Raw genomic sequence first — 56,270 nt, 5'->3', positions numbered from 1 at the left:
GGCGCCTGAACCTGCGGGACTATCTGGCCTCGCCGCCGGTGGCCGAGCCGTTCCGTAAGGAGGACTGTTCCCTGATCTCCGATGGCGCCGCCGCCTACGTCATGACGACTCCTGAGCGCGCCCGGGATCTCCGGGCCCCGGTGGTCGAGGTCGCCGGGGTGGGATTGGGGACGAGCCACGCCGGGGGGCACTGGGCACAGCAACCGGCGTTCACGACCACGCCGCAGGTGTTCGCCGGTCCTGCCGCGTTCGCGATGGCGGGGATCAGGCCCGTCGACGTCGATGTCCTCGCCGTCTACGACCCGTTCACGATCGTGACGCTGATGCAGATCGAGGACCTGGGGTTCTGCGGGAAGGGCGAGGCCGGTCCCCTGGCCGAGAGCGGGGCGTTGGCCCACGACGCCGGAGGCATCCCGACCAACACCCACGGAGGTCTGCTGTCGCATTCTTACGTGCTGGGCATCGCCCATGTCACCGAGTTGGTCCGGCAGTTGCGCGGCCAGGCCGACGCGCAGGTGGCGAGTGCGGAGATCGCGGTTTACGGCGGCTACACCGGACCGCAGGCCAGCGCTCTCGTCCTGCGGAGGGCGCGATGACGGCCCCCGCGTTCCCGCTTCCCGATCCGGGCGAGCCGCTCACCGGCGGATTCTGGAGGGCGGCGGCCCGGGACCGGCTGGCGTTTCCGCTGTGCGGCGCGTGTGACCGGTTCTGCTGGTACCCCGAACCCGGCTGTCCCGGGTGCGGTGGTTCCGACCTCGTCTGGACGAGCGTCGAGCCCGCCGGAACGCTGTTCTCCTGGAGCGTCGTGCACCATGCGTTCCTGCCCGCCTTCGCCGACCAGGTGCCCTTCGTCGCCGCGGTCGTCACGATCGACGGCGCGCCCGGCGTCCGGCTCGTCACCCGCCTGATCGACGCACGCCCCTGCGACCTCGCCGTCGGAGCACGCGTGCGAGCGCGGTTCGTCCCGTTGCGGTTCAGCACCGTCGCCGGTGAGGTCCGCGCACCCTTCTTCCGTCCGGACCCGAGGAGGATCCCGTGACCCTTCCCTGTGCGGGCAGGCTCGCACTGATCACTGGAGCCAGCCGCGGCATCGGTCAGGCCCTGGCCGTCCGGCTGGCGGCGGAGGGGGCCAGAGTGGCCGCGGTCAGCCGCACCGCATGCCCCGGCGACGGCCATTACCCGGGCTCCCTGACCGAGACCGTCGCGCTCGCCGCCGAAGCCGGCGGAACCGCGTTCGCGATCCCCGCCGACATCCGGTCCGAGGAAGGGCGGCACCGGGCCGTGCGAGAGGCCGAGGAGCATTTCGGGCTCCCGGTCACGCTGCTGGTCAACAATGCCGCCGCGCCGCGCGTGTTCGACCTCGCTTTCGACCAGATGACCGGGGAGGCGTTCCGCGAGGCGGTGGAGGTCAACGTCTGGGCTGCATGGGACCTGGCCCGCACGGTCGTCCCGGGCATGGTCCGGGACGGTGCGGGCTGGATCCTCAACATCACCTCGGCCCAGGCGCGGCACCGCGTCGGACCGCCCTACGGTCCCAACCGATCCGGCGGGGCCTGCCTGTACGGCGGCACCAAGGCCATGGTGGACCGCATGACCACCGGCGCGGCCATGGACCTGCACGGACGCGGCGTCGCGGTCAACGCCCTGGCCCCCGAGGGTGCGGTGCGCACGGACCACGCGGCCGCCGTCGCCGATCTGCCTGCGCACGCCACCGAACCCATGGAGACCTTTGTGGAGGCGGCCCTCGCCCTGCTGACCGGGGACCCGGACCGGTTGACCGGGCGGGTCACCGGCAGCCTGTCCCTGGTCGTCGAGCTTGGTCTGAGCGTCCGTTCCCTGGACGGGAGGCGCGAGATCGAGGGCTGGCAGCCCGGAGAGATCGACTCGAGCCGGCTGCGCACGGTCTGAGGGGAGGACACGGGAGCTCCGCCGCGCGACGGGCCGCCGGACGAGGTCATCCGCCGGTGATGCGCCGGAAGTTCCCGGCGGCCACCGCGGCCTTCTCTTCGTCGGCGAGCGGTAGTTCCAGAAACGCCCGCAGCTGGCTTTCCGTACGGGCCAGTTGCGGGCAACCCGCCCCCTCCACTTGCTGGAGCAACTCGGCCAGGACGTAATTGCTGCCGTACAGCACCCGGTCGACACCGATACGGCGGATGTGGGCGGCCATCTGCTCGGCGGTCACCTTCCCGTCGGCGACCTCCAGCAGCCGCAACGACAGGTCCGCGCACACGTTGTCGTAGCGGCGTGCCAGTTCGACGACCTCGGCGTCGGCGCCCTCACCGAAGACGGGGTTGTGTCCGCAGTGCGCGAACACCAGCGTCAGCCGGGGGAAGTCGGCCAGCGCCTTCTCGAAACCCGCGGGCTGCCCGAAGGCGCCCTTGTGACCGGACGACTCGGTGAGGACGGGCACGCCTTGCGACATGCACCAGTCGAAGAGCGGACGCAGGCGCGGGTCGTCGCCGCGGATGCGCATGTCACGTGGGACGATCTTGACTCCGCTCGCGCCGTCGGCGATCCGCGTCTGAACCTCGGTCAGCATCGTCTGCTCGTCCATGAGGACCGCGTCGACGCCGCAGAAATAGGTGAGCTCGGGGTGCCGGGAGACCGTCTGGGCGGCCCAGGCGTTATTGTCGCGGATCCGCTCCACGATGCGCCGCCGTAGTTCCTCCGCGGCGGCGGCCCGTTGTGGGCCCCCGTCCGGCAGGGTGTACTGGCCGTCGCGCCAGTACTGGCCGGACCAGGTGAACATGAGGATGTTCGCGCGGGACACCGCGTTGCGCCCCATCATGAGCCGCAGTTCGTCGACGGTGCCGTAGGCGACCGGTTCGGCCGGGTGTCCGGACCGCGGGTTGCGGCTGAGGAAGTAACCGAAGGCCTCTCGGCCGTGCTCCTCGGACCTCAGCACGTGGGTGTGCGCGTCAATGATCTCCATGTCGGTCATGGCCGGTCAGTCCTCCGCCCTTTCCCTCAGCGCGCGTACCGCCTGGGCTTCGCGGTCCATGCCCACCGGCGGCCTGGCGGTCGTGTGGACCACCCCGCCGTCGGAGACGACGGAGTGGCCGGTCATATAACCGGACAGCTCGGAGGCGAGGAAGAGCGCGACGCCCGCCGTCTCCCGCGGCTCGCCGAGCCTGCGGAGCACGGGCGCCTCGGCCGCGCGCCTTCGGAACTCGGCGATCCTCTCGTCGGTCACTGGGCTCTGGGACGGGCTGACATGGGTGCCGGGGACCACGCAGTTGACCCTGATGCCGTACCGGGCCAGCTCCATGGCGGCGGACTTGGTGAAGTGGATCACCCCGGCCTTCGCCGCACCGTAGCCGCTGATGTTCGGCGCTCCCACCATCCCGCTGGAGGAGCCGAAGTTGACGATCCGTCCCGCGACGCCGTCTCTGATCATCGCCAGGGCCTCGGACCGGCAGCACAGGAAGGTGCTGAGGAAGTTCAGCTCCCAGCGCGCTCGAAGGTCGTCCTCAGTCATGTCCAGGAAGGGCTTGACCCCGGCGATCCCGCCGGGATTGCCGACCACGTTGACCGCGACCTCCAGCGGCCCGAACTCGGCGCGCGCCGCGGCCACGGCGGCGTCGACCTCGTTCCTGCGGCGGGCGTCGGCGTGCCGGTAGACGACCTCGCCGCCTCGTTCGGCGAGCTCCTTGGCCAGGCGCTCGCCCGGCTCGTCGGCGACGTCGGCCACGGTGACGCGGCAACCCGCCTTGACCAGCCGCTCGGTCACGGCCCTCCCAAGCCCGGACGCGCCGCCGACCACCAGCGCGCTGGCATCGCGCAGCCCGAACGGGTCCTCACCGGTCGCCTCGTCCATGGCGCTCCTATGTTGAGGGACTATTGATAAATATTTAATAGCTATAAACAGGAGTGCGTGCAAGGGCTTCCAGGGGCGAACCGGTGAAGATCAGCGTCCGGCGGCGGCGCGGCGACGCAGCATGTCCGCGAAGTTCTCCAGGAAGTACTGAAAGCCCGCGTCGGTGTCGTCAGGAGCGCCGCCCTCGCGCTTGTGCAGGTCGGCGCTGACGAACCCCGAGATCGACGCGCGCAGGAAGTGGTGCGCGAGAGGAACCTCCTCGGGAGGGAGCCCGTACGAGCGCAGGACCGCGCGCACGGCCTCGGCCGCACGTTCTCCCGCCTCGTGATATTCGGGTGTTCGCGGGGCGCGCAGTTGCAGCGCGTAGCGGTCCGGGTGGCGGCGCACGTAAGCCCGGTACGTCTCGGCCAGCGCCCACAGCGCTTCGTCTCCTGACCGGCCGAGCACGGACGTGCGCAGTTCCTCGCTCATCTGCCGCATGCCGTACAGGCCGACCGCCCTCTGGATCGCGGCCAGATTCTCCACGTGTGCGTAGAGCGCGGGCTGCGTCACGCCGAGGCGGCGTGCGAGGTTCGTCATGGTGAGCGCGTCGAGGCCTTCGGTGTCGACCAGTTCCACGGCCGCCGCCGTGACCGCGGCGGTGTCCAGTCCGGCCCTGCGCCGCTTGCGTCCCTTGGGCGGGGCAGGCGCGCTCTCCGGTCCAGGCACCGCCACCTTGTCCCCCTTCTCGGGTCTCCGCAGTGGTTGAGAGCCTATAAGCAGAACCCTGTCGAAATCCCGGGCGGGGGAGTTGGGGCATCAAAAGCTCGGTGACGTTGCTTGCACGCATGAGCTCTGGCAGAGGACACGCTCGGCCGCTGGGGGAGTCGCTCAGTCGCGAGGCCGTCATGGCCTGGACGCCCATCACCGAAGCCGAGCGCGAGTCCATGCACGCCGGCTGCGTCAGCAGGGTCCTTTCTTCCTTCACTGCGGGCACCCGGCTGCAGGCCGAGCATCTTCACCAGCCGGGCCACCGCAAGCTCGGCTTCGCGACGATCGCGGACAGGCGCTTTTCCCTCATGTCGCAGGGACGGGCGAATGTCCGACGGCTTGGACGCCGCGCCGGAGACGCCTCGTCTCTTCGATCCGGCCGGGCCTGGCGGAGTCATAAGGTGTCGAATACTCAAGAGCTCATGAACGGGTGGTAGCGGGTGGACGGTCGTGGAGCGTCGCCGCCGACGCGGCGAGTCGTGGCCGTCATGGAACTGCTGGCCGGTGGGCCGGAGCAGGGCCTCCTCGCATCCGAAGTGGTCAAGCGGCTGCGGCTCAGCCACGCGACGGCCCATGCCGTGCTGGGTGGACTGGTCGAGACTGGCTGGGCGGTCAGGGACCCGCTGAACCGGCGGTACGCGCTCGGGCCGACGTTCCTGTCCCTGGCCAGGTCCGTCGACGGAGGGGAGCCTCCGGCCGGGTTCCTGCGCACCGTCCTGTCCGAGCTCGCCGCCGACTGCGGGTATCCGGCCTCGGCGGTCGTCATCGCCGACGGTTCCCTGGTCACCCGCGAGATCGTCTATCCGCCGGAGCACGAGACTCCGGTCCACGCGCATGCCGACCAGCAGGTCCCGTTCGTGCCGCCCTTCGGGCCCGGATTCGTCGCATGGTCGTCCGCGGCGGAGCAGGCGGCGTGGGCCGCCCGGTCGCCGTCCGGCAACGGTGTCGTGACCCCGCGCATCCGGGCTGTGCTCGCCGCCATACGAGAGCGCGGGTACACGGTGGAACGCCTGTCCGATCCCTCCGCACGGCTCATCCGCGCACTGGGCGAGTTCGAGGAAGAGCAGCTGTCCGACGCCGTGCGGCCACTGCTGCGGGACCTGCTCGCTGAACTGACGTCCATCGACTACCTGCCGGTCGAACTCACTCGGGACGGCAGCTACCCGGTGGGCGTACTGGCGGCGCCGGTGTTCGACGGGCAGGGCCGGGTCGCCATGGAACTGGTGGTGCATCCGTTCGAGCGACTGACCGGGGCCGCGATCGAGGGGATCGGCATGCGCATCGTCCGGGCCGCCGAGGGCGTGACCCAGGTGTTGGGCGGCTTTCGGCCGGTCTGACGGCGATTTGTTCAGCCAAGCGCTTGACCAAGGGATCGTGACAAGCCTACGGTCGTTTCACTTAACCGATACTTGCGGTCGAATATTCGACTCCTCATCCCTGGAGCCGAGCGTGCGCTTCGCCGTCTTCATGAACCCGCGGACCCCTGGAGCGGGCAGGGCGAACGAAGAGAGCGCCGAGGCCAAGCGACCCAACGGGCGTGATGCGGAGCCATGCCAGAAGCTGCCGCACGAGACGCGTGAGATCGCGGTGCACGCCGATCAAACCGGCTTCGACGCGTTGATGGTGACGCGGCCCGCTCGGACTGCTCCAGGTCCGATGACCGCGACTTCGACGTCTGCTGCTATCAGATCCCCGCCCCGTGCGCGGGACTCGAAGGCCGGCCCCCGGCAATGGACCACACCTTCGGTGCGCTCGGTGAGCTGGGCGACCAGGGCGGGATCCGGATCACCACGGTGTTCGCGGCTCTTCACACCCGATCCGGATGAGCACAAGGCCAGGGCGGAACCCTTCCAGGCAGAGTCGGCCAAACGGGGACGTGACCACAGGCCCGGCGAGCACACCGGCATCGTCCTCCTCTCCGATCAGCAGGGCGTGCCGCCGCCCGACCAGGTCAAGCGCAATCTGGAGATCTTCGCTGGGAAGGTCATGCCCGAGTTCGCCTGAGGCTCGGGAACCGTGTCGATCCCCTGTCCGATCCAACGACCCCAGAGCGGGAGGTCACCGCGATGAGCCAGCGGGTGCAGGCTGCCGTGTTCGACGGGAAGGGCGGGTGCGAGATCCGCGAGTTCCCGATGCCGAGTCCGCCGCGGGGCGGCGCCGTACTCAAGGTCGCGGCGTCGGGGATGTGCGGCAGTGACGTCGCGCAGTTCCACGGGCACAAGCACGTGCCCGGAGAGGTGTCGCCCGTCGTGCCCGGACACGAGATCGTGGGGACGATCCACGAGATCACTCCCGAGGCCGCCGCGGACTGGGGCGTCGAGGCCGGCGACCTGGTCTGTGTCAGCGAGGTGGTGTCCTGTGGGCGCTGCAAGGGCTGCATGAGCGGCGGACTGTGCGGCAACATCAGGGTCTATGGCTACACCTTCCCCGCGGACGCGAACGGAGGCCCGTGGGGCGGATACGGCCAGTACATGGGCCTGCTTCCGGGCAGCCAGGTGATGAAGGCCCCGCCCGGTCTGACGCCCGCCGAGCTGACCGTCTTCGAACCGCTGGCCAACGCGCTGAACTGGATAGACATGCTGCGGGTCGTGCCCGGTGACCGGGTCGTCGTCCAAGGGCCCGGTCACCAGGGCCTTCTCTGCGCCGCCGCGGCCCTGGCCTACGGTGCCGCCCAGGTGATCGTCACCGGGGCGGCCGGGGACGGGCTGCGCCTGAGGACGGCCCGCGAACTGGGCGCGCACGACACGGTCGACGCCTCCGAGACCGACGTCATCGAAACCGTTGCCGAGCTCACGAAGGGGGACATGGCGGATGTCGTGCTGGACGTCTCGCCCTCGCCTCACACCACGACCGCCGCGCTCGAACTGGCCCGCGTCGGCGGCCGGGTCGGGCTTGCCGGCCTGAAGGGACTGACTCCCGACCCCGAGCTGGTCACCGACCTGATCGTGCTCAAGATGCTGCGCGTCGTCGGCTGCGCCGGACCCACCAGGGCCAGCATGCTGCAGTCCGTCCGCCTGCTGGGCGACCGTCCGGACATCGCCCGTGTGATGGCCGGCGAACACGTCTCGCTGGAGACCGTCGAGTACGGCCTCGACCTGCTCCAGCGCAGAGTCCCCGGGCAGGACACCGTACATGTGACCCTCGTCCATTGACGCCGGACATGCCGTGCTCCGGACCGGGCGGATGCAAGGGCACGACCATCACGCGCTGGGTGGAGCCGGTCGAACCGTTCCTCGGCCCGCTCGCCGAGGTCGCGGCGGACTTCACCGCGATCACCGGTGTGCGGATCGACCTGCCGACCGTTCTCTTCCTCCGGGCCTGCCTTGCCGGTCATGACCTCCCCGTTCGGACCTCGGCGGGCGGCTCCTGCCACCTTCTTCCAACCACCGACGGCTGGGCCGCCGTGAACCTGGCGCGGCCCGACGATCTGACCGCCGTGCCCGCCCTCCTCACGATTCTCGGGGCCGCCGGGCGGACGGTTCAGGCGCTGCGTGAAGCAGCGCGGCGGGTCACGACCGCCGAGGTCGCTGCGGGCGCTCAACTGCTCGGGGTGGCAGCGGCGGAACTCCGCTCTGCGTTCGATGAACCTGTTCCGGTCCGAAGTGAGCGGTTCGGAGAGCTCCGTTCTCGTGATCTCCCCGGCCTACGCGTCATCGATCTGTCGGCGCTGTGGGCGGGACCGTTGTGCGCGCGCCTGCTGGGCCTGGCCGGGGCGCGGGTGACGAAAGTGGAGAGCACGACCAGGCCCGACGGCGCGCGTTCGGGGCAGCCCGCCTTCTACCGGTGGCTGCACGACGGGCATGAGAGCGTGATCGTGGACTTCGACTCTGGACGGCTCGCCGAGATCGTCGCCGAGGCCGACGTCGTCATCGAGGCCTCCAGGCCAAGGGCGCTCCGACGGCTGGGCATCCACGCCGAGCGGTTCCTCGCCGGGCGTCCGGGGCGCGTCTGGGTGAGCATCACCGGATACGGTCGCGAGGACGACCGCGTCGCCTTCGGCGACGACGCGGCGGTGGCCGGAGGACTGACCGGACTCGATGGAAACAGTGGACCGGTCTTCCTGGGTGACGCGATCGCCGACCCGGTCACCGGGGTTTTCGCCGCCCATGCCGCGGCACACTCTCTCGCCCGCGGCGGCGGCGAACTGGTCGCCCTCTCGATGGCCGGCTGCGCCGCGACGGTGGCCCGGGGCGCGCCATGCTGATCCGGAACGTGGAGGTCGAGGGGCACGGACGAGTGGACGTGCGGATCGCGGCAGGGCGGATCGCCGAGATCGCCGACGGGCTGCCGGGACGTGCTGACCTGGACGGGCGGGGCGGTGCCCTGATCCCCGGACTTCACGATCATCACGTGCACCTGATGGCCCTGGCGGCCCTGGCCGCCTCCGTCCGGGTAGGGCCCGCGGACGTCGGAGGCAGGGCAGGGTTCGCGAAAGCCCTGCGCAGCGGCAACCCGGGGGAGTGGGTGCGAGCGGTCGGCTATCACGAGAGCATCGCCGGTGAGCTCGACCGGTGGGTGCTCGACGAGCTCGTGCCCGATCGGCCGGTGCGCGTCCAGCATCGCACCGGTGCGCTGTGGGTGTGGAACAGCGCGGCGCTGCGCGCGGCCGGACTCACCGGAGACGGGCGATTCTGGCGGGAGGACGAGCGGCTGCGCTCCTTCGCACCGCCCGTGCGGCTGGACCTGGAAGGGGTGGGCCGCCGTGCGGCGGCACTCGGGGTCACCGGGTTCACCAACGCCGATCCGCGCCCGGCGGACGGGCTCGTCGGCATGCTGTCAGCCCTGCCTCAGCGACTCGTCGTGATGAACAGGGACGGGCCGGTCAAGATGATGCTCGACGACGCGACGCTGCCCGCTCCGGAAGAGCTGGCGGCACGGATGGCGGCGGCCCGACCCCGAACGGTGGCCGTGCACTGTGCGACACGGGTCCAGCTCCTGGTGACCCTGCTCGCCCTCGACCAGGCCGGGCCGGTCAAGGGCGATCGGATCGAGCACGGATCGGTCATCCCGCTGGAGACCGTTCCGTGGCTGCGTCGGCTCGGCGTGACCGTCGTGACGCAGCCGCACTTTCCCGTGGAACGCGGCCGCGAGTACAGGACGGACGTCGACCCCGACGATCGACCGCACCTCTACCGGTGCCGGTCCCTCGCAGCGGCGGGCGTCCCGGTCGCCGCCGGGACGGACGCCCCCTTCGGGACGCCGGACCCCTGGTCGGTCATGCGAGCGGCCGTCGAGCGTGAGGGAAAGGAGACCGTCGGGCGTCGTGCGGCGTTGGACCTGTTCACCGGTGAACCCGAGCATCCCGGAGTGCCACGACGCGTGCGCGTCGGAGCCGTCGCCGATCTCTGCCTGCTGCATGTCCCGCTCCAGGAGGCCCTGGCTACCCTGACCGGCGACACCGTACGAGCCGCCTTCGTCGGCGGCCATCGGATCCAACCCGGCTGACCACGCCTCGGCAGTCACTGACCCACAAGCCTCCAAGGCTGCCCTGAATCGATCCACCACGTCGGCATCTACGCGGACGGCGGCTGGCAGTCCACCGCCGCCCTGGCCTGCGTCCGCCAGGAACGGGCCTTGCCTTCGGCTCGTTTGCGGTTGGGGACGGTGCGACCCGGAGGTTGCCGCTGGTGCGTCCGGGTCGTTCGTTGGCTCGGGGGTGCCTGCTGTCGCCGTCGGTGGTCGGGGGCGGTTCGGGTTTGAGGTGCGTGACTTCTGCGGTTTCCTGTTCCGTGGGCTTTTCATGCTGATCAAATAGGGGAGCGCCGAACGGTGTCAGTCCGGGACGTGACCGGAGCCGGCGGCGGATCGGACGGGAGGGGCGCGGGTGCGGGTGAGGCAGGCCGTGCCGCGTTCCGCGCGGCCGAGGTGGGCGAGGCTGCGGGGGTCGGTCCTGCTGGGGCGCTTCCAGCACCCCGCGCAGGTGGTGGTCACCGGGTTCGGGCTGGCGATCCTGGCCGGGACGCTGGCGCTGTCGCTGCCGGCCGCCAGCACCGACCCCGAACCGGTGCGCTTCCTGGACGCCCTGTTCACCGCGACGTCGGCGGTGTGCCTGACCGGGCTGGTCACCGTGCACACCGAGGCGCACTGGTCGGTGTTCGGCGAGATCGTGATCATGTGCCTGATGCAGGTGGGCGGGCTGGGGCTGATGACGCTGGCCACCCTGTTCGCCCTGCTGCTGTCGGGCCGGATCGGGTTGCGCGCCCGGCTGGCGACCCAGACCGAGACCAAGACGCTGGGGGCGGCGGACGTGCGGCACGTGGTGCTGCGCGTGGTGGCGTTCAGCGCGGTCTGCGAGACGATCGTGGCGGTGGTGCTGACCGCGCGGCTGGTCCTGGGGTACGGCGAGCCGTTCGGCCGCGCCGTCTACCTGGGGGCCTTCCACTCGGTGTCGGCGTTCAACAACGCCGGGTTCGCGCTGTGGCACGACAGCCTCGTGCGGTTCGCGGGCGACGAGTGGATGATCCTGTCGATCTGCGCCGCGACGATGGTCGGCGGGCTGGGCTTCCCGGTCTGGTTCGAGCTGGCCCGCAACTGGCGGCGGCCGCGCACCTGGTCGATGCTCACCCGCATCACCCTGCTCACCTCCTCGGTGCTGCTGGCCGGCGGCACGGTGGTGCTCACCGCCGCCGAGTGGGGCAACCCGCGGACCCTGGGCGCGATGGCGGTGCCCGACCGCTGGCTGGCGGGGCTGACGGCGGCCGTCATGCCGCGCAGCGGCGGCTTCAACAGCATCGACGTGTCCCAGATGCGTTCGGAGAGCTGGCTGGTCACCGACGTGCTGATGTTCATCGGCGGGGGCAGCGCGGGCACCGCGGGCGGGATCAAGGTGACCACGTTCGGGCTGCTGGCGTTCGTGCTGTGGGCCGAGATGCGCGGCGAGCCGCACGTCAACATCGGGTACCGCCGGGTCGCCGAGGCCACCCAGCGGCAGGCCATGGCGATCGTGCTGCTGGCGGTGGGGCTGGTGGTCGGCGCGACGTTCGTGCTGCTGGCGATGACCCCCCACTCGTTGGACCAGGTGCTGTTCGAGACCGTGTCGGCGTTCGCGACCGTCGGGCTGTCCACCGGCATCACCGACGACCTGCCGCCCGCCGGGCACGTGCTGCTGGTCGTGCTGATGTTCGTGGGCCGCACCGGGCCCCTGACGCTGGCGACCGCGCTCGCGCTGCGCGACCGCGCGCGCCGTTACGAGCTACCGGAGGAGAGGCCGATCGTTGGCTGACCACAGGAACGACCCCGTCGTGGTGATCGGCATGGGCCGGTTCGGCAGCGCCCTGGCCCTGGAGCTGGCCGCGCGCGGCACCGAGGTGCTGGCCATCGACCACCGCCCCAAGACCGTCCAGGCGCTGGCCGGGCGGCTCACCCAGATCGCCGTCGCCGACGCCACCGACCTGGCGGCCCTCCGCGAACTGGGCGTCGAGAACTTCTACCGCGCGGTGGTGGCGATCGGCGGCGACCTGGAGGCCAGCATCCTGGCCACCTCGCTGCTGGTCGAGCTCGACGTCGAGGACATCTGGGCCAAGGCCGTCACCCAGCAGCACAAGCGCATCCTGGAACGCATCGGCGCCCACCACATCGTGCTGCCCGAGCACGACATGGGCGAACGCGTCGCGCACCTGGTCAGCGGCCGGATGCTCGACTACGTCGAGGTGGACGAGGACTTCGCGCTGGTCAAGACCCGCCCGCCCAAGGACATCGTGGGGGTGCCGCTCGGCCGGACCCGGCTGCGCTCCAAGCACGGCGTGACGGTGGTGTGCGTCAAGGCGACCGGGGAGCCGTTCACCTACGCCACCGTGGACACCGTCCTCCAGTACGGCGACATCATCGTGGTCGCCGGGCCCATCGCCAAGGTGGAACGCTTCGTCGAGAACCTCTGAGGGCCGGACGCCGCGGCGGGGCGGTCAGGCGGGGAGGACGTCGCCGGCGCCGTCCGGGGAGCCGCCGGCGCGCCGGCTGCGGAAGGTGCGGCGGTAGGAGTCGGGGGGCACGCCGACGGTGCGGTTGAAGTGGCGGCGGAGCGTGGTCGCGGTGCCCATGCCGGTGGCCTCCGCGATGGCGTCCACGCTGTCGTCGGTGGTCTCCAGGAGTTCCTGGGCCCGGCGGATCCGCTGGGTCAGCAGCCACTGCAGCGGCGTGGTCCCCGTCATCGACCGGAAGTGGCGGCCGAGGTGGCGCGAGCTCATGTTCGCCCGGCGGGCCAGGTCCTCCACCGTCAACGGCTGGTCCAGGCGCCGGGCCGCCCAGGCGAGCAGGTCGCTCAGGGGGTGGTCGTGCCGTTCGGGGACCGGGGTGGCGACGAACTGGGCCTGACCCCCGGGCCGGTGCGGCGGGACGACCAGCCTCCGGGCGACGGCGTTGGCGACCACCGAGCCGTGGTCGCGGCGGACCAGGTGCAGGCACAGGTCCATCGCGGCGGCCTTGCCCGCGGAGGTGAGCACGCTGCCGTTGTCGACGTAGAGCACGTCCGGGTCGACCTCGATCCGCGGATGGCGGGCGGCCAGCGCCTCGGTGTGCGCCCAGTGCGTGGTGGCGCGCAGCCCCTCCAGCAGACCGGCGGCGGCCAGCACGAACGCGCCCGTGCAGAGGGAGGCCACCCGCGCTCCGGCCTCGTGGGCCGCGCGTACGGCGTCGACGAGGTCCGCGGGCGGGTCCGTGTCGACGTCGGCCCAGCCGGGGACGATCACGGTGTCGGCCAGCGCGAGCCGGTCGAGGCCGCCGTCGGGTTCGAGGAGGAAGCGGCCGTCGGCGCGCACGGGGCCCGCCCCGCAGATGACGGGCTCGTACCAGTCCTCGACCGAGGCCGGCGGTGGGGAACTGAAGAGTTCGTACGCCAGGGCCAGCTCGAAATGCAGGATCCCGTCGGCGACGGCCACCGCGACTGTGCTCACGTCCGGAATTGTACACATCGTGTCGTTCCGGACACTCGTGCGGGTGTCCGGGCGGTCGCGACGATATCCGGGTGAATCCCGGGGACACGGCCTCCGGCGTCGCGGAGGGGAGTGGCATGAAGGCCGTCAGCCAGGACGTTCTCGGCGGACCTGAGGTGTTGAGTGTGGTCGAGACGGAGCGACCCGTGCCCGGCCCCGGCGAGGTGCTGGTCAGGGTGCGCGCGGCGGGCGTCAACCCGACCGACTGGATCCACCGCGCCACGGGCCTGATCCTGGGCGAGCCGCCGTTCGTGCTCGGCTGGGAGCTGTCGGGCGTGGTGGAGGCCGTCGGGCTGGGCGTGACGATCCACCGGCCGGGCGACGAGGTGTTCGGCATGCTGAAGTACCCGTACGGGAACGGAGCGCACGCCGAGTACGCGGTCTCGGCGGCCCGCCACCTGGTGCGCAAGCCCGCGGGCATCGACCACGTGCGGGCTGCGGCCGTCCCCCTGGCCGCGCTCACCGCCTGGCAGGCGCTGGTGGACACGGCCGGCCTGCGGCGGGGGCAGCGGGTGCTGGTCCACGCCGCCGCGGGCGGGGTCGGTCACCTGGCGGTGCAGATCGCCAAGGCGCGCGGCGCGTACGTCGTCGGCACCGCCAGCGCGCCCAAGCGCGACTTCGTCCGAGGGCTGGGCGCCGACGAGGTGGTCGACTACACGGCGGCCGACTTCGCCGAGGTCGTGCGGGACGTGGACGTCGTGCTGGACGCCGTCGGCGGCGAGTACGGGCCGCGCTCGCTGCGGACGCTGCGCAGGGGCGGCGTCCTCGTCTCGATCGTGAACCACGTCAGGGACCTCGACGTGGACCGGTACGGGGTCCGCGCCGAGGAGATGCTCGTCGAGACCGACCACGCGTCCATGAAGCGGGTCGCGGCCCTGGTCGAGGCGGGACGGCTGCGCGTCGCGATCGACTCGGTGTTCCCGCTGGCGGACGCGGCCAGGGCGCACGAGCGCGGCGAGACCGGCCGCGTCACCGGCAAGGTCGTCCTGACGGTCTGACGCGGGCCGGGTCCCCGGACGTCGCGCTCCCCGTCGTACGGCGGCATCAACCGATCGGCGGATGGCGGGACGAGCGCCCTGGCCGATGTGCCCGGGCACCGTCCGGGGCGATCCTCGGACCATGCCCATCATCGAAGTCAGCGGCCTGCGCAAGGCCTACGGCGGCCGTCCCGTGGTGGACGGCGTCGCGTTCGCCGTCGAGGAGGGGGAGGTCTTCGGGATCCTCGGCCCGAACGGCGCCGGCAAGACCACGACCGTCGAGTGCGTGGAGGGGCTGCGCGAGCCCGACGCCGGCGCCGTCCGCGTCGCCGGGCTCGACCCGCGCGGCGACCGCGACGAGCTCACCGGGATCCTCGGCGTCCAGCTCCAGGAGAGCGAGCTCCAGGAGAAGCTGACCGTCCGGGAGGCCCTGGAGCTGTACAGCGCCTTCTACCCGGACCCGGCCGACTGGCGCGAACTCGCCGAACGCCTCGGTCTCACCGGAAAGCTCACCACCCGCTTCGGCCGGCTGTCCGGCGGCCAGAAGCAGCGCCTGTTCATCGCCCTGGCCCTGGTCGGCCGCCCCCGGGTCGTCGTCCTGGACGAGCTGACCACCGGCCTCGACCCGCGCGCCCGCCGCGACACCTGGAAGCTGATCGAGGAGATCCGCGACTCCGGCGTCACCGTCCTGCTCGTCACGCACTTCATGGAGGAGGCCCAGCGGCTCTGCGACCGGATCGCGGTGTTCCGGCAGGGCCGCGTCGCCGCCCTCGACACCCCCGCGGGCCTGATCCGCCGCAGCGACGGCGGCACCGTCATCTCGTTCACCCCGTCCCGGCCCCTCGACGACGGCGAGCTGGCCGGCCTGCCCGAGGCCACGACCTTCGAACGCCGCGACGGCCGCCTCACCGTCCGCGGCAGCGACGCGACCGTCAACGCGGTCATCTCCCTGCTCGCCCGCCGCCAGATCACCGCCCACCAGCTACGGGTCACCGACTCCACGCTGGACGACGCCTTCCTCCAGCTCACCGAAGACCAGGAGAACTGACGTGTCCGCCTCCACCGCCTCCACCGCCGTCCTGCGGGCCGAGCTGCGGCTCTTCCTCCGCGAGCCGTTCAGCCTGTTCTGGATCGTCGGCTTCCCCGCCGTCCTGCTGGCGATCCTCGGCCTGATCCCGTCGTTCCGCACGCCGCAGTCCGACCTCGGCGGGGGCCGGGTCATCGACCTGTACGTCCCGGTCACCGTGCTGCTCGCCATGATCATGGCCGGGATCCAGGTGCTGCCGCCGGTCCTGTCCGGCTACCGCGAGCGCGGCATCCTGCGCCGCATGTCCACCACGCCCGTACGGCCCGCCTCGCTGCTGGCCGCGCAGATCGCCCTGCACTTCGCGGCCGCCCTGGTCTCGACGCTGCTGGTCGTCGCCGTCGGGCGGGTCGCCTTCGACGTGGCGCTGCCCGGCCACCCTCCCGGCTATCTGCTGGCGCTCCTGCTCGGCGCCCTCAGCGCGCTCGCGATGGGCGCCGTGGTCACCGCGGTCGCCCCCAGCGGCAAGGCCACCACCGTGCTCGGCTCGATCGTCCTGTTCCCGATGATGTTCCTGGCGGGCGTCTGGATCCCGGTCCAGTCCATGCCCGGCCCGCTGCGGAGCGTCGTCGAGTACCTCCCGTTCGGCGCCGCGTCCCAGGCCCTCGCCCGGGCCGCCGACGGTGCCTGGCCCGACTGGACGCACCTCGGCGTCACCGCCGCCTGGGCGGCCGTGCTGATCGCCGCCGCCGTGCGCTGGTTCCGGTGGGAATAGGAGAGAATGACGCATGGCGACGATCCAGGAGCAGTGGGAGCGGTTCTACCGCTGGGGGCCGTTCGGCCTGCTGTTCCTCGCGACCCTGCTGGCGCTGCCCGTCCGGGAGGAGGTCATGTCGCCCGCGGAGCAGCGGACGGCGGTGCCCCTCGTCCTCACCGCGCTGGCCTTCCAGCTCCTGCACGTCGCCGCCAGGATCCCGGGTCACGTCTACTACTGGACCCGCGCCGCCCTCGCCTTCGTCCTGTCCTGGCTGAACCCCTTCTACTGCGTCTACGCCGTCCTCGGGTACTTCGACTCCCAGCGGTACCTGACCCGCCGCCCGGCCATGGCCGGGCTGTTCGTCACGGCGGTCATCATGTCGGGCGCCCAGTCGGGCGGGCTTCCGCCGAAGGGCTTCGGCCAGGTGGCCGCCTTCGGCGGCCTCCTGACCCTGAACGTCGCGCTCGTCTTCATCTTCGGCAGCCTCGCCGACCGGGAGGCCGAGCACGCCCGCGTCCAGGCGGAGTCCATCGCCGAACTCGAACGCACCAACGCCCGCCTGGAACAGGCCCTCGCCGAGAACGCCGGACTCCAGGCCCAGCTGCTCGTCCAGGCCCGCGAGGCCGGCGTCAGCGACGAGCGCCGCCGCCTGGCCGCCGAGATCCACGACACCCTCGCCCAGGGACTGACGGGCATCGTCACCCAGCTCCAGGCCGCCGAGGAGAGCGAGCACGTCCGCCGCGCCATCGACCTCGCCCGCGCCAGCCTCCGCGAGGCGCGCCGCTCGGTCCAGGACCTCGCGCCCACCCACCTGGAGCACGACACGCTGCCCGTGGCCCTGGAGAAGGTCACCGACGGCCGGGCCCTTCTCACCATCACCGGAACGGTGGAACCCTTGCACGACGAGATCGAGGCCACCCTCCTGCGCATCGCGCAGGAGGCCCTCGCCAACGCCGTCCGCCACGCGCACGCCGACCGCATCGGCGTGACCCTCTCCTACATGGACGACGAGGTGGCCCTCGACATCCGCGACGACGGCCGCGGCTTCACCCGCCCCTCCGGCGGCTTCGGCCTGACCGCCATGCGCGAACGCGCCGCGCGCGTCGCCGGCACCCTGGAGATCGAGTCCGGACCCGGCCGGGGCACGGCCGTCTCCGCCCGCGTACCGTTGATCCGCCATGGCTGACATCACCCTGCTGATCGTCGACGACCACCCCGTCGTCCGGGACGGCCTGCGCGGCATGTTCGCGGCGACCACCGGCTTCACGGTGCTGGCCGAGGCCGCCGACGGCCGCGAGGCCGTGGCCCTCGCCGACCGGCTGCGCCCCGACGTCGTCCTCATGGACCTGCGGATGCCCGGCGGCGGCGGGGTGGAGGCCATCACCGAGCTGACCCGCCGCGGCCTGCCCTGCAAGGTCCTCGTCCTCACCACCTACGACACCGACGCCGACACGATCCCGGCGATCGAGGCCGGCGCCACCGGCTACCTGCTCAAGGACGCCCCCCGCGACGAGCTGTTCACCGCCGTGCGCGCCGCCGCCGAGGGCCGCACCGTCCTGTCCCCGGCCATCGCCTCCCGCCTGGTCTCCCGCGTACGCGACCCCCGCGACAAGTCCCTGACCGCCCGCGAACTGGAGGTCCTGCGCCTGGTGGCCCGCGGCACCAGCAACCCCGAGATCGCCACCGAGCTCTTCATCAGCGAGGCCACGGTCAAGACCCATCTCACCCACATCTACGCGAAGCTGGGCGCCAAGGACCGGGCCGCGGCGGTGGCCACCGCCTACGACAGGCATCTTCTGCCCTAGGATCGGGGGCTTCGCCTGGAAATGGTGATCAGCGGCTGGTAGGTTCCCATCGCGCGAGGCGTGCTCGTCCGACCGCACCCTCCACGCCGGTGCCCGCGCCGGGCGTCGGGACGGGGTTCGGTGACCCACCTCACGGGCCGGGGGCCGGTCGTGGGTCGTCCTTCTTCCCGAGCGCGGAGCGCCGTCCCCGCACCGGGCGGCCCCGCCGGCCGATCCTCCCCGCCGCAGGTAGGACTTCCTGCTCTCGTTCGTGAGGAGAACACAGTGACCGCAGGCGACAGATGGTGGCGAGACGCCGTCGTCTACCAGGTTTATCCGCGGAGCTTCTCCGACGGCGACGGTGACGGGCAGGGCGACCTGGCCGGAGTGCGCTCCCGCCTGCCCTACCTGGCGGACCTCGGGGTGGACGCGATCTGGCTCAACCCCTTCTACCCCTCCCCGCTGGCCGACGGCGGCTACGACGTGATCGACTACCGCGCCGTCGACCCCCGCTTCGGCACGCTGGAGGACTTCGACGCGCTCGTCGGCGCCGCCGCCGACCACGGCATCCGCGTGATCATCGACATCGTCCCCAACCACTGCTCCAGCCAGCACGAGTGGTTCCAGGCGGCGCTGGCGGCCGGACCGGGGAGCCCCGAGCGGGAACGGTTCATCTTCCGCGACGGGAGGCCCGACGGGTCACCGCCCAACAACTGGTACTCCATGTTCGGCGGCCCCGCCTGGACGCAGGTGGAGGACGGGCAGTGGTACCTGCACCTGTGGGACTCCACCCAGCCCGACTTCAACTGGCGCTGCTCCGACGTCCCCCTGTACTTCGAGGAGGTGCTGCGCTTCTGGCTCGACCGCGGGGTGGCCGGGATCCGCGTGGACGTGGCGCTCGGCCTCTTCAAGGCCGCCGACCTGCCCGACCTCCTGCCCGACATGCCGCCGGTGGGCCCCGGCGTCCCCTACGTGGCCCAGCCCGAGCTGTTCGAGACGTTCGCCGCCTGGCGCAAGCTCCTGGACTCCTACCCGGCGGACGAGTTCCCCGGCGCGCGGGCCGCGGTCCTGGAGGCCTGGTACGACGACCCGGACTTCATGGCCCCGTACATGGCCAAGGGGCAGCTGCACCAGGTGTTCAACCTCGGGTTCATGGACACGCCGTGGCGCGCCGGGAACCTCCGGCAGGCGATCGACCGCGCCCTGGAGATCTGCGGGGACTCCGAGACGCGTGCCCCCTGGGTCCTGGAGAACCACGACTTCCGGCGCCTGGTGACCCGGCTCGGCACCGACCAGGAACTCATCCTCAACCCCACGTTCGACTACCACGGCGGCAAGATGGAGGTCGACCTGGAGCTGGGCGGCAGGCGCGCCCGGGCGGCCGCCCTGCTGCTGCTGGCCCTGCCGGGGTCGGCCTACGTCTACCAGGGGCAGGAGCTGGGCCTGAACGAGGTCTTCGACATCCCCGACGAACGCCGGCAGGACCCCCTGTTCGCCAACACCGGAGGCGTCGTCGTCGGCCGCGACGGCTGCCGGGTGCCGCTTCCCTGGGACGGCGAGGAGCCGCCGTTCGGCTTCACGGCCGGGACCGGCGGCACCTGGCTTCCCCAGCCCGCCTCCTGGAGCGGCCTGACCGTCGAGGCGCAGCGGGCCGACCCCGGGTCGATGCTGGAGCTGTACCGGACGGCGATCCGGCTGCGCCGGTCCCTGCCCCAGCTGGGCGACGGGGAGCTGACCTGGCTCCCGTCGGACCCGGACGTGCTGGCTCTCGGCCGAGGGGACGGCTTCGTGCTGACCCTCAACCTGGGCAGCGGCCCCGTGCCGCTCCCCGAGGGCGAGACCGTGCTGGCCAGCGGTGAGCTCCAGGACGGGCTGCTGCCCCCGGACACCGCCGCCTGGACGCTGCTGTCCTAGCGGCCGCCCTGGCGGTTGTCCTAGCGGCGGTTGGAGGCGATGCGGCGGCCGTCGGCGTCGAACAGCAGCAGCCGGTCCAGGTCCACCGCCAGCTCCACCTGCTCGCCGGGCTGCGGACGCGTCCCGGCGGGCAGGCTGAACATCAGGTCGGAGCGGCGGTGCTCGCCCTCGTGCTCGGGGGCGGGCTCCGGTTCGGCGGCGCCGCGGCCGAGCAGGTCGCGCAGGCGCGCGGCCAGGCGTCCGGAGGGCAGGCTCCCGGCCGCCCGCGCCGCGACGGGCTCGGGCGGGCGGCCGAACGCGTTGGCGTCCACGGTGGGGATGCCCGCCTCGGCGTAGGCCAGCCAGTGGTCGCCGTGGAACTCCACCGCGCGCACCCGCCCCGTCAGGGCGGGCCCGGGACCGCCGGGCGGCGCGAGCGTCAGGACGTCGGGCCGGACCCCCACCACGACGGGCCTGCCGTGGTGGCCGATCAGCGCGGCGGCGCGCGGGTCCTGCCAGGGGACGGTCAGCCGCTGCGGGCCGAGCTCCAGCACCATCCCGGCGTCCTGCACGGACCAGGCGGTGGCCTGGAGCAGGTTGACCGGCGGGGAGCTGAGGAACGCCGCGACGAACACCGTGGCGGGGTCCCGGTAGAGCCGTTCGGGGGCGCCGACGTCCTCCACCGCGCCGTCGCGCAGCACCGCGATGCGGTCGGCCATCGTCATGGCCTCGACCTGGTCGTGGGTGACGTAGACGGTGGTGGCGCCGGTCGAGCGCACCAGCGAGGCGATCTCCACCCGCAGCTCGGTGCGCAGCACCGCGTCCAGGCTGGACAGCGGCTCGTCCATCAGGAACAGCGCGGGCTCGCGGATCAGCGCCCGCCCCATCGCCACGCGCTGCCGCTGCCCGCCCGACAGCGTGCGCGGCAGCCGGTCGATCAGGCCCGCCAGGCCGAGCAGCCGGGCCAGCTCCACCACCCGCTCCCCGGCCTCGGCGGGGTCGTCGCCCGCCACCCTCAGCGGGAACATCAGGTTGCCCCGGACGGTGCGGTGCGGGTACAGCGCCCCGTTCTGGAACACCATCGCGACGTTGCGGTCGCGCGGCGACAGCTCGTTGGCGATCCTGCCGCCGAGCAGCAGGTCGCCGGAGGTGATCTCCTCCAGCCCGGCGATCATCCGCAGCAGCGTGGACTTGCCGCAGCCGGACGGGCCCAGCAGCACGAACAGCTCGCCGTCGGCGATGTGCAGCCGCACGTTCCGGACGGCGTGCACCCCGCCGGGGTACACCTTCCCGACACCGTCGAGCACCACATCGGTCATGAGTCCGCCTCGCGGTAGCCGCTGCGCTGGTGGGACATCCCACCGCGAGAGCGTCGCGGTTGTCCAGCCCCCCGCCGGGCCGGGTACGGCCAACCGTCCCGCGCCGCCCGGAATCAGTGATCGCGAAGCGGTGTTGTCCGGGCTGCGGCCGGACGGGCCGCGTCCCGCGACGGCAAGGAGATCCCACCGATGGTCAGTGTCAGCAGGGAGACGGCGGAGCAGACCGAGGAGCGCCTGCGCCGCGTGATCGCCCAGGCGGACCTGCTGGTGCGCGAGGGCGCCTGGTGTTTCGAGGAGTCGCCCCTGGACCGGCCGCCGGCCCTCACCGCCGACACGCTGGCCGTGGTCCGCGACGAGGAGAGCTGGAGCAGGCTGGTGCCGTCCGCGGGGGAGGGCGGGGACGCCGAACGCTTCGGGGTGTTCTCCTTCCACTTCCCCGAGGGGCTCGACAACAGCGGCTTCGTCGGCTGGCTGGCCGGGCGGCTCAAGGCGAGCCTGGGGACCGGGGTGTTCGTGGTCTGCGGGAGCAACCGCGACCGGGGCGGCATCTACGACCACTGGGGCTGCCCGGTCGACCTGCTCGACGAGGCCGTCGCGGTCGTCGAGGCGCTGCGCGCCGGCTGACCGCCGGGGGGCCGCGGGCGGGCGGCCCCCCGGCGGCGCTCAGCCCGCGGCCCGCAGGACGGTGGCGATGGCGCCCGCGGTGGTGACGCGCCGCCGGTACTCGGGCTGGCGGAGCTCGCCGCCCATGAACGGGCGGGGGTTGCGGTGGACGGCCGGGCTCGGCTCGTCGGTGAGCGCGGCGAAGTGGACCTCGCGCGCGCCGGTCGCCGCGAGGACGCGGGCGATGTTGCGGTCGGTGACGCCGCCGCCGGGCATCACGACGATGCGGTCGCCCGCGCGTTCCACCAGCTCGGCGATGAGCGGCGCGCCCTCCAGCACGCTCACCTCCTGCCCGGAGGTCAGCACCCGGTCCACGCCCAGGTCGACGAGGGTCTCCAGGGCGGCGAACGGGTCGGCGGCCATGTCGAAGGCCCGGTGGAAGGTGACCGGGAGCCCGCCGGCGGCGGCGATGAGGCGCTCGGTCACCGGGCGGTCGACCTCCCCGGCGGCGGTGAGCGCGCCGATCACCACGCCGTGCACGCCGGCCTCCCGCAGGAGGGCCACGTCGTGCTCCATGGCCGCGACCTCGTACTCGTCGTAGATGAAGTCCCCGCCGCGCGGGCGCACGATGGCGTGCACCCGGATCGACGACACGGCCGCCAGGGCGGCGCGGACCGTGCCGAGGGTCGGGGTGAGCCCTCCCTCGAACAGCGCCGCGCACAGCTCCACGCGGTGGGCGCCCGCGCGTTCGGCGGCCACGGCGCCCGCGACGCTGTCGATGCAGATCTCGTAGGTGAGGCTCACTGGTGTCCTTCCGGAGTGGTGCGGATCTCGCCCACCGGACGGCCGCCGCCCAGGACCGGGACGGTGGCCAGCGCGGCGGCCGGGGAGGTGTCGGCGCCGAGCGCGGCGAGCGCGCGCAGCGCGATGGCGGTGGTGGCGCGGGGGCTGCCGTCGATGACCTTCACCGCGACGGCGTGGCCGGCCGCGGTCGCGGCGACCAGCACGCCCTCCGCGCCGCCCTTGGCCAGGCTTCCGGGCAGCGCCCGCATGAGCTCGGTGTTGACGTGGCCGGTCCCGCCGACGTACTCGGGGTGGGCGCGCATGGCGTCGGCGACGGCGCGGGGCGGCCCGTCCTGCGCCAGCGCCAGCGACCGGATCGCGCGCGCCAGCCCCACCAGGGTCAGCCCGAACAGCGGGGCGCCGCAGCCGTCCACGGCGACGGGGGAGGGGGACTCTCCGGCGCAGTCGCCCATCGTGGTGCGGACGCCCTGCTGGAGCGGGTGCTCGGGGTCGAGGTAGGTGTCGGTCGGCCAGCCGTTGGCGGCGCAGGCGGCGAGCATGGCGGCGTGCTTGCCCGAGCAGTTCATGCGCTCGCGCGACTCGCCCGCCCCCGCCCTGATCAGCGACGCCCTGGTCGGCTCGTCCTCGGGCCAGGAGGGCGGGCAGCGCAGCGCGCCGGCGCCGAGCCCCGCGTCCGCCAGGATCGCCTCCACGGTCTTGACGTGGAAGTCCTCACCGGTGTGGCTGCCCGCCGCGATCGCGAGGCGCTCGCCCGCCAGCGGCGCGCCCGCCGCCAGGCAGGCCACGGCCTGGAACGGCTTGGTCGTGGAGCGCGGCAGCACGGTCTCGTGCGCGTGCCCCCGGGAGTGGGCGAGCGTTCCGTCCGGGGCGAGCCCGGCGACGCTGCCGTAGTGGCGGCTCTCGACGAAGCCGTTGCGGACGACCTCGGCCAGCACTTCGTACATCTGGATCCTCAGAGGGTGGGTCGGGCCGTCGGGACGGCGTCGACGGACGTGCCGGCGGAGGTGCCGGCGCCTCCGCCGGTGGCGGCGCGGGCGGCGCGGGACGGGCGGGTGCGCTGCCGCGCCTCCAGCGTCCGCGCGACCTTCGACAGCGTGGCGTTGATGACCAGGTAGATCAGCGCGATCACCAGGTAGGTCTGGATGAGCAGGTGGTTGTAGTTGGCCAGCACCTTGCCGCTGTAGAGCAGCTCGGCGTAGCTGACGACGTAGCCGAGCGAGGTGTCCTTCAGCAGCCCGGCGGACTGGCTGACCAGCGACGGCAGGACGCGCCGCGCCGCCTGCGGCAGCACGATCATCCGCATCGCCCGGCCCCGGGTCAGGCCGAGCGACAGGCCCGCCTCCAGCTGGCCGCGCTCCACCGACCGGATCCCGGCCCGGAAGATCTCGGCGAACGCGGCGGCGTTGGACACCGACAGCGGCACGACGAGCTTCCAGAACAGCGGCAGGTCGAGCCCGTACCGGGGGAGGGCGAACAGCACGACGTACACCAGCAGCAGCGCCGGGACCGTCCGGACGACCTCGACGTAGGCGGCGCAGGGCAGGCGCAGCCACCGGGAGGGCGACAGCCGGCCGAGGGCCAGCGCGGCGCCCGCCGCCATGGCCAGCGCGATCGACACCACGGCGGCCAGGGCGGTGGAGCGCAGCCCCTCCAGCAGGTAGCGCCACATCGGCCAGGTGCCGAACGGGCGCCAGCGGTCGGCGGCGAGCTGCCCGTTGTCGGCGAACTGCCGCAGCGCCAGCGCGACCAGCGCGAGCCCCGCCAGGACGGTCAGGGCGGTGGTGATCCGGATGCGCCGCCGGGCGCGCGGGCCCGGCTCGTCGAACAGCAGGCGCGAGGTCGGGGACGGGCTCATCGCAGGATCGCCAGCTTCCGTTCCAGGGTGCCGGTCGCCAGGCCGATGGCCCCCGACAGGGCCATGTAGGCCAGACCGGCCGTGACGAAGATCCAGATGGGCTGAGCCTCGGCCAGGTTGACCCGGTTGGCGGCGGCGGTCAGCTCCACCACGCCGACGGCGGCGGCCAGCGCCGTGTTCATCAGCGTCATGATCGCGATGTTGCCGAGCGGCTGGACGACCGTCCGCAGCGCCTGCGGCAGGATCACCAGCCGCAGGGACTGCGGGAACGTGAGCCCGAGCGCCCGGGCGGCCTCGCCCTGCCCCACCGGCACCGCGTTGATGCCGGACCGCACCGCCTCGGCCGTGTAGGCGCCCTGGTAGAGGGCGATCACCACGACCGAGGAGGTGAACAGCCCGGCCATGACGCCGATCTCGGGCAGCCCGAAGACGGCGAGCACGAGCCAGACCAGCAGCGGGACGTTCTGCAGCGTCTCGACGTAGACCATGCCCGCGGCGCGCAGCACGCGCACGGGGCTGACCCGCATCGCGGCCACGACGACCCCGGCGACGAGCGCTCCCGCCAGGGACAGCAGGGTCAGCCCGACGGTCAGCAGCAGGCCGTCGCCGAACTCGGAGAGGTGGTCGGTGATGACGTTCATGGCAGGGCGGGGCTCCCGGTCACTCGGAGCCCGGCGCGGACCCGATCGCGGGCGGCTGCGGGGCCTCGCCCGGCACGACCGTCCCGATCGAGTTCTTCCAGACCTTCGCCCACAGGCCGGACGCCTGGATCTGCTTGAGCCAGTCGTTGACGAACTGCTTCATCTGCGCGTCGCCGTGCTTGAGCCCGATGCCGTAGGGGTCGCTGGTGAACGGCTTGCCCTGGATCTGGACCGACGGGTCCTGCTTGGCGGTGGCCAGCAGCACGGCCTCGTCCTGGACGTAGGCGTCGCCGCGGCCCTGCTTGAGCGCCTGGACGCACTCGGGGTCGCTGCCGAACGTCACGATCTTGGCGTCCGGGGCGGCCTTCTTGATCGCCGGGATCGCCGGGGTGTTGGCGCCCGCGATGACGGTCCTGCCCTTCAGGTCGGCGGGCGAGGTGATGCCCGCGGCGCCCTTCTTGGTGGCGATGACCAGGCCGGAGCTGTAGTACGGCCCGGCGAACGCGACCTGCCTGGCGCGCTCGGGGGTGATGCTGTAGGTCTGGAACACCACGTCCACGGTGCCGTTGGACAGCAGGGCCTCGCGGGTCTCGGACGCCGAGTTGACGATCTTCACGTTCGGCTTGCCGATGATGTACTTGGCCAGCAGCCGCCCGAAGTCGGCGTCCAGCCCCTCGACCTGCTTGGTCGCCGGGTTCTGCTGGGACAGCAGCGGCGCGTCCAGCGAGCCGCCCACCAGGAGCTGACCGCGCTTTTTGATCTTCTCCATGGTGGAGCCGGCCGGTAGGTTCGCCGCGACCGGGGCCGCGGCGACCAGGTCGTCCTTGGCGCCGCCGCCGGCGCCCGGGACCGCCGGGTCGGTGCCGTCGCCGGAGCAGGCGGCCAGGCCGGTCAGCGACAGCGCGGCGACCGCGGCCACCGCGGTCCGCCGCGGCACGAGGGTACGCACCATGATCGTCAACCTTTCTCGGGTGGCGCGCCGAGACGGGCGCGCCGGTGGGACGGCTGGGGGTTCCGGGAGCCGGCTAGTGGCTGAGGACCTTGGCCAGGAAGTCCCGGGCCCGGTCGCTGGCGGGGGAGTCGAAGAAGGCCGCGGGCGCGCCGGTCTCCACGACCTCGCCGTCGGCCATGAACACCACGCGGTCGGCGACCTGGCGGGCGAAGCCCATCTCGTGGGTGACGACCACCATGGTCATGCCGTCGCGGGCCAGGCCCGTCATGACGTCGAGGACCTCGCCCACCATCTCGGGGTCGAGCGCGGAGGTCGGCTCGTCGAACAGCAGCGCCTTCGGCCGCATCGCCAGGGCGCGCGCGATCGCCGCGCGCTGCTGCTGCCCGCCCGACAGCTGGGCCGGGAGCTTGCCCGCCTGCCCGCCGATGCCGACGCGGTCCAGCAGCTCCCGGGCGCGCTCCTCGGCCTCGGCGCGGGACAGGCCGCGCACGCGGACCGGCGCGAGGGTCAGGTTGTCCAGCACGGTCCGGTGCTGGAAGAGGTTGAACGACTGGAAGACCATCCCCACGTCCGCGCGCAGCCGGGCCAGCGCCCGGCCCTCGGCGGGCAGCGGCGCGCCGTCGATCCGGACCTCCCCGGCGTCCGGCGTCTCCAGCCGGTTCAGGCACCGGCACAGCGTGGACTTGCCCGATCCGGACGGGCCGATCACCACGACGACCTCGCCCCTGGACACCTCCAGGTCCACATCGCGCAGCGCGACGTGGTCGCCGAAACGCTTGTGCAGCCCGCGAACCTCGATCATTCGGTCACCCACGCTCTAACTTCCTTCGAAATCGAAGCTGATCTGGACCATAGAGCGTTAATTTGGAGCAAGTCAACGGATTGATGGATGAAGTTCGCGCATGCTATCTATCTGGGGTGCGCAACAACAGAGACGACGGACCGGCGGCGCTCGTGCGCCTGGTGGCGACCGGCCAGGCGGAGTCGCGGGCCGAGCTCGCCCGGCTCTCCGGGCTGGCGGCGTCCAGCGTCTCGCTGCGCGTCGAGCAGCTCATCGAGGCCGGGCTGTTCGCCGAGGAGGGCGCCGGGGCCTCGCGCGGCGGACGGCGCCCGCGCCGGCTGCGGCTCGCCCGCGCCGCGGGCGTCCTCCTGATCGCCGACCTCGGCGCGCACCACGCGCGGCTCGCGGTCGCCGACCTCGCCGGGGCCCCGCTCGCGCTGGCCGACCTGACGTGCGACATCGCCGTCGGCCCGGAGAAGACGCTGACCACCGTCCTGGACGAGCTGCGCGCCCTCGCCCGCGACCGGGGCCTGAGCGACCTGCCGGTCCGGGGCGTCGGCATCGGCCTGCCCGGCCCCGTCGACCCGGCCACCGGGCAGGTGGTGTCGCCCTCGCGCATGCCCGGCTGGAACGACTTCCCGGTGCGCGACTTCCTCGCCGGCCACGCCGCGGTGCCCGTGCTCGTGGAGAACGACGCGAACCTCATGGCGGTCGGCGAGCACCGGCACTCCTGGCCCGAGCTGGACAACCTCATGGTCATCAAGCTCGGCACCGGCATCGGCTGCGGCGTCATCGTGGACGGCCGGCTGCACCGGGGACGCGGCGCCGCCGGCGACATCAGCCACGTCCGGATCCTGTCGGAGGCCACCGTCGACTGCTCCTGCGGCCATCCCGACTGCCTGGAGGCCCACGCGAGCGGCGCGGCCCTGGCCGCCGCGCTCGCCGGCCAGGGCATCGCGGTGGACCACCCGTCCCGCATCGTCGAGCTGGTCACCGACGGCGTCCCCCAGGCGACCAGCGCCGTGCGCACCGCCGGCCGCCTCATCGGCGACGTGCTGACCGCCCTGGTGAACTTCTTCAACCCCGACGCGCTGGTGATCGGCGGCAGCCTCTCCGGCGCCGAGCCGCTGGTCGCCACGGTGCGCGGCGCGATCTACGAGCGGTGCCTGCCGCTCGCCACCCGCAACCTGGAGATCGCCACCTCCCGCGTCGGCCGCAACGCCAGCATCCTCGGCGCGGGCCACCTGCTCCTGGACGCCTCCGGCGACTGGATCGAGCAGGCCCTCGACCGCTGAACCGGGGACGCGGCCCCGGCGCGCGGGGCGGAGGTCAGGCGTTCGGCGGCAGGTCGGTCCCGGCGCCGCGCCTGCGCACCGCGACCCGGCCGGTGTGCCGGCGGTGGGCGGGCAGGGTGCCGGCCCCGGCGCGCTCCACCTCGAAACCGGCGTCGGCGATCATCTCCAGGTCCGCCCGGCCCGGCTGCCCCTCGCTGGTCAGGTAGTCGCCGAGGAAGATCGAGTTGACGACGTGCAGCGCCAGCGGCTGGAGGGTGCGCAGGTGGATCTCCCGGCCGCCGGCCAGCCGCACCTCCACGTCCGGGCAGACGAACCGCACCATCGCGAGGATCCGCAGGCAGCGCTGCGGCGTCAGCGCCCACGTCTCCGACAGCGGGGTGCCCTCGAACGGGATCAGGAAGTTCACCGGCACCGAGTCCACGTCCAGCTCGCGCAGCGCCAGGGCCACGTCGACCAGGTCGCCGTCGGCCTCTCCCATGCCCGCGATCAGCCCGGAGCAGGCCGACATCCCCGCCCGCCTGGAGCGTTCGACCGTGTCGACCCGGTCGGCGAACCGGTGCGTGGTGCAGATGTCGGCGTAGTTGTCCTCGGAGGTGTTGAGGTTGTGGCTGTAGGCGTGCGCCCCGGCCTCGCGCAGCCGGTCGGCCTGCCCGTCCGACAGCAGGCCCAGGCAGGCGCAGATCTCCACCCCGGGACTGGTCTCCCTGATCGCGGCGATCGTCGTGGCGACGCGCTCGACGTCCCGGTCGGTCGGTCCGCGCCCGCTGGCCACCAGGCAGACGCGCTTGGCGCCGCCGGCCGTCCCGGCGGCCGCCGCGGCGGCCGCCTGCTCGGGCTTGAGCCAGGTGTACTTCAGGATGCCGGTGTCGGACCCGAGCCGCTGGGAGCAGTACGAGCAGTCCTCCGGGCACAGCCCCGACTTGAGGTTCACCAGGTAGTTGAGCTTGACCCGCCGCCCGAACCACCGCCGCCGCACCCGTCCCGCCGCGGCCACCACGTCCAGCAGCCCGTCGTCGGGGGACGCCAGCACCGCCAGCGCCTCGTCCCGCGTGGCCGACTCGCCGCGCAGCCCCTTGTCCACCAGCCCGTTCAGATCCATGCGGACGATCCTCGGGTCCGCGGCCCCCGCGGACCAATGACCGGACCGCACAAACCCGCGCCGCCCCCGTTTGTCGTCGCGCCCGCCCCGAACGGGCCGGAGCCCCGGCCCCCGAGGGGGAGCGGGGCTCCGGGCGCCGGGCGGGTCAGGAGGCCTGGTGGCCGATGGACAGGCCGCTGGCGGGGTCGAAGAAGTGCAGGCGGCGGGTGTCGACGGCCAGGTCGATGCTCTGGCCGGGGCGCACGTGCGAACGGGCGTTGACGCGCGCGGTCCACAGCGCCTTGTTGTCGATCAGCGGGATCGCGACGTCGGCGGCGTCGCCGTCGGCGGCGTCCTCGGCCAGGTCGGCGGTGTCCTTGTGCTCCACCGGCGGCGCGTCGATGGTGAAGATGACGTTGATCTCGCTGCCCAGCTCCTCGGTGACGCTGCTGGTCACCGACATCGGGGCCCACTCGGGGCTGGCGTGCGCGGCGTCCTCGAAGTCCGACGGCCGCACGCCCAGGATCAGCGTCCTGTCGAACCAGTCCTCCAGGCCCGGCCGCTCGGCGACCAGGGCGTCGGGGACCGGCAGGTCGAACCCGGCGAAGCGGATCCGCGCGCCGCCGTCGCCGCGGGTGAGCTCGGCGTTGACGAAGTTCATCGCCGGGGAGCCGATGAAGCCCGCCACGAACAGGTTCACCGGGTTGTCGAACAGCCGCTGCGGGGTGTCGACCTGCTGGAGCTTGCCCTCGCGCAGCACGCAGACCCGGTCGCCCAGCGTCATCGCCTCGATCTGGTCGTGGGTGACGTAGACGGTGGTGACGCCGAGGCGCTCGTGCAGCTGGCTGAGCGAGGCGCGCATGGACACGCGCAGCTTGGCGTCCAGGTTCGACAGCGGCTCGTCCATCAGGAACGCCTGCGGCTCGCGCACGATCGCCCGGCCCATCGCCACGCGCTGGCGCTGGCCGCCCGACAGCGCGGCGGGCTTGCGGTCCAGGAACTGCTCCAGGCCCAGCATCTTGGCGGCCTCCAGCACCTTCTTGCGGCGCTCCTCCTTGGAGGCCCCGCGCAGCTTGAGGCCGAACTCCAGGTTCTTCTCCACCGTCATGTGCGGGTAGAGCGCGTAGTTCTGGAAGACCATCGCGATGTCGCGGTCCTTGGGGGCCAGGTCGTTGACCACCCGGTCGCCGATGGAGATCTTCCCGGCGCTGATCTCCTCCAGTCCGGCGATCATCCGCAGCGCGGTCGACTTGCCGCAGCCCGACGGGCCGACCAGCACCATGAACTCGCCGTCGCGGATCTCCAGGTCGAGCCCGTTCACGGCCTTGACTCCGCCGGCGTAGACCTTGTCCACGGCCTCCAGGGTGATCCCGGCCATCCCGGCCCCCTCTCATGGAAACGTTTCCACCCTGACCTGTCCATCAGGGCTTTTGTTCATTGAGGGGATTCAATACTATGGAAACGTTTCCATGAAGAGGGCGGTCCGGACATTTCCGAAAGGACGTGCATGGCGGCGACGATCAAGCAGGTGGCGGCGGCCGCGGGCGTCGGCATCGCCACGGTCTCGCGGGTGTTCTCCGGCGCCGGGCCGGTCAGCGCGGCCACCCGGGAACGCGTGCTGGCCGCCGCCCGCGAGCTGGACTACCGGCCCAGCGCCGCCGCCCGCAGCCTCAAGACCCGCCGCGCCGGCGGCCTCGGCCTGATCGTGCCCGACGTCACCGAACCGTTCGGCGCCGCGCTGGTCGCCGGGGTGCTGGACTGCGCCCGCTCGCTCGGCGAGCACGTGCTGCTGGACGCCTCCCAGGGCGACCCCGCCCGCGAGGCCGAGATCGTCGAACGGATGCGCGCGCAGGGCGTGGGCGGGATCATCGCCGTTCCCGCCGGGGACCCCGAGACCTGGCGGCCCGTCGTCCGCGCGGGCACGACCGTGGTGTTCGCCGACCGCGCGCTGCCGGAGCTGCCGCGCGTCCCGGCGGTGCTGACCGACGACGCCTCGGGCGTGCGGTCGCTGACCGAGTACCTGGTGGGCCTCGGCCACCGCCGGATCGCGTTCCTCGGCGCCACCGGGCCGGGCCGCCCCGCCGACGCGCGCGAACGCGCCTTCCGCGCCACCCTGGAGGGGCTGCGCGTGCCGGTCGACGAGGAGCTGGTCGTCGCGGCCCGCCCCGAACGCGACAGCGCCTACGCCGCCGCGGCCGGGCTGCTGCAGGCCCGCGCCGACGTCACCGCCGTGCTGGCCGCCGGGCACCTGGTGGGCGAGGCCGCCGTGCTGGTCGCCCGCGAACTCGACCTGCGCGTCCCCGCCGACGTGTCCATCGCGATGGTCGACGACGTCGCCTGGGCCGAGCTGTGCGACCCGCCGCTGACCGCCGTCGCCCGCTCCGGCCACGCCGTCGGCTACCACGCCTGCGAGACGGCCGCGCGCGAGCCGTCCCGCCGCGCCGCGCCCGGCCCGCTGCTGCTCCCCACCGAACTGGTGATCCGCGGCAGCTGCCGCCCACCGCGCGGCCGCTCGGTCCGTGAGGCGGGAACGTCGCGCGCACGCTAGATTTTCCGGGTGGAGGAGATCGATCGTCAGATCATGGCCCTGCTGGCCGAGGACGGCCGGATGAGCTTCACCGATCTGGCCAAGGAGACGGGACTGTCGGTGTCGGCCGTGCACCAGCGGGTGCGGCGGCTGCAGAAACGCGGGGCCATCAGGGGGTTCACCGCCCTGCTGGACCACGGGCAGATCGGCCTGGCGCTGACGGCGTTCGTGTCGATCAAGCCGACCGACCCGGCCGCCCCCGACGACGCGCCCGACCGGCTGGCCCATCTGAGCGCGATCGAGGCGTGCCACTCGGTGGCGGGGGAGGAGAGCTACATCCTCAAGGTCCGCGTGGGCACCCCCAACGAGCTGGAGGAGCTCCTCCAGCAGATCCGCGCCGCCGCCAACGTCGCCACCCGCACCACGGTCGTGCTGAGCACCCCCTGGGAGGGCCGCCGCCCCCCGCTGTGATCGTTTCTGCGGCCCGCGCCCGTTTGGGCCGGCGGTGACGGGAACCCTTTCCGGTGGAACCTTCCACGACGAGGGGACGCCATGGCACCGCCTCCGCCCGGCCCGGTCCGCACCGCGCGCGCCGTGCTGCGCGTCCAGGGGACGCTGCTGGCGGTGACCTGCGCCGCGCTCGTCGCCGCCGGGGCCGTCCTGGTGGCGGCGCGGCTGGCCGAGGACTCCACCGGCCCGGCCGCGCCGGTCCCCGGGCTGGTCCCCGGGCTGGTCGCCGCCGTGGGGGCGGGCGTGGCCGCCGCGGTCGCGTTCGCGCTGGCCGCGCGGCTCGGCGGCGCGGCGCCGGACGCGCGCGTCACCACGGTGGCGTTCGAGTCGGCGGTGGGCTGCGCGGGCCTGCTCGCGCTCGCCGCCGGGCTGCTGCCGGCGCGCGGGGGAGCGCCCGCCGTCGTCGCCCTGCTGCTGGTGAACGGGGTGGCGCAGCCCGCGCTCGCGGCGGTGGCGCTGGCGCGGCTGCGTGCCGCCCGCACCGGGGAGCGCCGCGTGCGCCGCTGACGGTTCAGCCGCGCGGGGCGAACGCCTCCAGCGCCGCCAGGGCCCGTTCCATCGACCGGGCGGGATCGGCGTCCGGGCCGGTCACCTCCGGGTCGAAGTTGAGGTCCAGGAACAGTTCGGTGACGCCCTGCCCGGCCAGCCGCGCGAAGTCGCCGCGGATCTCCTCCACCGACCCGGTCAGCGGCGCGCGGTCCGGCAGCCCCGCCGCCCGCACCCGCACCGGGCCCCGGCACACGATCCGCAGCGCGTCCGGGTCGCGGCCCGCCTCGGCGGCGGCCTCGCGCACGACCGCGACCGACCGGCCGAGCGCCGCCAGGTCGGCGCGGCTGGAGCTGACCCAGCCCGCCGCCAGCCGCCCCGCGCGGCGCAGCGCCGCGTCGGCGGCGCCGCCTAGCAGGATCGGCGGCCCGGGCCGCTGCACCGGCCCGGGCTCCATCCGCACCGCCGGGAGGTCGTAGAACTCGCCGTGGTGCTCGGCCACCTCGCCGGTCCACGGCGCGCGCAGCACCGTCAGGTACTCCTCGCCGCGCGCGCCCCGCCGTTCCATGGGCACGCCCACCGCCGCGAACTCCTCGGGCATCCACCCCAGCCCGAGCCCCAGGTCCAGCCGCCCGCCGGAGAGCAGGTCGAGGGTGGCGGCCTGCTTGGCCAGCACCGGCGGCGCCACGAACGGCATGTTGACGACCGCCACGCCCAGCCGCACCCGCTCGGTGCGGGCCGCCAGGTAGGCCAGGGTGATGAGCGGGTCGGCCACGTTGCGGTAGGGCAGGTCGGGGGAGCCGGCCGGGTTGAGCAGCCGTTGCAGCGTCCACACCGAGCGGTAGCCGAGCGCCTCGGCGCGCTGGGCGATCGTCACCTGGTTGGCGGGCGTGGCCCAGGCGCCCGACACCGGAACGGCGAACCCGATCTGCACGCGGCACTCCTCGTCCTCGACGCACGGAAGGATCAGTCCGAACCTTACATCGTCAAGGCCGGTGTCCGGCACGGTGGCCAGGGTGCGCCGAATCACCAGGGCACCGGGGCGGAGCCGGGTTACGCTGATCGCACAGACGAGAACGTTCAGGAGGTGCCGATGCGACGTCCGGTCGAGATCGCCCAGGCGGTGAAACCCCGATTGCGCGGCTGGCTCCATCTGGGGACCTTCCCGGTCGCCCTGGTCGCCGGGGTGCTGCTGACGGCGCTCGGCCCGACACTGGCGGCCCGGTTGTGCGCGGCGGTGTACGCGCTGACGTCGGCGCTGCTGTTCGGGGTGTCGGCGGCCTACCACCGGGGCCGCTGGTCGCCGCGCGTCGCCGACGTGCTGCGCCGCTTCGACCACGCCAACATCTACCTCATCATCGCCGGGACCTACACGCCGTTCGCGTACCTGATCCTGGAGGGGACGGCCCGCACGCTGGTGCTGGCGGTGGTGTGGGGCGGCGCGGTGGCGGGCGTGCTGTTCCGGATCCTGTGGACCAACGCGCCGCGCTGGCTCTACACCGCGCTGTACATCGGGCTGGGCTGGGTGGCGGCGTTCTTCGTGCCGCAGTTCATCGAGGGCACCGGGATCGTCGTGGCGGTGCTGGTCGCGCTCGGCGGCGTGCTCTACAGCGCCGGCGGCCTGGTCTACGGGCTGCGCCGCCCCGACCCGTCGCCCCGCTGGTTCGGCTTCCACGAGGTGTTCCACGCCTTCACGGTCGCCGCCTACGTCCTGCAGTACATCGCGGTCTCGGTCGTGGTCTACCGCGCCGGGGCGGTGTGATGCGGGAGCTGGTGGAGTTCCTGCGGGCGCGGGTCGCCCGGGACGAGCAGGTCGCGCGGGCGGCCGCGGCCGCCCCGTGGCGGACCGAGGGGCCGGGGAACGTCACCGTCGACACCGCGTCGGCGAAGGGCGGGGAGCCGTGGGGCCGCCTGGGGTTCGTGGCGTCGGTGGAGAACGAGTCCTACGCCGAGCACATCGCCCGCCACGACCCGGCCCGCGCGTTGCGGGAGGCCGAGGCGGTGCGCGGGGTCCTGGACGAGTACGAGAAGGCCGCCTGGGTGCTGGAGCGCAGGGGCCGGACGGCGGAGGCCGAGGGCGCGCAGTCGGCGCGGGAACGGGTGCTGCGGATGCTCGCCCAGGCCTACGCCGACCATCCCGGGTACCGGCCCGAGTGGCGTCCCTGACCCGTTCCCGGCCGCCGGTTCAGAGGACCTCGTCCATGAGCGACAGGTAGCGGCCGGCCCAGTCGCGGAAGGTCCAGGTCTCCGGCCACCAGCGCAGGGCCCGGCGCTGGAAGAACTCCCACAGCAGGGCCCGGTCCAGCAGCAGGTAGGCCCCGGCCCGTTCGGCGAAGCCCGGACGGGGCGGGGCCGCGGCGCGGTGGGCGTCCAGGAACGCGGCCGCCGTCGGCGGATGCTCGTCCAGGTAGGCGCACAGCGTCCGGGCGACGTCGGTCTCGCCGTCGCCGAAGTAGGACTGGGCCAGGTCGAAGACGCCGTTGACCCGCCAGCGCCCGTCCCGGTGGACGACCACCAGGTTGCCCTCCTTGAAGTCCTCCATGACCAGGCAGGGCCGGAACGGCCGGGACAGCGCCGGGGCGCTCCGGGACAGCAGGTCCCCGGCCCAGGCCAGGTCGTCGGGGGTCGTCGCGGAGGGCCGGTGGCGGCGCGCGGTCCTGAGCCTGGCCAGCGTCCGGGACGTCACCCAGGAGGCGTAGGGTCCCCCCGCGTCCGGTCCGGGGGCGGGGTCGGGGAGCGCCCAGACCGAGGCGTCCGGCGCCTCCAGGGGGACGACCTGCCGCACGACGGGGTGGTAGCGGCCGGGGCGGTCCCGCGTGAGGGTGTGCATCTCGGCCAGGGTCTCGCCGAGGGCCCGCGCCACGTCGGCGCGCTGGGCGGGGTCCAGCGCGGAGCGGGTGTCCCCGTCGGACAGGTGGAGACCCTCCAGCCGGGGCATGAGCACGTACGGCCAGCCGAAGACGTCGGCGCGTTCGTCCACCAGGTACGGCCAGGGGACGGGCACGCGCGTGTGCCGCCGCAGGGCCTCGGCGTAGAAGCGTTCGGCCTCGAACTGGCCCCGGTAGTGCGGCCTGCCGCGCAGGACGTAGCCGCCTCGCTCCGTGGTGAGGAACAGGTTCTGGCCGAAGCCGCCGTGCGGGGCCTTCTCGGCGGAGACCAGGCGTCCCAGGCCGAAGCGGTCCAGGGCCCGCTGGACCTGGGCTTCGGTGAGGGGGCCGAGGTGGTCCGTGGTGGGGAGCATGCCGTGTCGCCTCTCAGGTCTCCTGAACGCCCACGCGCACCGGGTCCGCCGCCGGGCGTTCGGGGCGGTGGACGCCGAACCAGCTGAGCCGGATGAAGGACAGCAGCAGGACGCCGTAGTTCAGCACCCAGAAGATCGAGCCCAGGTCGAGGCCGTCGAGCGTCCCCCGGCCGTACTGCCGGGCCAGGTGGACGGCCAGCGCCGTCCCCAGCAGCAGGAGCAGGGCGATCTGCGGCGCGACCTGCCGCAGGTAGATCCCCGCGCGGTGCTCCTTGCGGGTCACGCGGTAGACGGGTTTGCGGTGCGGGCCGTAGCGGAGGGCCTGCACGCAGGCGTTGACGTAGACGAACGTCAGCCCCACCCAGATCTGCTTGGCCCGGAACACGTCCTGCCAGGACACCCCGTTGCCCAGCACGAACGTGTGCAGCCCGATGAGCGCGACGTACAGCATCGAGTAGGTGAAGTGCGCGACCGCGTCCGACTGGAACATCCGCACGCCCGAGAGCAGGCACAGCGCCGGGGTGAGCATCAGCACCAGCGACGGGAGGCTCGACAGGTAGAACAGGCCCATCTCCAGGAACTGGAGGCGTTGCCGCGCGGTCAGGCCGGGCGCGCGGACCGGCGACCGCCAGAAGAAGATCCGCAGCGTGTCCAGCGCCCAGGTGCCGAGCTGCTTGTAGACGTTCGGGACGTCCTCGGGCGCGATCTGCCCGACGGCCCCGGCGACCGGCAGGTACTCGCCGCGCATCCCGTGCTGGAGGGCGACGTAGCCCGAGTACAGGTCCTCCACCAGGTTCCAGGTGGGGAAGCCGCCGATGCGCTCCAGGGCCGAGCGCCGCCACACCAGGCCGCTGCCGCACGGGAACACCGAGCCCGCGCGGTCCCGCGACAGCATGATGCCCCGGTAGAAGAAGCGCCGCCGGTTGCCGAACGGGTCGCCCGGGCTGACCGTGGCGTCCTTGACCGTCTGCACGAACGCCACGTCCGGCCGGTGCGCGAGCCGCCCGACCGTCAGGTGCAGGAACTCCGGGTCGCCCACCAGGTCGTCGGCGTCGCGCGTCTCGACGAACTCCGCGGCGGGGTGCTCGCGCTCGACGAGGGCGAGCATGGAGTTGAGGTTGCCGTCCTTGGCGGAGCCGCGCCGGTCGGGGGCTCCCTTGCGCGGCGGCAGGTGGTAGCGGACGACGGCCGCCGGGTGGCGGCGGGCCAGGTCCTCCACCATCGCGCGGATCGCGGGCCGGTGCCCGTCGTCGCCGACCACGACGACGAGGCGGTCGTGCGGCCACCGCTGGTCCAGGACGCTCTCCAGGGTGCGGCGCAGCATGGCGGGCGGCTCGTTGAAGGTGGGCACCAGGACCGCGACGTGCGGGGCGGCGTAGGGGGCGGGCTCGGGCACGTCCGGCGGGCGGCGCTGCCAGTTGTTGACGACCGTGATGCCCAGCAGCGCGACGAGGAAGGCGTTGGCCAGCAGGAACGGCACGAACAGCCAGGGCGCGTCGGGCACGTCCGCCACGGCCCAGCCGAGGTACCCCAGCGACGCCGCCAGCACGGCGACGCCGACGCCCCGCCGCACCAGGTCGACACGGCACAGCTCCTCGACCCTCCGGCGCGCCGGGTCGGCGCGTCGCGGCCCCCCGGCACGATGGTGGCCGGGGGAGAGGGCTTCCTCGGCTGCCACCATCGCGACCCCTCCTGGAGTACGGGACCCGGGCGCGGCCCCGCGTCGGGCGGCGGGTCCGTGGTCCGGCTCGTTGGCTGGGACGTCACCGGGGCGCGTGGGGTTCCCGTCCCGGGCGGCGTCTCGGGCCGGTCACTCCCAGGGGCCGCCGTCGAGGAAGCGGTCGATCCGTTCGGCGAACGGCGCGGGGTCGAGGTCCTTGTCCCGCGCCCACCCGTCGCTGTGCACGGTGCGCAGGGGGCGGTCGCCCGCGTCGCAGACCAGCGAGACGACCGTTCCGCGCTCGCCGCGTTCCCGCATCGCCGCGACCAGGTGCAGCGCGCCCCACAGGTTGGTGCCGGTGGAGCCGCCGACCGGGCATCCGGTGGCGGCCCGGAACGCGCGGGCGGCGGCGACGCTGGCGGCGTCGGGGACGGTCACCATCAGGTCGACCAGCGACGGCAGGAAGCCCGGCTCCATGCGGGGCCGCCCGATGCCCTCGATGCGCGACGGCATGCCGGTCGCGTAGTCGTGCGCGCCCGTCACCCAACCGGGGAAGTACGCGGAGTTCTCCGGGTCGACGACCGCCAGCCGCGTGGGCAGCCCGTGGGAGCGGATGTGCCGTCCGAGGGAGGCGGAGGTCGCGCCGGTGCCCGCGCCGACGACCAGCCAGGCGGGCGGGCCCGCGAGCTGCCCGAACAGCTCCCCGGCCAGGTCGTCGCCGCGCCAGTCCAGCGTCCGTTCGGCCCAGGTGAACTGGTCCAGGTAGCAGGCGCCGGTGTCGTCGGCCAGCCGCCGCGCCTCCTCGTAGACGGCCAGGGGCGGGGTGACGAAGCAGCAGTCGCCGCCCAGCTCCTTGACGGGCGCGGCGCGGGCGGGGTCGGGCGCGCCGGGCATCACGGCGGTGTAGGGCAGGCCGAGCATCCGCGCGAAGTACGCCTGGGACAGCGCGGCGCCGCCGCCGGTCGCCTCCACCACGGACGTGCCCTCGGTGACGCGGCCGGAGGCGACGGAGTGCCGGAACAACGCGCGCGCCGCCCGGTGCTTGAGGTTGCCGGTCGGGTGCGCCGACTCGTCCTTGAACCAGAGCGTGACGTCCCAGTCGCCCGGCAGGGGGAAGCGGACCAGCGGCGTCGGCGGGGCGTGCTCGCGTTCGGCGTCCAGGCGGCGGATCGCCTCCGCCGCCCAGCGCGCCGCGTGTTCGTGGTCGGCCATGGCGGCATGCAACCAGAACACGCCGCTTTTGTCAGGACCGGGACCGGTGGAGGTCAGCCGGGCAGCAATGCCGCGAACTCGGGTTTGAGCAGCTCGCGGACCTTGCCGTAGGGGGCGGCGAACCGGCCTCGGTGGCACCCGTCGCTGCCGGAGGTGAACCACGCCAGCTCGAACCTGGTGGGGGTGAGGAACGCGCTGAGGCTCGGCGGGCTGTCACCGGACACGGACGTGTTGCCGGGCACGACGGTGGGGGACAGGTGGGCGCGGGTGAACCCCTCGTCTCTCAGGCACCGCTCGTGCCAGGACATGTCGCCCGGTTGGGGGTCGCGCTCCGGGACCAGGCGCTTCAGGCGCGCCAGTCCCGCCTTGGTGAGGGTCTCGGCCCGGAACACGTCGGTGGCGGTGAGGCGCTTGCCGGTGGTGAGGTCGAGCGTGACGACCTCGCCGGGCGGCTGCCCGTCGGCCGACTGGCACCAGTCGGAGAACAGGTCGTAGCGCGCCGACAGCAGGCGGGGGCCGCTCAGCCCGGTCTCGACGGTGGTGCGGACCTTCTCCGGCTTGCCCGCGCACGCCCGGCGGGCCGCGGGGTCGGAGGCGAACTGGCGGCCGATCCGCAGCGCGCGGTCGACGGGCGCGCGCAGGGCGGCGTTGACGCGCTGCTGGAGCGCGGTGTCGCGCAGGCCGCTGACCGTGACGTACTGCGCGTTGTCGAGCTGGATCGGGAGGGACGCGACCGTCTGGGTCTGGGACTGGGACGCGACCCGCACCACGGCGGTGGGCGCGGCGGTGGCGGCCGGACGCGTCGGCCGGTCGTCGCCGGTCGCCTGGACCGCGACGAACGCGCCGGACGCGACGACGGCCGTTCCGGCGGCGGCGAGCGCGGCCTTGCCGGTGGCGGTGGCCAGCACGCCCTTGCCCGCCGTGGCCCCGGCGGCGGTGCCCGTCCCGGTCGCGCCCACGCCACTCGCCGCACCGCCCGCCGCGCCCCCGGCCGCACCGGCCGCCGCGCCGCCGCCGAGGCCGAGGGCGGCCAGCGGGAACAGCGCCGCCAGCGCCGCCGCGGCGGCGGCCAGCGCCCGCACCCCGGTGTGCTCCCACCCGCCGCCGTAGGCGGCGGTCGCGGCGGCCTCCAGCTCGGCGGCGAACGCCTCGGCGCCCGCCGGGCGCGCCGCCGGGTCCTTGGCCATGCCGCGCCGCACCAGGTCGTGCAGCGGGGCGGGGACGTCGGCCAGGTCGGGGTCGGCCGACAGGTGCTGGTTCATCAGCGCGGCCCGGCCGGTGGCGGCGGCGAACGGCCGGCGCCCGGTCACGCACTCGTAGAACACGCAGGTCGCGGCGTACACGTCGGTGGCGGGCGCGGCCCGTCCGCCGCGCCACTGCTCGGGGGCCATGTAGGCGGGGGTGCCGGAGGCCGAGCCCTGCCCGGCCAGCACCGCCACCCCGAAGTCGACGAGCTTGCTGAGGCCGTCGGCGCGGACCACGACGTTGGCGGGCTTGTAGTCGCGGTGCACCACCCCGACCGCGTGCGCGGCGGCCAGCCCCAGCAGCGAGCCCTTGAGCACCGTCAGCGCCGCCTCGGGCGCCAGCGCGCCGTGCTCGCCCAGCACGGTCTTCAACGACACCCCGTCCACGGCCTCCATGACGATCGCCGCGCCCCGCTCGCTCTCCACGAACCGGTACAGCCGCGCGACGTACGGGCTGGTGAGGCTGCCGAGCATGCGCGCCTCGGCGCGCAGCGCCGCCAGCGCCCCCGGGTCGGCGCCCAGCAGATACTTGATCGCCACGGGCGTCCCGGCCCGCTCGTGCTGGGCCAGCACGACCCGGCCCTGGGCGCCGCGTCCCAGCTCCCGCCGTTCGACGAACCCCTCGACCCGCCATTCCGCCACGTCGTCACCTCATCACCGAGTGGTTCCTACGGTAGGGACAGACGCCTCGATCGTGACAGAGGTTGGCGTCCGGTGATCTCGGTTTCGCATCGGCGGCCGGCGCCGCCGCCCCGGAAACGGAACGGTGGCGGGCGGCGCCTACGGCGGGTCGCCGTGGACCCGGCGGCCCGCCACGAACGTCGCCACCACCTCCAGCCCGCCGACGTCCTCGGGCGCGGTGTCCAGCGGGTCGCCCGACACCACGGTCAGGTCGGCGTACTTGCCCGGCGTCAGCGAGCCGACGACGTCGTCGGCGTGGAGCTGCCAGGCGGCGTCGAGGGTCTGGGCACGCAGCGCCTGGGCGACGCCGATGCGCTGGCCGGCCCCGAACCGGCGGCCCGCGCGCGACATCCGCGTGGCGGCGACGCCGATGTTGTGCAGGGGATCGACGGGGTGACGGGGGAGTCGTTGTGCAGCGACACCCGCATCCCCGTGGCCAGCGCCGTCCCGACCGGGGCCCACCGCTCGGCGACGGCGGGGCCGAACAGGTCGTCGGCGATGACCTCGCCCCAGTAGTGGAGGTGGTCGGGGAACAGGCTGCAGGTGATCCCCAGCGCGTGCGCGCGGGCGAACTGCCCGGGCCGCATCGCGCTGACGTGCTCCATGCGCAGCCGCGGCGGGCCGGGCGGCGCGGGGTGGCGCGCCAGCAGCTCCGACCACACGGCCAGGACCTGTTCGGCGGCCTGGTCGCCGTTGGCGTGGCAGGCCAGCTGCCAGCCCGCCGTGTAGTAGGCCAGCGACAGCCCCAGCAGCTCGGCGTCGGTGTGGTTGGGACGGTCGCGGTGCCCGGGGGGCACGCCGAGCATGCGGGTGGCGGGGGTGTCGAGGTAGGGGAACGAGGCGGCCAGGTTGCCGGTCCAGGGCGACCCGTCGGCCCAGATCTTCACGCCGACCTGCCGGACCAGGTCGTCGCCGTCGCCGGGGGCGACCTCGCTGCGCAGCGCGGGGCCGGCCACCTCGTACAGCCGCAGCCGCGCGGCGTCGGCGTCCAGCGCGACGGCCTCCAGCCCGCGGGCGACGGCGGCGGCGTGCGCGCGGACGTCGGCGCGGCGCGGGTCCAGCGCCTCGGCCAGCGCGCGCCCGACGGTCATGCGGGGGTTGAGGGAGGAGTAGGGGTCCTGGGAGACCATCTGGACGCGGCGGCGCACGGCGGTGAGGCGGGCGCCGCGCAGCCCCGACACCTCCTCGCCGTCCAGCAGGACCCGGCCCGCGCGGGGGCGCACCAGCCCCACCATCGCCTTGGCGAGGGTGGACTTGCCGGACCCGGACTCGCCGACCAGGCCCAGCGAGGTGCCCGCCGGGACGGTCAGGCTGACGTCGTCGAGCACGGTGACGGCGCGCCGTCCGTGCCCGAACGCGACGGTGACGTTCTCGGCGGCCAGCGTCATCGGTCTCCTCCCCGGTGCGGGACGGCGGTCAGGGCGTGGCAGGCGGCCCGGTGCGCGGGGCCGAACGGCACCACCGGCGGGGCCTGTTCGGCGCAGTGCGGCAGTTCCTCGGCGCACCGCCCCGCGAACGGGCATCCGGCGGGCCGCGCCGCCGGGGCGGGCGGACGGCCGGGGACGGTGGACAGGGGCTCGCCCTCGGGGGCGTCCAGCCGCGGGGTCGCGGCCAGCAGCGCCCGGGTGTAGGGGTGGCGGGCGCGACCCTCGCGGAGGTCGGCCACCGGCAGCTCCTCCACGATCCGCCCGCCGTACATCACCAGCACCCGGTGGTACAGCGCGGCGACCACGCCCATGTCGTGGGAGATGAACAGCATGGCGGTGCCGTCCCGCCGGTTGATCTCCCGCAGCAGGTCCAGCACCTCGGCCTGCACGGTGACGTCCAGCGCGGTGGTGGGCTCGTCGGCCACCAGCAGCCGGGGCCCGGTCAGCAGCGCCGAGGCGATCATCGCGCGCTGCCGCATCCCGCCCGACAGCTCGTGCGGGTGCTGGCGCAGCCGCGCCGCCGGGCGGGTGACGCGCACCGACTCCAGCGCGGCGGCGGCGCGGCGGCGCGCCTCGGCGCGGCCGACCCCGCGGTGGTGCCGCAGCGCCTCGGTGAGCTGGCCGCCGACGCGCAGCGCCGGGTTGAACGAGGCGGCGGGGTCCTGGTAGACGACGCCGATCTCGGTGGCCAGCCGGGCGGGCGCGGCGGCGCCGAGCAGGTCCAGGTCGTCCAGCCGCAGCCGGTCCGCCCGCGCGGCGAGCCCGTCGGGCAGCAGCCGCGCCACCGCCATCGCGGTCAGGCTCTTGCCCGACCCCGACTCGCCGACCACCCCGACGATCTCGCCGGGACGGATGTGGAACGACACGCCCGCCACCAGGTCGGTGCCGTCGGGCAGGCCGACCCGCAGGCCGTCCACCACCAGCAGCGCGTCGTCGGGCACGGCGGCCCGGTCGGCGCCGGTGCCCGCGTTCGCCACCGGCGGCGGGACGGCCCCGCGTCGCGCCTTCGCGGCGCGGCGCGGATCGGCCCCGGCGGCCAGGCCGTCGCCGACGAACCCGGCGAGCACCCCGGTCAGCGTGACGGCGGCGGCCGGGCCCAGGGCCTCGGCGGGATTGGTGTAGAGCGCCTCCAGCCCGGTGTTGAGCAGCGCGCCCCAGTCGTAGGTCGGGGGCTGCACGCCCAGCCCGATGAACGACAGCCCCGACAGCGCCGTCAGGGTCCCGGCGAACGCCACCGACAGCAGCACCATCAGCGGTTCGGCGATGTTGGGCAGCAGGTGCCGGGTCAGCAGCCGGGGGGAGGGCACGCCCAGCAGCCGGGCGGTGGCCACGAAGTCGCGGCCCGCGGCCGAGGCGGCCAGGTTGGCCGTCAGCCGGGCGAACGCGGGCGTCCACGCCACGCCGATGCCGACCACGGCGGCGACCCGCCCGGCGCCCAGGATCGCGGTGACCACCAGCGCCAGGATCACCGCCGGGTAGGACACCAGCACGTCGATGAGGCGCAGCCCCACCTCCCGGACGCGGCGCCCGGCCACCCACACCGCGGTGCCCAGCGCGATGCCGAGGACGCCCGCGACGAGGGTGGCGGCGGCCGCCATCACCAGGGTGAGGCGGGTGGCCACCAGGGTGCGGGCGAGCACGTCGCGGCCCAGCGCGTCGGTGCCCAGCCAGTGGCCGCCCGACACGCCCTGGCGGGCGGCGCCGGTGAGGCGGGTGGCGTCGTCGCCCCAGATCCACGGCGCGACGATCCCCGGCAGCACGATCAGGGCGAGGCCGGTGACCCCGGCCACGAGCCCTCTGGACCAGCGGATCACGGGGCGCTCCTCCCGGTGAGGGTGCGCGGGTCCAGCAGGCCCAGCAGCACGTCGACGAGCACGTTCAGCAGCGTGGCGAGCAGGCCCAGCAGCAGCACCGTGCCCTGGATGACCGGATAGTCGCGGTTGAGGATCGCCTGGACGACGCGGCCGCCAAGGCCCGGCCAGTTGAACACGCTCTCCACGATCACGGTGCCGCCCAGCAGCCCGGCCAGCGTCAGGCCGCCCATGGTGAGGGTGCCGGTGAGCAGGTTGGGCAGCGCGTGCCGGGCGTACAGCCGCAGCGGCGGCAGCCGGTGGCCGCGGGCGGTGCGCAGGTAGTCCTGGACGAGCACCACGGCGGTCTCGCGGCGCACGATCCGCGCCAGCACGCAGGCGGCGGGCAGCGCGATCGCCGTGACCGGCAGCACCAGCGCCGACAGCGAGGCCGCCCCGGCGGCGGGCAGCAGCCCCAGCGTGATCGCGAAGACCAGCACCAGCAGCGTGCCGAGCACGTACTCGGGCGTCGCGCCGACCAGCCCGGTGACGAAGGTGAAGGCGGTGTCCAGCCGGGCGCGCCGCCCGCCGCGGGTCGCGATCGCCGCCGCCATGCCCAGCGGGATCGCCACCGCCAGCACCACCACGATCGCCAGCAGCGCCAGTTCGGCGGTGAACGGCAGCCGCGACCCGATCACCTGGGCGACCGGCTCGCGGGTCTGGAACGACGTCCCCAGGTCCCCCCGGGCCAGCCCGGCGACGTAGGAGCCGAACTGCGCGGGCAGGGACCGGTCCAGCCCCAGTTCGCGCCGGAGCTGTTCCACCTGCGCGCCGGTGGCGGTCTCCCCGGCCAGCGCCCGGGCCGGGTCGCCCGGGATGAGCTGCACCATCAGGAACGTCACCACCACCAGCGTCGCCGGCGCGGCGGCCAGGCCGCCCAGCCTGCGCAGCAGGAACCGCGTCCAGGGATGCGCGGAGCGACCGCGTCGCGGGCCGGTCATCAGCCCTTGACCCGGAAGTTGTCCGGGTCCGGCGCGCCGTTGACCACGACGCCGTCGGCCCGCCTGCCGAGGACGAACGCCACCGGGACGGTCGACAGCGGCACCACGTCGGCGCTCTCCAGCAGGGCCTTCTGCGCCCTGGCCCAGGCGGCGCACTGCGCGTCCCGGTCGGCGGCGGCCGCGACCCGGCCGAGCGCGGCGGTGAAGTCCGCGTTCCGGACGGCGCCGAAGTTGCGGCCCTTCGGCGGGGCCTCGCCGGTCAGCATCAGCGCCCCGGCGGTCAGCGTGCCGGGGAAGTTCAGGTGCGCCATGACGGTGAGGTCCCAGTCGCCCCCGGCGCCCAGCACCTCGGTGGCCCAGGTGGCGTTGTCGACGTTGCGCAGCGTCGCCCTGGCGCCCGCGGCGCGCAGCGCCTCCTGCACGTAGGCGTTGCCCGCGCCGCCCGCGACGGCGTTGGTGCCGGTGATCTTGAGGGTGGCGCCGTCCAGCGCCTTGCGGGCGGCGGCGACGTCGGTCGCGGGCACCGGTGCGGCGTCGGTGCTGGCGCAGGGGCTGGTGCTGTCGCTCCAGCTCCGCATGACCTCGCCGCGTCCGCCGTAGACCTTGTTGAACGCGGCCGGGTCGAGGGCCTGCGCGACGGCCCTGCGGGTCGCGGCGTCGGCGCCGGGGCGGCCGGGGCGCTGGTTGAACACCACGAACATCCGCAGCAGCGGGGCGACCTTCACGGTGTAGCCGCCGCCGCGGAAGCGGGCGGCGTCGGGGCCGGTGAACGCGCCGTACTCCAGCGCCCCGGTGCTGAGCTGGTTGGCCAGCGTGCTCTCGTTGGGCACCAGCGACACTTCCAGGGTCTTGGGCCGTGTGCCCTGGGGTTTCTGGGCGTAGTCGGCGAAGGCGGTGAAGCCGTCGCGCAGCTTGAAGGTGTAGCCCTGGCCGCGCCGGGCGGAGGTCAGGGTGTAGCCGCCGCTGCCCGCGCCGGGCACCGGACCCTGGGCGAGCGCCCCGGGATCCTTCAGGCCGGGCGCGCACACGATCCCGGAGTTGGGCAGCGACAGCCCGACCAGCAGGTCCGACCAGGGGCGGTCCAGCTTGACGGTGACCGTGCGCGCCCGGTCGTCGGCGGTGAAGGCGGGCGACGCGCCGGGGCCGAACGCCATCGCCACGCCCGCCCCGCCGTTCGCGGGGTCGGCGAAGCGCCGCAGCGCCGCAGCGACGTCGGCGGCGTTCAGAGGGCGGCCGTCCGAGCAGGTCAGTCCCGGGCGCAGCGTGAAGGTCGCGCCGGTGGGGGTGGCCTCCCACCGCTCGGCCAGCCCCGAGATGATCTTGTTGCCGTCGTCGCGGTTCACCAGCGTGGCGTACTGCAGGCGCGCCAGGGTGTAGTCGGAGGACACGGTGCCCTTGGCCGGGTCGAAGGTGTTGGCGTCGGAGGTGAGGGCGATCCGGAACGCGCCCTCCCCGCCTCCGGGGGACCGCCCGGGTCGGACGCCGTGGTGCAGGAGGCGGCGAGGAGCGCCGTCGCGGCCGCGAGCGCGGCGGGGACGGCGGAACGGGATCGGAGCATGGGCTACTCCCGGGAAGGAGGCGTCTGGGACGGGGTTACGCCAGGTGGGAGGCGATGCAGAACAGGATCCGGACCGGCGCCCGCGTTCTGCTAAATTGCACGAACTCGTCGAGAACGCCCATCGAATTGCAGGAAACCGTCGCATGGATGAGCTCGACCTGGCCCTCGTCAACGCTCTCCAGCTGGACCCGCGCGCCCCGTGGAGCCGGTTGTCCGGCCCGCTCGGAGTGGACGCGGCGACCCTGTCGCGCCGCTGGTCCAGGCTGACCGAGTCCGGCGCGGCCTGGGTCACCTGCGTCGCGGGGCCTCCCAGCTCGACTACGGGGCGTTCGCGCTGGTCGAGGTGGGCTGCGCGCCCGGCGCCCACGAACGCGTCGCCGCCGCGCTGGCGGGCGACGCCCAGGCGATCAGCGTCGAGCGCACCACCGGCGGCCGGGACCTGCTGCTGACCGTCACCGGCGCCGACCTGGACCAGCTCGCGGAGTACGTCCTGGGCCGCGTGGGCACCGCCGAGGGGGTGCTGTCCACCCGCACCCACCTGGCCCACCGGCTGCACCGCGAGGCCAGCCGGTGGCGGCTGGACTCCCTCAGCCAGGACCAGCGCCGCGGCCTGGAGCGTCCCGGCGACGGCGACGGCGACGGCGACGGCGACCGGGAGTCGGGGCGGCTGCGGCCCGACGAGATCGCGCTGGCGCCCGACGGCCGCCGCTCCCACACCCTGCCGGCCGCGCGGACCGGCATGTCCGAGACCCGCGTCCGGCGGCTGCTGACGCAGATGCTCGGCAGCGGCCGGATCGTGCCGCGCTGCGAGGTCGCGCACCGGCTGGCGGGCTGGCGGGTCACCGGCGCGCTGTGGCTGGCGGTGCCGCCGCCGCGCCTGGAGCCGGTGGCCGACAGCGTGGCGACCATGCGCGAGACGCGCCTGGTGTGCTCGGTCGTCGGGGAGGCCAACCTGGTCGCCAACGTCTGGGTGCACAGCCTGGCGGAGATGGCCGAGTTCGAGACGCGCGTGGTCGCCCGTTACCCCGAGGCCCGGGTGGTGGACCGGTCGGTGACCCTCCAGTGGGTCAAACGCGTGGGCCGCCTGCTGGACGCCGACGGCCGCAGCGTCGCCTACGTCCCGATGGACCTGTGGGGCCCGCCGAACCCCTGACGCGCGGCGGCGTGGGCGGACTCCGGGGCCGACACCTGGTCCAGCGCCGCCAGGACCGCGCCCAGCAGCGGCGGCGCCTCGGGGACGACCAGCCGGGCGCGCGGCGCGGCCCGCCGGTACCGCTCCGCCACCCGCGTCATCAGCACCGGGCGGCGCGCGGCCAGGATCCCGCCGCCGAGCACGACCTCGGCGGGGCCGTCCAGCAGGTCCAGGCGGCGCAGCGCGACCGTCCCCAGCAGGCAGACCTCCTCGGCGAGCCGGTCGACGACCCCGAGCGCGACCGCGTCGCCGGTCTCGGCGGCGTCGAGCAGCAGCGGCGCGACCTCCAGCAGCCGCGCCGGGTCGATGTCGCCGAGGTACAGGCCGAGCCCGGCGTCGGTGGCGCGTTCCACGCCGAAGTGCGCGGCCAGCGCCGCCGCCAGCGCGGTGCGCGGGCCCCGGCCGTCCTCGGCGCGCACCGCGTGCCACAGCGCGGCGCGGCCGAGCTCGGCGCCGCCGCCCCAGTCCCCGGTGAACGGGCCCAGCGCGGGGAACCGCGCGACCCGCCCGTCGGGCGCGACGCCCAGGCAGTTGATCCCGGCCCCGCACACCACCGCCACGCCCCACCCGGCCGCCGCGCCGCCGCGCAGCAGCGCGAAGGTGTCGTTGCCGACGGTGACCCCGGCGGCCACGCCCCGGTCCAGCAGCGTCTTCTCCAGCCGGGCCTCCTGGTCGGGAAGGTCCACGTTGGCCAGGTAGGCGGTCAGGTGGGCGACGTCGGCGGCGGACGCGCCCGCCCGGTCCAGCACCCGCGCCACCAGCGCCAGCAGCACCCCGACGGCGACGTCCGGGCCGTCGGACTGGGGCCGGAACCCCGGGCCGCGGCCGGTCGCCAGCACCGTCCCGTCGAACCCGACCACCGCCGCGTCGCACTTGCTGTTGCCGCCATCGACGGCGACCAGCACCCGCCCCGCCACCGGCCCGGCCATCGACCCGGTCACCGGGCCCACGGCAGGTGCTCGCGGTCGGCGGCGACCAGGTCGCGGGCCAGCCGTTCGGCCGGTTCGCGCTGCCCGACCAGGGGATGCGCCAGCAGCGCCGCCGCGACCCGGTCCACGCCGCCGCGCAGGGCGGCGTCGAGCGCGAGCCGTTCGTAGGCGGTCACGTGCGCGACCAGGCCCGCGTACAGCGGCTCCAGCGGCGGCACCGGCAGCGGGACCGGCCCGGAGGCGGTGATCCGCGCGGGGACCTCGACGACGTCGCCGGCGTCCAGGAACGGCAGCGCGCCGCCGTTGCGGACGTTGACGACCTGGACGTCGCCCCGGTCGCCCAGCAGCGAGCCGACGAGCTGGACGGCCGCCTCGGAGTAGAACGCGCCGCCGCGCTCCGACAGCCGCTCGGGCTTGGTGTCCAGCGCCGGATCGGTGTAGGAGGCCAGCAGGTCCCGTTCCAGCGCCGCGACCCGCTCGGCGCGGGTCGGCGCGCCGCGCTGCTCGGCGACCACCCGGTCGTGGTCGTAGTAGTAGCGCAGGTAGTAGGAGGGGATCGCGCCGAGCCGCCGCACGAACGCCCCCGGCAGCCCCGCCGCGGCGGAGATCTCGTCCAGGTGCTCGTCCAGCAGCCGGGGCAGCACCTCGGCCCCGTCGAGCCGCACCGAACGCACCCAGGTGAGGTGGTTGAGCCCGGCGTGCCCGAGCCGTACCCGCCCGGGCGCGGCGCCCAGCAGCGCGGCGGCGCGGCGCTGCACGCCGATCGCGACGTTGCACAGCCCGACCGCGCGGTGCCCGGCGTCCAGCAGGGCGCGGGTGACGATCCCGACCGGGTTGGTGAAGTCGACGATCCAGGCGTCCGGGGCGTGCCGGGCGACGCGTTCGGCGACGTCCAGCACGACCGGGACGGTCCGCAGCGCCTTGGCGAGCCCGCCCGCGCCCGTCGTCTCCTGCCCGACGCAGCCGCACGCCAGCGGCAGCGTCTCGTCGCGGTGCCGGGCCGCCTGCCCGCCGACCCGCAGCTGCACCAGCACCGCCGCCGCGCCCGCGACCCCGGCGTCCAGGTCGGAGGTGCGAAGCACCCGGGCCGGGTGCCCGGCCCGCGCCAGCATCCGCGCGGCCAGGCCGCCGACCGCCGCCAGCCGCCCGGCGTCCGGATCGATCAGCACCAGCTCGCTGAGGGGAAGGCGCGCCAGCCCCTCCACCAGTTCCGGGGTGTAGGTCGAACCGCCCCCGACGACCGCCAGTCTCAACCCTTCACTCCCGTCAACGTGATCCCTTGGATGAACACCCGCTGCGCCAGGAAGAACACGACGATCACCGGCAGCACGGTCAGCAGCGTCGCCGCCATCGTCAGGTTCCACTCCACGTTGTGCGCCGCGCGGAAGGTGGCGATGCCGACCGCCAGCGGCCACGCCTCGGGCTTGGCGTACACCAGCGGCCCGTAGTAGTCGTTCCAGCAGTAGAAGAACTGGAACAGCGCCACCGCCGCGATCGCGGGCCGCGCCATCGGCAGCACCACCCGGACCATGGTGGCGAACTCGCCGCAGCCGTCCACCCGCGCCGCGTCGGCGTAGTCCTTGGGGATCGTCACCAGGAACTGCCGCAGCAGGAAGATGGAGAACGCGTCGCCGAACAGCAGCGGCAGGATCAGCGGCCACAGCGTCCCGGTCAGCTCCAGCCGCGCCCACACGATGTACAGCGGCACCACCGTGATCTGCGGCGGCAGCATCATCATGGTGATGACCAGGACGAACGCCGGCTTCCTGCCCCGGAACCGGAACCGCGCCAGCGCGTAGGCCGCCGGAACGCTCGACACCAGCATGAACACCGTGCCGAGCCCGGCGTACAGCAGGCTGTTGCCCAGCCACCGCGCCATGTCGCCCGTCATCACCTCGGCGAAGTTGCCCCACCGCCAGTCGGTCGGCCACAGGTCGCCGCTGAGGGTCTGCTCGTCCGACATCACCGCCGTCAGGAACATGAACACCAGCGGGGCCGCGAACATCAGCGCCAGCGCGATGGCGATCGAGTGCGTGGCGATCCACAGCAGCGTCCGCCGCCCGCGGGCACCGTCCGGCCGCCGCCGCGCCGGGGCCGCCGGGGCCCGCGCCGGGGTGAGCACCGAGGCCATCACGCCTCCCCGTCGGCGAAGGCGTGGAACTGCCGCAGCAGCACCATCGTGAACAGCATCGCCACCGCGAACAGCACCAGCGCCAGCACGCACGCGTATCCCATGTTGAACTGCCGGAACCCCTCGTCGTAGAGCCACTGCGGGAACGTCAGCGTCGACCCGTCCGGATAGCCGGGCGCGGTCTGCGTCCCCGGCTGGTCGCTCTGCCCGGCCGCGACCTTGCCCGCGACCATCGCCTGGGTGAAGTACTGGAGCGTCTGGATCACGCCGGTGACCGCCGCGAACGCCAGCACCGGCGCGACCGTCGGCAGCGTGATGTGCCGGAACCGCTGCCAGGGCCCGGCGCCGTCGATCTCGGCGGCCTCGTACAGCGGGCGGGGCACGTCCAGCAGCGCCGCCAGCAGGATCACCATCACGTCACCGACCGCCCACAGCCCCAGCAGCGTCAGGCCCGGCTTGCTCCACGACGGGTCGTTGAACCAGTCGGGCCAGGGCAGCCCCACCGCCTCGGTGAGGGTGTGCAGCGGGCCGGTGCCGGGGTTGAACACGAACACGAACGCCACCGTCGCCGCGACCGGCGGCACCAGGTACGGCAGGTAGAACACCGACCGCAGCAGGGAGCCGCCGCGTTTGACGTGCACCAGCAGTTGCGCCGCGCCGAGCCCGAACAGCACCCGCAGCGGCACCATCACCGCCACCAGCCACAGCGTGTTGCCCATCGCGCGCCAGGCGTCCTCGTCGCCCAGCAGGAACCGGTAGTTGGTCAGCCCGGTGTACTCCAGCGTGAACAGGTCGTAGCGGGTGAAGGAGAAGTACACCGTGGCCAGCAGCGGGTAGGCGAAGAACATCGCGAAGCCGACCAGCCACGGCGCCAGGAACGCCAGCACCGACAGCCTGCGGCGGCTCCGCGCGGTGAGCCGGGGCGCGCGCCCGGCCGGCGCCGTGGACGCCGTCACCGTGGCCACCGTCAGCCGCCCGCCAGGCGCAGGGACTCGTCCACCTTGGCGTCCAGGTCCCGCAGCGCCTCGTCCAGGTCCTTCACCTTGCCGGGCTCCCACTGCTCCTGGACGAACTGCTGGAGCTTGACCAGGTAGTCGCCGCCGTTGGGGGTGGACGGGCTGGTGGTGGTGCCCGGGTGCCGGAACACGTTGAGGAACGTGCCGAACTGCGCGGGCAGCCTCAGGTCCGGCGACGACAGCGCGGGCAGGGTGCTGGGGACGTTGCCCAGGGCGTTGGCGAGGGTGACCAGCGCCTGCGTGTCGGTGGTCAGGTACTTCACGAACGCCCAGGCCGCCGCCGAGTGCCTGGCCCCGCGCGGGACGCCCATGATGGTGCCGAGGACGAAGCCGCTACCGTACTGGGCGGCGCGGTCGTCCGACACCGGCGCGGGCGCGGTGCCGTAGTCCAGGCCGGGCGCCTCCTTCTCGATGAACTTGGTGCGCCACTCGCCGTCGATGGCCATGGCGACCTTCTCCTTCTGGAAGGGGTTGGACGCCTCGAACTCCTGGCCCATCGACCGCATGAACCTCTTCGCGTTGTCGTAGCCGTACCAGTCGAGCAGGTCCTTGGACCACTTCAGGTACGCCTTCCACGCCGGGTCCTTGGCGAAGACGGCCTTGCCGTCGTCGCCGAGCCACCTCACCCCGAACTGGGTGGCCACGTGCTGCGGGGTGTGCTCGTAGTACTGCACCGACGGCATGAACCCGGCGACCTTGATGGTGCCGTCGGGGTTCCGGACGGTGAGCCTCTTGGCCAGGTCCGCCAGCTCGGTCATCGTCCTGGGCGGCTGGTGGCCCTTCATGAGCCTCTTGTTGTAGTACAGGCCGTAAGCGTCGGCCAGCAGCGGCATCGCGCACCGTTTGCCCTTGTACTGGGTGTACTCGCGCACGGCCTTGGGGAACACGTTCAGGTCGATCCCGTCGCGGCCCAGCAGCGGGGTGAGGTCCTGCCAGGCGCCGCTGGAGCAGAACTGGCCGAGGTTGTCGGTGGTGAAGGAGGCGACCACGTCGGGCGGGCCGCCGCCGCGGATGGCGTTGGTGATCTGGTCGTCGGTCTGGTTGCCGGTCACCTTCACGGTGATGTTGGGGTGCTTCCTGCGGAAGCCGTCGACGGCCTGCTCGAAGCCCTTCACCTCGTGGTCGGCGCTCCAGCCGTGCCAGACCTGGATCGTCTGCTGGTCCCCGAGGGCGGGGCCGCCCGCGCCGGGCTCGGAACGGCCCGCCGTGCAGGCGGCTGCGGTGAGGCCGAGGACGGTCGCGGCGAGGACCGCCGCTGCCCGGCCGGGTCGTGTGGTGCGCACTCCGGTTCTCCTTCGGGGGTGGGGACGGCCGGAGGGGCCGCCGGGGATCAGGGAGCGGTGCGGGAGAACACCGCCACGCGGGTCTCCCGGAGGGCCTGCTGCAACGCGCCCGCCAGGACGGGGTTGCCGCCGACGGCGCTGAGCCGCACCGGCGGCCGGGGGATGGACAGGTCGTGCAGGTGGTGCTCGACGCGGGAACGCAGCGCCTCGCCCCCGGCGCGCAGCACCTCGCCGGTCAGCACCACCAGCGCCGGGTCGACGACGGCGACGACGGTGGCGAGCGTCGCGCCGATCCGGGTCGCCAGCTCCGCCAGCGCGGCCTCGGCGCGTTCGCCGTGGCCGGTGCCGGGCGGACCGTCGAGGGCGGCGACGGCGCGGGCCAGGGCGGTGGCGGCCGCGCGGCCCCGGAACCCGTGCTCGCGCATCAGCCGCAGCACCGCCGCGCCCCCGACGCGGCTGTGCACGCCCCCGGTGTGGGTCCGGCGGATCCCGCGCATCAGCGGCGCGCCGACGGCGGGCATATAGCCGATCTCGCCCGCGCCCCCGGTCGCGCCCCGGTGCGGGACGCCGTTGAGCACCACGGCCATGCCGACCCCGTCGGCGATCCACAGCAGCACGAAGTCGGCGACGCCCGCGGCCCGGCCGTCGGCGGACTCGGCCAGCGCCGACAGGTTCACGTCGTTCTCCACCGCCACCGGCAGGCCGAGGCCGCCGGTGAGGGTCCGTTCCAGGTCCGGCACGTGCCAGCCGGGGATGTGCGCGGCGTAGCCCAGCTTGCCGGTCCGGGGGTCGACGGCCCCCTGGATCCCCACGACCAGCCGGTCCAGCCGGGCGCGGTCCAGCCCGGCCGCCGCGGCGGCGCCGTCGAGGGCCGCGCCGACCCGCCCGACCACGTCGTGCGCCGACCGGCCCGGCGTGGGCAGGGTGTGCTCGCCCACCACCGTCCCGGCCAGGTCGGCGACGCTGACGCGGATCCGCGCCGGGGTGACGTCGGCGCCCACCACGTGCGCGGCGGCCGCGTTCAGCCGGTACAGCCCGGCGGTGCGGCCGGGCAGGCCCTCGCGCAGCCCGTCGCGGGCCACCAGGCCCGCCTCCTCCAGCCGCGCCAGCATCTGCGAGGCGGTCGGCTTGGACACCCCGACCAGCTCGGCGATCTGCGGCCGGGTGAGCGGCCCCCGCGTCAGCAGCGCCTCCAGGGCGGCGCGGTCGTTGATGGCGCGCATCAGGCCCGGGGTGCCCGGGGCGCCGGCGGTGGTCGGCACGCGACTCCCTCCAAAGTTAGGAAACCTTCCTAACTTTGGATTGAAAGTAAGGACCCTTAACGAACGGGTCAACGGCGCGCGCGTGTCCGGGACCGGCCAGGCGGGTGGCGTTTCGGCCCGTCAGAGGTGGGGGATCAGGGGGCGGCGACGATGAAGCTGGAGTTGCCGAAGCCGACCTCGTCGCCGGGGCGCACCCGGGCCGGGCCGGTCAGCCGCCAGCCGTTGACGCGGGTGCCGTTCATCGACCCCAGATCGGAGATCATCCAGCCCTCGCCGTCCCGGTAGATCTCGGCGTGGAAGCGGGAGACCGTCAGGTCCGTCAGGATGAACTGGCAGCCGGGCGCCCGCCCGACCACGATCCGCGACAATCCCTCGGGCGGCAGCGTGAAGCGCGGCAGCCGCGGCGCCCGCCAGGCGGCCTCGATGCGCGCGGTGACCTGCGACACCGACGCGATGATCCCGGTGAGGCGGTTCACCACGCGGTTGGTGGGCGGCAGGTCGTGGACGATGTCGGCGAGCTCGGCCTGGCTCTGGGCGCGGAGCACCTGGTCGACCCGGCGTTCGAAGGTCTCGTGCGACATCCGGCCCTCGGCGACCCGGTCGCTGAGGACGCGCAACACCCGGTCGCGCTCCATATCGGACGCTCTCACCGGATATGAAGGCCGACCGTCCATGCTGCGAGTATCCAGATTCTCCGTTGTGCTGTCCAGAAAACCCCGAACGGGCTCCTCCCGCTCCAGACTATTTGATCAGATGCGCGCCACCGCCGAAAAGTTCGGCATCTTCCACGCCAACGATCATGAACCACGGCGCGGGCACCCGCGCATCTGCTTACAGAGCGATCCTGTCAGATGACTGACGGTCGCCCGCGTTCGCGGGGCATCGACCTCGATCGACGCCCCGCGAACGGCTTTCCGGCGCGCTCGGGTCTCAGCCCGTGAACTTGAGCGGGTTGGCCTTGGTCTTGAACGTGAAGGGCTTGGCCTTGTCGGTGGCGACGTCGTAGCTGAGCGAGGCGGTGCCCCGCCACTTGCTCCTGTCCTTGCCGATGTCGATGTGGCAGCTGTTGTACCAGGGCCTCGGGCTGGTGCTGGCGCGCCAGAAGTACTGGCCCCTCTTGCAGGTCTGCCTGAGGGTCTTCCGGCCGTTGGTGATCGTGAACGTCAGGACCACGGCGGAGGGCTCGCCCTTGGTCAGGTGCTTGATGTCGACCTTGTTGGCGCAGTACAGGACGCGGAACGCCGCGTAGCGCTCCCCGTCGTCGGGATGGCTCTGGGGAACGATGTGCAGCTTCAGCTTGACCCTCGGGTCCCTGGACTTCGGCACCGGGATCACGTGGAACCCCCTGGTGCCGGCGCAGGCGTCGGCCGGAGCCGCCTGCGCCGCCTGCGCCGCCGGGGCCACCGTGGCCGCGTGGGCGGCGGGCGCGGCGATCCCGGCCGAGGCGACGGCCACCGCACCGCAGGCGATCAGACGCTGGACGTTCTTCATGCGGGCTCCCCCTGGAGAACGACGGTGAGTCGATCACCCACTATGTCGATCCCGGAAGCCGCCCCGACAGACTCCCGGGCACCATCCCGATGGCCCCGTGGCACTGTGTTTCAAAGCCCTGGCCTACGGCGCTCGCCCGGGGGCTCGCGCCTTACCAGGTCTTGGCGAGCGCGGCATCGCTTCGCGACCTGACCCGCGGGCCCTCGCCTTCGGCGTCGGGCCCGCAGATCAGGTGACGCGCTCGCGTGCGCGGCTGAGGTCCACTTTGAAACAGGCACTAGGTCGTGTCCGGCAGATCTTGGTGTTTGGCTGAGGTTGATCAGTGGGCCGGGTTGTGATGGTGGCCATGGTGCGTCGTCATGAGCTCACCGA

The 56,270-nt window shown here is 73.7% G+C and carries 54 protein-coding genes and 1 pseudogene (1 of these 55 running past the window's edge); 25 read left to right on the top strand and 30 right to left on the bottom strand.

Features of this window, described 5'->3' with window-relative positions:
* The 3 genes in view from HNR61_RS44435 to HNR61_RS44425 are tightly spaced (each overlapping or abutting the next) and all read left to right on the top strand, a layout consistent with a single transcriptional unit that may run on beyond the window.
* A protein-coding gene (locus tag HNR61_RS44435; RefSeq protein ID WP_182849171.1) for a thiolase family protein crosses the window boundary here: on the top strand, positions 1-596 show its 3' end. The gene continues 610 nt to the left of window position 1, outside the view; only the last 596 of its 1,206 coding nucleotides appear in the window; its start codon lies off the left edge, out of view; the stop codon is at positions 594-596.
* A complete protein-coding gene (locus HNR61_RS44430) occupies positions 593-1,039 on the top strand; it encodes a Zn-ribbon domain-containing OB-fold protein (RefSeq protein WP_220510542.1) in 447 nt (148 codons plus the stop codon). Before HNR61_RS44435 ends, HNR61_RS44430 begins: the two co-directional genes overlap by 4 nt.
* On the top strand, positions 1,036-1,908 hold the full coding sequence (locus HNR61_RS44425) for an SDR family NAD(P)-dependent oxidoreductase (protein ID WP_182849170.1): 873 nt from the start codon (positions 1,036-1,038) through the stop codon (positions 1,906-1,908). Before HNR61_RS44430 ends, HNR61_RS44425 begins: the two co-directional genes overlap by 4 nt.
* Positions 1,909-1,954: 46 nt before the next feature.
* Here HNR61_RS44425 and HNR61_RS44420 read toward each other — a convergent pair whose 3' ends face one another.
* The 3 genes from HNR61_RS44420 to HNR61_RS44410 form a co-directional block, all read right to left on the bottom strand.
* Positions 1,955-2,941 carry an amidohydrolase family protein gene (locus tag HNR61_RS44420; protein ID WP_182849169.1) on the bottom strand — a complete coding sequence of 329 codons (987 nt, stop codon included), beginning with the start codon at positions 2,939-2,941 and terminating at the stop codon, positions 1,955-1,957.
* Between the two features lie 6 nt (positions 2,942-2,947).
* Positions 2,948-3,817: an SDR family NAD(P)-dependent oxidoreductase gene (locus HNR61_RS44415; protein ID WP_182849168.1), complete on the bottom strand. Its 870-nt coding sequence runs from the start codon at positions 3,815-3,817 to the stop codon at positions 2,948-2,950.
* 90 nt (positions 3,818-3,907) lie between these two features.
* Positions 3,908-4,435, bottom strand: coding sequence for a TetR/AcrR family transcriptional regulator (locus HNR61_RS44410; protein ID WP_182849167.1), 528 nt, complete (start codon positions 4,433-4,435; stop codon positions 3,908-3,910).
* 572 nt (positions 4,436-5,007) lie between these two features.
* Here HNR61_RS44410 and HNR61_RS44405 point away from each other — a divergent pair.
* The 7 genes from HNR61_RS44405 (at position 5,008) to HNR61_RS44375 (ending at position 12,444) form a co-directional block, all read left to right on the top strand.
* Positions 5,008-5,904, top strand: a complete 897-nt coding sequence (locus HNR61_RS44405; RefSeq protein ID WP_312898400.1) for a helix-turn-helix domain-containing protein — start codon at positions 5,008-5,010, stop codon at positions 5,902-5,904.
* Between the two features lie 112 nt (positions 5,905-6,016).
* Positions 6,017-6,571, top strand: coding sequence for a hypothetical protein (locus HNR61_RS44400; protein ID WP_182849165.1), 555 nt, complete (start codon positions 6,017-6,019; stop codon positions 6,569-6,571).
* 62 nt (positions 6,572-6,633) lie between these two features.
* The gene (locus HNR61_RS44395; protein WP_182849164.1) at positions 6,634-7,719 is read left to right on the top strand and encodes a zinc-dependent alcohol dehydrogenase; all 1,086 of its coding nucleotides are present in this window, start codon (positions 6,634-6,636) and stop codon (positions 7,717-7,719) included.
* Positions 7,716-8,771, top strand: a complete 1,056-nt coding sequence (locus HNR61_RS44390; RefSeq protein WP_220510541.1) for a CoA transferase — start codon at positions 7,716-7,718, stop codon at positions 8,769-8,771. Before HNR61_RS44395 ends, HNR61_RS44390 begins: the two co-directional genes overlap by 4 nt.
* 32 nt (positions 8,772-8,803) lie before the next feature.
* Positions 8,804-10,012, top strand: coding sequence for an amidohydrolase family protein (locus HNR61_RS44385; protein ID WP_220510540.1), 1,209 nt, complete (start codon positions 8,804-8,806; stop codon positions 10,010-10,012).
* Between the two features lie 385 nt (positions 10,013-10,397).
* Positions 10,398-11,789 (top strand): TrkH family potassium uptake protein, encoded by a 1,392-nt coding sequence (locus HNR61_RS44380; protein WP_376770310.1) that lies wholly within the window; start codon positions 10,398-10,400, stop codon positions 11,787-11,789.
* On the top strand, positions 11,782-12,444 hold the full coding sequence (locus HNR61_RS44375; protein ID WP_246445035.1) for a potassium channel family protein: 663 nt from the start codon (positions 11,782-11,784) through the stop codon (positions 12,442-12,444). Before HNR61_RS44380 ends, HNR61_RS44375 begins: the two co-directional genes overlap by 8 nt.
* Positions 12,445-12,468: 24 nt before the next feature.
* Here the strand turns inward: HNR61_RS44375 and HNR61_RS44370 are convergent, their stop codons facing one another.
* Positions 12,469-13,455 carry a helix-turn-helix domain-containing protein gene (locus HNR61_RS44370; protein WP_312898398.1) on the bottom strand — a complete coding sequence of 329 codons (987 nt, stop codon included), beginning with the start codon at positions 13,453-13,455 and terminating at the stop codon, positions 12,469-12,471.
* A 116-nt stretch (positions 13,456-13,571) separates the two neighbouring features.
* On the opposite strand from HNR61_RS44370, the gene HNR61_RS44365 reads away from it, so the two are divergent.
* The 6 genes from HNR61_RS44365 to HNR61_RS44340 all read left to right on the top strand — a co-directional run bounded on the left by HNR61_RS44365 (position 13,572) and on the right by HNR61_RS44340 (position 19,950).
* Positions 13,572-14,492 carry an NADP-dependent oxidoreductase gene (locus HNR61_RS44365; protein ID WP_182849161.1) on the top strand — a complete coding sequence of 307 codons (921 nt, stop codon included), beginning with the start codon at positions 13,572-13,574 and terminating at the stop codon, positions 14,490-14,492.
* Between the two features lie 121 nt (positions 14,493-14,613).
* On the top strand, positions 14,614-15,519 hold the full coding sequence (locus HNR61_RS44360; RefSeq protein WP_182849160.1) for an ABC transporter ATP-binding protein: 906 nt from the start codon (positions 14,614-14,616) through the stop codon (positions 15,517-15,519).
* 1 nt (position 15,520) lies between these two features.
* A complete protein-coding gene (locus HNR61_RS44355) occupies positions 15,521-16,270 on the top strand; it encodes an ABC transporter permease (protein ID WP_182849159.1) in 750 nt (249 codons plus the stop codon).
* 13 nt (positions 16,271-16,283) lie between these two features.
* A complete protein-coding gene (locus tag HNR61_RS44350) occupies positions 16,284-17,438 on the top strand; it encodes a sensor histidine kinase (RefSeq protein WP_182849158.1) in 1,155 nt (384 codons plus the stop codon).
* Positions 17,431-18,057: a response regulator gene (locus tag HNR61_RS44345; protein WP_182849157.1), complete on the top strand. Its 627-nt coding sequence runs from the start codon at positions 17,431-17,433 to the stop codon at positions 18,055-18,057. The genes HNR61_RS44350 and HNR61_RS44345 overlap by 8 nt, the downstream gene beginning before the upstream one ends.
* 264 nt (positions 18,058-18,321) lie before the next feature.
* Entirely contained in the window at positions 18,322-19,950 is a 1,629-nt protein-coding gene (locus HNR61_RS44340) for a glycoside hydrolase family 13 protein (protein ID WP_312898397.1), read from the top strand.
* Between the two features lie 20 nt (positions 19,951-19,970).
* Here HNR61_RS44340 and HNR61_RS44335 read toward each other — a convergent pair whose 3' ends face one another.
* Positions 19,971-21,248, bottom strand: coding sequence for an ABC transporter ATP-binding protein (locus tag HNR61_RS44335; RefSeq protein ID WP_182849155.1), 1,278 nt, complete (start codon positions 21,246-21,248; stop codon positions 19,971-19,973).
* 189 nt (positions 21,249-21,437) lie between these two features.
* Here HNR61_RS44335 and HNR61_RS44330 point away from each other — a divergent pair, with 189 nt between their 5' ends.
* The gene (locus HNR61_RS44330; protein ID WP_182849154.1) at positions 21,438-21,872 is read left to right on the top strand and encodes a DUF6196 family protein; all 435 of its coding nucleotides are present in this window, start codon (positions 21,438-21,440) and stop codon (positions 21,870-21,872) included.
* A 39-nt stretch (positions 21,873-21,911) separates the two neighbouring features.
* On the opposite strand, the gene HNR61_RS44325 is transcribed toward HNR61_RS44330, so the two are convergent.
* From HNR61_RS44325 to HNR61_RS44300, 6 genes are all read right to left on the bottom strand, one after another.
* A complete protein-coding gene (locus HNR61_RS44325) occupies positions 21,912-22,655 on the bottom strand; it encodes a copper homeostasis protein CutC (RefSeq protein ID WP_182849153.1) in 744 nt (247 codons plus the stop codon).
* Positions 22,652-23,599, bottom strand: coding sequence for an asparaginase (locus HNR61_RS44320; protein WP_182849152.1), 948 nt, complete (start codon positions 23,597-23,599; stop codon positions 22,652-22,654). The genes HNR61_RS44325 and HNR61_RS44320 overlap by 4 nt, the downstream gene beginning before the upstream one ends.
* Before the next feature lie 8 nt (positions 23,600-23,607).
* Positions 23,608-24,510: an amino acid ABC transporter permease gene (locus HNR61_RS44315; RefSeq protein WP_182849151.1), complete on the bottom strand. Its 903-nt coding sequence runs from the start codon at positions 24,508-24,510 to the stop codon at positions 23,608-23,610.
* Positions 24,507-25,151, bottom strand: coding sequence for an amino acid ABC transporter permease (locus tag HNR61_RS44310; RefSeq protein WP_182849150.1), 645 nt, complete (start codon positions 25,149-25,151; stop codon positions 24,507-24,509). Before HNR61_RS44310 ends, HNR61_RS44315 begins: the two co-directional genes overlap by 4 nt.
* Before the next feature lie 19 nt (positions 25,152-25,170).
* Positions 25,171-26,103 carry a glutamate ABC transporter substrate-binding protein gene (locus HNR61_RS44305; RefSeq protein WP_182849149.1) on the bottom strand — a complete coding sequence of 311 codons (933 nt, stop codon included), beginning with the start codon at positions 26,101-26,103 and terminating at the stop codon, positions 25,171-25,173.
* A 73-nt stretch (positions 26,104-26,176) separates the two neighbouring features.
* Positions 26,177-26,905: an amino acid ABC transporter ATP-binding protein gene (locus HNR61_RS44300; protein WP_182849148.1), complete on the bottom strand. Its 729-nt coding sequence runs from the start codon at positions 26,903-26,905 to the stop codon at positions 26,177-26,179.
* A gap of 116 nt (positions 26,906-27,021) precedes the next feature.
* Between HNR61_RS44300 and HNR61_RS44295 the strand changes: the two genes are divergently transcribed.
* Positions 27,022-28,179 (top strand): ROK family protein, encoded by a 1,158-nt coding sequence (locus HNR61_RS44295; RefSeq protein ID WP_312898396.1) that lies wholly within the window; start codon positions 27,022-27,024, stop codon positions 28,177-28,179.
* 34 nt (positions 28,180-28,213) lie between these two features.
* Here the strand turns inward: HNR61_RS44295 and bioB are convergent, their stop codons facing one another.
* The gene (gene bioB / locus HNR61_RS44290; RefSeq protein WP_182849147.1) at positions 28,214-29,278 is read right to left on the bottom strand and encodes a biotin synthase BioB; all 1,065 of its coding nucleotides are present in this window, start codon (positions 29,276-29,278) and stop codon (positions 28,214-28,216) included.
* 145 nt (positions 29,279-29,423) lie between these two features.
* Positions 29,424-30,635, bottom strand: coding sequence for an ABC transporter ATP-binding protein (locus tag HNR61_RS44285; RefSeq protein ID WP_182849146.1), 1,212 nt, complete (start codon positions 30,633-30,635; stop codon positions 29,424-29,426).
* A 129-nt stretch (positions 30,636-30,764) separates the two neighbouring features.
* On the opposite strand from HNR61_RS44285, the gene HNR61_RS44280 reads away from it, so the two are divergent.
* The 3 genes from HNR61_RS44280 (at position 30,765) to HNR61_RS44270 (ending at position 32,801) form a co-directional block, all read left to right on the top strand.
* Positions 30,765-31,805: a LacI family DNA-binding transcriptional regulator gene (locus HNR61_RS44280; protein WP_182849145.1), complete on the top strand. Its 1,041-nt coding sequence runs from the start codon at positions 30,765-30,767 to the stop codon at positions 31,803-31,805.
* Between the two features lie 9 nt (positions 31,806-31,814).
* On the top strand, positions 31,815-32,255 hold the full coding sequence (locus HNR61_RS44275; protein WP_083999935.1) for an Lrp/AsnC family transcriptional regulator: 441 nt from the start codon (positions 31,815-31,817) through the stop codon (positions 32,253-32,255).
* 81 nt (positions 32,256-32,336) lie between these two features.
* On the top strand, positions 32,337-32,801 hold the full coding sequence (locus tag HNR61_RS44270; protein ID WP_182849144.1) for a hypothetical protein: 465 nt from the start codon (positions 32,337-32,339) through the stop codon (positions 32,799-32,801).
* 4 nt (positions 32,802-32,805) lie between these two features.
* Here HNR61_RS44270 and HNR61_RS44265 read toward each other — a convergent pair whose 3' ends face one another.
* Complete coding sequence (locus tag HNR61_RS44265) at positions 32,806-33,810, bottom strand: TIGR03619 family F420-dependent LLM class oxidoreductase (protein WP_312898395.1); 1,005 nt, start codon at positions 33,808-33,810, stop codon at positions 32,806-32,808.
* A gap of 63 nt (positions 33,811-33,873) precedes the next feature.
* Between HNR61_RS44265 and trhA the strand changes: the two genes are divergently transcribed.
* Complete coding sequence (trhA, locus tag HNR61_RS44260) at positions 33,874-34,542, top strand: PAQR family membrane homeostasis protein TrhA (RefSeq protein WP_182849143.1); 669 nt, start codon at positions 33,874-33,876, stop codon at positions 34,540-34,542.
* On the top strand, positions 34,542-34,946 hold the full coding sequence (locus HNR61_RS44255; protein ID WP_182849142.1) for a DUF6221 family protein: 405 nt from the start codon (positions 34,542-34,544) through the stop codon (positions 34,944-34,946). Before trhA ends, HNR61_RS44255 begins: the two co-directional genes overlap by 1 nt.
* A 19-nt stretch (positions 34,947-34,965) precedes the next feature.
* On the opposite strand, the gene HNR61_RS44250 is transcribed toward HNR61_RS44255, so the two are convergent.
* The 8 genes and pseudogenes from HNR61_RS44250 to HNR61_RS44210 all read right to left on the bottom strand — a co-directional run bounded on the left by HNR61_RS44250 (position 34,966) and on the right by HNR61_RS44210 (position 46,424).
* Positions 34,966-36,021 (bottom strand): phosphotransferase family protein, encoded by a 1,056-nt coding sequence (locus tag HNR61_RS44250; protein ID WP_182849141.1) that lies wholly within the window; start codon positions 36,019-36,021, stop codon positions 34,966-34,968.
* Positions 36,022-36,034: 13 nt separating this feature from the next.
* Positions 36,035-37,702: a glycosyltransferase gene (locus tag HNR61_RS44245; RefSeq protein ID WP_182849140.1), complete on the bottom strand. Its 1,668-nt coding sequence runs from the start codon at positions 37,700-37,702 to the stop codon at positions 36,035-36,037.
* A gap of 129 nt (positions 37,703-37,831) precedes the next feature.
* Positions 37,832-38,893 (bottom strand): PLP-dependent cysteine synthase family protein, encoded by a 1,062-nt coding sequence (locus tag HNR61_RS44240; protein ID WP_182849139.1) that lies wholly within the window; start codon positions 38,891-38,893, stop codon positions 37,832-37,834.
* A gap of 53 nt (positions 38,894-38,946) precedes the next feature.
* Positions 38,947-40,779 carry a protein kinase domain-containing protein gene (locus HNR61_RS44235; RefSeq protein WP_182849138.1) on the bottom strand — a complete coding sequence of 611 codons (1,833 nt, stop codon included), beginning with the start codon at positions 40,777-40,779 and terminating at the stop codon, positions 38,947-38,949.
* Positions 40,780-40,917: 138 nt separating this feature from the next.
* Positions 40,918-42,206, bottom strand: a pseudogene (locus tag HNR61_RS50630) (amidohydrolase family protein).
* Positions 42,203-44,059 carry a dipeptide/oligopeptide/nickel ABC transporter permease/ATP-binding protein gene (locus tag HNR61_RS44220; protein WP_182849137.1) on the bottom strand — a complete coding sequence of 619 codons (1,857 nt, stop codon included), beginning with the start codon at positions 44,057-44,059 and terminating at the stop codon, positions 42,203-42,205. The pseudogene HNR61_RS50630 and the gene HNR61_RS44220 overlap by 4 nt, the downstream one beginning before the upstream one ends.
* On the bottom strand, positions 44,056-45,036 hold the full coding sequence (locus tag HNR61_RS44215) for an ABC transporter permease (RefSeq protein ID WP_182849136.1): 981 nt from the start codon (positions 45,034-45,036) through the stop codon (positions 44,056-44,058). The genes HNR61_RS44220 and HNR61_RS44215 overlap by 4 nt, the downstream gene beginning before the upstream one ends.
* On the bottom strand, positions 45,036-46,424 hold the full coding sequence (locus HNR61_RS44210) for an ABC transporter substrate-binding protein (RefSeq protein WP_182849135.1): 1,389 nt from the start codon (positions 46,422-46,424) through the stop codon (positions 45,036-45,038). Before HNR61_RS44210 ends, HNR61_RS44215 begins: the two co-directional genes overlap by 1 nt.
* A 313-nt stretch (positions 46,425-46,737) precedes the next feature.
* On the opposite strand from HNR61_RS44210, the gene HNR61_RS50625 reads away from it, so the two are divergent.
* Complete coding sequence (locus HNR61_RS50625) at positions 46,738-47,043, top strand: AsnC family transcriptional regulator (protein WP_220510537.1); 306 nt, start codon at positions 46,738-46,740, stop codon at positions 47,041-47,043.
* Positions 46,938-47,747 (top strand): Lrp/AsnC ligand binding domain-containing protein, encoded by an 810-nt coding sequence (locus tag HNR61_RS44205; protein ID WP_220510536.1) that lies wholly within the window; start codon positions 46,938-46,940, stop codon positions 47,745-47,747. The genes HNR61_RS50625 and HNR61_RS44205 overlap by 106 nt, the downstream gene beginning before the upstream one ends.
* On the opposite strand, the gene HNR61_RS44200 is transcribed toward HNR61_RS44205, so the two are convergent.
* From HNR61_RS44200 to HNR61_RS44165, 8 genes are all read right to left on the bottom strand, one after another.
* Positions 47,708-48,727, bottom strand: coding sequence for an N-acetylglucosamine kinase (locus HNR61_RS44200; protein ID WP_312898394.1), 1,020 nt, complete (start codon positions 48,725-48,727; stop codon positions 47,708-47,710). The two genes, HNR61_RS44205 and HNR61_RS44200, sit on opposite strands and share 40 nt — an antisense overlap.
* Positions 48,724-49,968, bottom strand: coding sequence for a family 4 glycosyl hydrolase (locus tag HNR61_RS44195; RefSeq protein ID WP_182849133.1), 1,245 nt, complete (start codon positions 49,966-49,968; stop codon positions 48,724-48,726). Before HNR61_RS44195 ends, HNR61_RS44200 begins: the two co-directional genes overlap by 4 nt.
* Positions 49,965-50,846 carry a carbohydrate ABC transporter permease gene (locus HNR61_RS44190; protein WP_182849132.1) on the bottom strand — a complete coding sequence of 294 codons (882 nt, stop codon included), beginning with the start codon at positions 50,844-50,846 and terminating at the stop codon, positions 49,965-49,967. The genes HNR61_RS44195 and HNR61_RS44190 overlap by 4 nt, the downstream gene beginning before the upstream one ends.
* On the bottom strand, positions 50,846-51,802 hold the full coding sequence (locus HNR61_RS44185) for a carbohydrate ABC transporter permease (RefSeq protein ID WP_312898393.1): 957 nt from the start codon (positions 51,800-51,802) through the stop codon (positions 50,846-50,848). Before HNR61_RS44185 ends, HNR61_RS44190 begins: the two co-directional genes overlap by 1 nt.
* A gap of 11 nt (positions 51,803-51,813) precedes the next feature.
* Entirely contained in the window at positions 51,814-53,145 is a 1,332-nt protein-coding gene (locus HNR61_RS44180) for an ABC transporter substrate-binding protein (protein ID WP_182849131.1), read from the bottom strand.
* Positions 53,146-53,192: 47 nt separating this feature from the next.
* Positions 53,193-54,407: an ROK family transcriptional regulator gene (locus HNR61_RS44175; RefSeq protein ID WP_312898392.1), complete on the bottom strand. Its 1,215-nt coding sequence runs from the start codon at positions 54,405-54,407 to the stop codon at positions 53,193-53,195.
* 134 nt (positions 54,408-54,541) lie between these two features.
* Positions 54,542-55,057, bottom strand: coding sequence for an FHA domain-containing protein (locus HNR61_RS44170; RefSeq protein WP_312898391.1), 516 nt, complete (start codon positions 55,055-55,057; stop codon positions 54,542-54,544).
* A 280-nt stretch (positions 55,058-55,337) separates the two neighbouring features.
* Positions 55,338-55,898 (bottom strand): hypothetical protein, encoded by a 561-nt coding sequence (locus HNR61_RS44165; RefSeq protein ID WP_182849129.1) that lies wholly within the window; start codon positions 55,896-55,898, stop codon positions 55,338-55,340.
* Positions 55,899-56,270 lie beyond the last annotated feature (372 nt).

The sequence above is a fragment of the Actinomadura kijaniata genome, assembly GCF_014138665.1.
In the GTDB taxonomy this organism is placed as follows: Bacteria; Actinomycetota; Actinomycetes; order Streptosporangiales; family Streptosporangiaceae; genus Spirillospora; species Spirillospora kijaniata.
The sequence above is the reverse complement of the archived record's forward strand: the minus strand, read 5'-3'. Positions and strand labels throughout refer to the sequence as shown.

What these genes read in the sequence shown, in the direction of transcription:
- HNR61_RS44320 (WP_182849152.1), bottom strand. Translation starts at nt 23,599, where the DNA reads ATGTACGAAGTGCTGGCCGAGGTCGTCCGCAACGGCTTCGTCGAGAGC.
- HNR61_RS44365 (WP_182849161.1), top strand. Translation starts at nt 13,572, where the DNA reads ATGAAGGCCGTCAGCCAGGACGTTCTCGGCGGACCTGAGGTGTTGAGT.
- HNR61_RS44280 (WP_182849145.1), top strand. Translation starts at nt 30,765, where the DNA reads ATGGCGGCGACGATCAAGCAGGTGGCGGCGGCCGCGGGCGTCGGCATC.
- HNR61_RS44315 (WP_182849151.1), bottom strand. Translation starts at nt 24,510, where the DNA reads ATGAGCCCGTCCCCGACCTCGCGCCTGCTGTTCGACGAGCCGGGCCCG.
- HNR61_RS44255 (WP_182849142.1), top strand. Translation starts at nt 34,542, where the DNA reads ATGCGGGAGCTGGTGGAGTTCCTGCGGGCGCGGGTCGCCCGGGACGAG.
- trhA (WP_182849143.1), top strand. Translation starts at nt 33,874, where the DNA reads ATGCGACGTCCGGTCGAGATCGCCCAGGCGGTGAAACCCCGATTGCGC.
- HNR61_RS44270 (WP_182849144.1), top strand. Translation starts at nt 32,337, where the DNA reads ATGGCACCGCCTCCGCCCGGCCCGGTCCGCACCGCGCGCGCCGTGCTG.
- HNR61_RS44190 (WP_182849132.1), bottom strand. Translation starts at nt 50,846, where the DNA reads ATGGCCTCGGTGCTCACCCCGGCGCGGGCCCCGGCGGCCCCGGCGCGG.
- HNR61_RS44415 (WP_182849168.1), bottom strand. Translation starts at nt 3,817, where the DNA reads ATGGACGAGGCGACCGGTGAGGACCCGTTCGGGCTGCGCGATGCCAGC.
- HNR61_RS44430 (WP_220510542.1), top strand. Translation starts at nt 593, where the DNA reads ATGACGGCCCCCGCGTTCCCGCTTCCCGATCCGGGCGAGCCGCTCACC.
- HNR61_RS44330 (WP_182849154.1), top strand. Translation starts at nt 21,438, where the DNA reads ATGGTCAGTGTCAGCAGGGAGACGGCGGAGCAGACCGAGGAGCGCCTG.
- HNR61_RS44395 (WP_182849164.1), top strand. Translation starts at nt 6,634, where the DNA reads ATGAGCCAGCGGGTGCAGGCTGCCGTGTTCGACGGGAAGGGCGGGTGC.
- HNR61_RS44285 (WP_182849146.1), bottom strand. Translation starts at nt 30,635, where the DNA reads ATGGCCGGGATCACCCTGGAGGCCGTGGACAAGGTCTACGCCGGCGGA.
- HNR61_RS44250 (WP_182849141.1), bottom strand. Translation starts at nt 36,021, where the DNA reads ATGCTCCCCACCACGGACCACCTCGGCCCCCTCACCGAAGCCCAGGTC.
- HNR61_RS50625 (WP_220510537.1), top strand. Translation starts at nt 46,738, where the DNA reads ATGGATGAGCTCGACCTGGCCCTCGTCAACGCTCTCCAGCTGGACCCG.
- HNR61_RS44240 (WP_182849139.1), bottom strand. Translation starts at nt 38,893, where the DNA reads ATGGCCGACCACGAACACGCGGCGCGCTGGGCGGCGGAGGCGATCCGC.
- HNR61_RS44335 (WP_182849155.1), bottom strand. Translation starts at nt 21,248, where the DNA reads ATGACCGATGTGGTGCTCGACGGTGTCGGGAAGGTGTACCCCGGCGGG.
- HNR61_RS44345 (WP_182849157.1), top strand. Translation starts at nt 17,431, where the DNA reads ATGGCTGACATCACCCTGCTGATCGTCGACGACCACCCCGTCGTCCGG.
- HNR61_RS44215 (WP_182849136.1), bottom strand. Translation starts at nt 45,036, where the DNA reads ATGACCGGCCCGCGACGCGGTCGCTCCGCGCATCCCTGGACGCGGTTC.
- HNR61_RS44300 (WP_182849148.1), bottom strand. Translation starts at nt 26,905, where the DNA reads ATGATCGAGGTTCGCGGGCTGCACAAGCGTTTCGGCGACCACGTCGCG.
- HNR61_RS44165 (WP_182849129.1), bottom strand. Translation starts at nt 55,898, where the DNA reads ATGAAGAACGTCCAGCGTCTGATCGCCTGCGGTGCGGTGGCCGTCGCC.
- bioB (WP_182849147.1), bottom strand. Translation starts at nt 29,278, where the DNA reads ATGGATCTGAACGGGCTGGTGGACAAGGGGCTGCGCGGCGAGTCGGCC.
- HNR61_RS44310 (WP_182849150.1), bottom strand. Translation starts at nt 25,151, where the DNA reads ATGAACGTCATCACCGACCACCTCTCCGAGTTCGGCGACGGCCTGCTG.
- HNR61_RS44360 (WP_182849160.1), top strand. Translation starts at nt 14,614, where the DNA reads ATGCCCATCATCGAAGTCAGCGGCCTGCGCAAGGCCTACGGCGGCCGT.
- HNR61_RS44420 (WP_182849169.1), bottom strand. Translation starts at nt 2,941, where the DNA reads ATGACCGACATGGAGATCATTGACGCGCACACCCACGTGCTGAGGTCC.
- HNR61_RS44305 (WP_182849149.1), bottom strand. Translation starts at nt 26,103, where the DNA reads ATGGTGCGTACCCTCGTGCCGCGGCGGACCGCGGTGGCCGCGGTCGCC.
- HNR61_RS44350 (WP_182849158.1), top strand. Translation starts at nt 16,284, where the DNA reads ATGGCGACGATCCAGGAGCAGTGGGAGCGGTTCTACCGCTGGGGGCCG.
- HNR61_RS44245 (WP_182849140.1), bottom strand. Translation starts at nt 37,702, where the DNA reads ATGGTGGCAGCCGAGGAAGCCCTCTCCCCCGGCCACCATCGTGCCGGG.